This is a genomic window from Cryobacterium sp. Hh11, from assembly GCF_004404045.1.
In the GTDB taxonomy this organism is placed as follows: Bacteria; Actinomycetota; Actinomycetes; order Actinomycetales; family Microbacteriaceae; genus Cryobacterium; species Cryobacterium levicorallinum.
Window position 1 is genome coordinate 112329 of sequence record NZ_SOHF01000015.1, and the last position, 57671, is coordinate 169999.

A 57671-nucleotide genomic window follows, 5' to 3' on the forward strand; every position below is an offset into this window, starting at 1 on the left:
TCGAACTCGGCGCGGGGGAACTCCTGGTCAACTCGATCGACGCCGACGGGACCAAGGCGGGCTTCGATACCGATCTGATCGCGCTCATGCGCGCCAACAGTCGGGTTCCGGTGATCGCTTCCGGCGGGGCCGGGCGCGTGGAGGACTTTCCCCCGGCGATCCGGGCCGGCGCGGATGCCGTGCTGGCGGCATCCGTTTTTCACAACGGACAATTGGCCATCGATGATGTCAAGCGGGAGCTCGCCGCCGAGGGAATGCTGGTGCGCTAATGGCCGATGAACTGAACGCCAAACTCACCGATCAGCTCGACGCCGCGGTGTTCAACGACGCTGGGCTGCTGCCCGCGGTCATCCAGCAGTGGGACACCCACGAGGTGCTCATGCTCGGCTGGATGAACCGGGAAGCGCTGCGCCGCACCCTGACGGAGGGGCGCGTCACGTTCTGGTCGCGCAGCCGCCAGGAATTCTGGCGCAAGGGCGATACCTCCGGCCACGCCCAGTACGTGCACTCCGCTGCCTTCGACTGCGACAACGACACCCTGCTGGTGCAGGTCGACCAGGTCGGAGCCGCCTGCCACACCGGCAGCCACACCTGCTTCGACGGGCGCGACCTCGGCGTGACCACCATGGAAAGGCCCACGGAATGACCGGTAGCCCTGCAGGATCCCGCACCGCCGGCTCGACCACCCGAACGCAGTTCGATGCCCTGATCGGCGAGCACCGGGTCATTCCGGTTATCCGTGAACTCTTCGCCGACGGCGAGACCCCGGTGGGCATCTACCGCAAGCTCGCCAACGGTCTGCCCGGCAGCTTTTTGCTCGAGTCCGCCGAGCAGGGCGGCATCTGGTCGCGATTCTCCTTCGTCGGTGTTTCCTCCTTCGGAGTGCTCACGCAACAGGGCGACGAGACCCGCTGGATTGACTATGGGCTCTCCGCCGAGCGCGCACTCGGGTCCGCGGTCTCCCTCGGACCGCTCGCGGCGCTGGCGTACCTGTTCGACCGCTGGCAGACGCCGCGGCTGCCCGAACATCCGCCGCTGACCGGCGGGCTGGTCGGTTTCATCGGCTGGGAGGCGATTCGCCAGATCGAACGCCTGCCGCACCAGCCGCCGGCCGACTATGACGTTCCGGGCCAGTCCTTCAGCTTTGTCGCCGACTTGGTCGTGCTCGACCACAAATACGGCACCGTGCAGCTCATCGCCAACGTGCTGAACGATGGCACCGACACGCCCGATGAGCTCTGGGCTGCCGCGAGCGAGCGCCTCGATTCGCTGCAGGGCCGACTCGCCGCGCCCAGCGAAGCGTGGCTGGCCGAGGTCGACCTGCAAGTACCGAGCTCGCCGAGCAATCGCACCACCCGCGACGACTTTCTCACCGCCGTCAATATCGGCAAGCAGCACATCGTCGACGGCGATGTGTTTCAGGTGGTCATCTCGCAGCGCTTCGACCAGGTCTGCACCGCGCACCCCATCGACGTCTACCGGGTGTTGCGCAGCCTAAACCCCAGCCCGTACATGTACCTGCTCAGCCTCGAAACGCACGAAGGCGACCCATACTGGATCGTCGGATCCTCGCCGGAAGCTCTGGTCAAGGTGCAAGACCAACGCGTCTTCACCCACCCGATCGCCGGTTCCAAACCGCGGGGAACGACACCGGATGCCGACGCCGATTACGCGATCGAGCTCGCCGAAGATCCCAAGGAACGGGCCGAACACCTCATGCTCGTCGACCTCGCCCGCAACGACCTGCTCAAGGTATGCACGGCCGGCTCGGTCGAGGTGACCGAGTTCATGCGTATCGAACGATTCAGCCACATCATGCACCTCGTCTCCTCGGTCGAGGGCGACCTGGTTCCCGGCAAGACCGCGATCGACGTCTTCCGCGCCACCTTCCCGGCCGGTACGCTCTCTGGCGCGCCGAAACCGCGGGCGCTCGAGATCATCGACGCCCTCGAACCGGCCCAGCGCGGCGTGTACGGGGGAGTGGTCGGCTACTTCGGTTTCGCCGGCGACGCCGACCTCGCCATTGCCATTCGCACCGCCACGATCAAGGACGGTATCGCACGAGTGCAGGCCGGCGGCGGCGTCGTCACCGATTCCGACCCCGCGTCCGAGTACCAGGAGTCGCAGAACAAGGCGGCAGCCCCGCTGCGAGCCGTCGCCGTCGCCAACGCCATGCGGAGGGTGCACTAATGGCAGAACGGATGTCAGCGCGTCGCCTGAAACTCGTTTTCATCCTCTCCGTTTTGGCGGCGAGTTCGCTCGCCATGCTGGCCTGGACCCAGGTCTGGGTGCAGGCCGAAGTCGGACTCCCCGATGCCGGCACCCAGGTCTTGGAGATCGACGGAGCCATTGCCGCGCCAGCGTTGACCGCCCTCGCGCTCTCCGGCTTCGCCCTCGCCGCAGCGCTCACCATCGCCGGGCGGCTGATTCGCATCGTGCTCGGTGCCCTTGAGGTGCTCCTCGGCTTCTCGGTGTTTCTCGCCGCGTTCCTGGCGGTGCGAGACCCCGCCGATGCCAGCGCCGCAGCGGTGACCGCCGCCACGGGAATAGCCGGTCACGAGTCGATTCAGTTGAGCGTGCTCGGCACGGTCATCACACCCTGGCCGTTCGTGGCGATGGGTGCTGCGATCGTCATGGCGGGTGTTGGTGTGGCCATTATCGTCACGAGCGGTCGGTGGCCGGGTCCGACCCGTAAGTATCAGGCCGTTCGGTTTGAACAAGTGGCTTCGCCCCACGGCGCACAACCACTGGCAACCCCGGCCGAGCCCGCCGCGAACGACTCCGCCGCGAACGACTCCGCCGCGAACGACTCCGCCGCGAACGACTCCGTCGGCGACTGGGACGACCTCAGCCGCGGCGGTGACCCGACCGTACGCTGAAGCGCTCGCATCCGCTCCGCTAGACTTGACGTGCTTGTCAACGTACACAGCAGAATGTATTTACGAGGAGAACCATGAGCATCGATACGTCAGATCCCGGACACGGCCACTCCCCGGCGGCCTGGACCGCTGTCATCATCATGCTGGTGGCGTTCACCATCGGTACGACCGCATTCTTCTTCGAGCTGCCCTGGTTGGTCTGGGCCTCCTTCGGCCTGCTGCTCGCCGGTCTCGTTGTTGGCTATGTGATGAGCAAGGTTGGCTATGGCGTAAACACCATGACCGCCACGCCGCACGGTCACTGACCCGCTGCGCGGCCACCTGGTGCTCCAAGAACTTCTCGCAGGCGCGGTTTCCGACGCCGAAGAACGCCTACTCACCCGCCCGTTCGCGAGCGTGGAAGCCGCTGCGCGCGTCCGCCCGCCCGCACTCGATGCCCTGCACGCCCTTGCTCCCACCGAACGGGTCAAGATTCTCGCCGAGATCAAACGGGCGAGCCCGAGCCGCGGCACCCTCGCTGCCATCACCGACCCGGCAGCGCTGGCTGTCTCCTATGAGGCTGGCGGGGCAAGCGCCATCAGCGTGCTCACCGAGGGACGACGTTTTCACGGCTCGCTGACCGACCTCGAGCAGGTGCGCGCTGCGGTGAGCATTCCGATTCTGCGCAAGGACTTCATTGGAACGCCGTACCAGGTGTTCGAGGCCCGCGCGGCTGGAGCCGATCTAGTGCTGCTCATCGTCGCCGCTCTCGACCAGGCCACCCTGCTGTCCCTGCACGACCTCATCCGTGAGCTCGGCATGACGGCGTTGGTTGAAACGCACAGTGGGGATGAGGTCAGTCGCGCCCTCGACATCGGCGCCAGCCTGGTCGGGGTCAACGCCCGCGACCTGTCAACCTTTGAACTTGACCAGAACCTGTTCGGCACCCTCGCCGACAAAATCCCCTCCGGCGTTATTCGCGTCGCCGAGTCCGCCGTCAAGACAGCAGCCGATGTTGCGCACTACCGCGCAGCCGGAGCCGATGTTGTCCTGGTCGGCGAAGCGCTTGTTACGAGTGATCCCATCCGAACCCTCTCTGAGTTTTTGGCGGTATAAATGTCTTTACGAGAAGAATCCTTACGTGCAGAATCCGGCCCATATTTCGGGGAATTCGGCGGCAGGTTCGTGCCCGAGTCCCTCGTTGCAGCGCTCGATGAACTCACCGCGGAATACGAACTCGCCAAGAAGGATCCAGCCTTCGCCGCGGCGCTGATGGACCTGCACATCAATTACACCGGTCGTCCGTCGATCATTACCGAGGTGCCGCGCTTCGCCGAGCACGCCGGTGGCGCCCGCATCATTCTCAAGCGTGAAGATCTCAACCACACCGGTTCGCACAAGATCAACAACGCTCTCGGCCAGGCTCTACTCACCAAGCGCATCGGTAAAACTCGAGTCATCGCCGAAACCGGAGCTGGCCAGCACGGAGTTGCCACCGCCACTGTCGCCGCCCTGTTCGGGCTCGAATGCGTCGTCTATATGGGCGAGGTCGACACCGAGCGGCAGGCCCTGAACGTGGCCCGCATGCGCCTGCTGGGTGCCGAGGTCGTTCCGGTCAAGACCGGCTCCCGCACCCTGAAGGACGCGATCAACGACGCCATGCGCGATTGGGTCACCAACGTCGAGACGACCAATTATATTTTCGGAACCGTGGCCGGGCCGCATCCGTTCCCCGCCATGGTCCGCGACTTTCAAAAGATCATCGGCGAGGAGGCTCGCCAACAGGTTCTCGACCTGACTGGCAGCCTGCCGGATGCCGTCACGGCCTGTGTCGGCGGCGGCTCTAACGCCATGGGCATCTTCCACGCGTTTCTGGACGATGCCGATGTCGCGTTGTACGGCTACGAAGCGGCCGGAGACGGCGTCGATACACCGCGCCACGCAGCGACCATCACCAAGGGACGCCCCGGTGTGCTGCACGGCGCCCGCAGCATGCTGCTGCAGGACGAAGACGGCCAGACCGTTGAATCGCACTCGATCTCAGCGGGCCTTGACTATCCCGGCGTCGGCCCGGAGCACGCCTGGCTCTCCAGCATCGGCCGGGCGACGTACCTGCCGATCACCGACGACGACGCGATGAGCGCACTGCGGCTGCTCAGCCGTACGGAAGGAATCATCCCGGCGATCGAGTCCTCGCACGCCCTGGCCGGCACGCTCGAGCTCGGCCGGAAGCTCGGCCCGGACGCGACCATTCTGATCAACCTCAGCGGCCGCGGCGACAAAGACATGGAAACAGCCGGCCGGTACTTCGACCTGCTCGACGAAGGCGCGGAACAATCATGACGGTCACAGCACCCAACGACACCGTGAGCACGGTCGAACAGACCATCGCACGGCGACGCACCGAGGGCGGCGGCGCTCTCATCGGCTACCTGCCGGTCGGTTTCCCGACCCTGACTGAGAGCATTGACGCCGCCGTGGCGCTCGTCGCCAACGGCGTCGACATCATTGAACTCGGTCTGCCCTATTCCGACCCCGTCATGGACGGCCCGGTCATTCAGGCTGCCACGCAGCAGGCCCTGGCGAACGGCTTCAAGCTGCGCCACGGATTCGAAGCCGTCAAGGCGATCACCGCACAGGTCGACGCCCCCATTCTCGTGATGACCTACTGGAACCCGGTGGTGCAGTACGGCGTCGAGCGTTTCGCCGACGACCTGCGTGCCGCGGGTGGTGCCGGCCTGATCACCCCCGACCTTATTCCCGACGAGGCCGCAGATTGGATGGCCGCGAGCGTACGCACCGGACTGGACCGGGTCTTCCTCGCCGCGCCGTCCTCCTCGGACGCCCGATTGGTGCAGGCGATTGAAGCGAGCCGTGGCTTTGTTTACACCGTCTCAACGATGGGCACGACCGGCGCCCGCGCCGGGGTCGATTCTGCCGCTCGTCTTCTGGTGGAACGTCTCCGCGCTATCGGCTGCACGAGCGCTTGTGTCGGGCTGGGCATCTCGACTCCCGAGCAGGTACGGGAAATTCTCGGCTATGCCGACGGCGCAATCGTTGGGTCGGCCCTCGTGAAGGCGCTCACCGACGGGGGAGTCACCGCCGTAGCGCGGCTGGCCCTAGAACTCGCCGCGGGCGCGAGCGATATTCGCCCGGCCTCCGCGTCCCTGTAATCGCAGGCGCGCTCTACACTAAATTGTTCGAGGCGATCGATTATTTTCGCCCCAAGTGACGCGAGTCACGATGAAAGGTAGTACCTAGGTGTTGTTGAGTCTCCTGAGCACGAGTATTCCGAGCCCCGAGTGGCAGTTCTTCGACCTCGGCCCGTTCCGCATCCACGCCTATGCGCTGTGTATTCTCGCCGGAATCGTCCTCGCCACCATCATCACCTCGCGCCGCCTGACCAGGCGCGGTGCCGAGCCGGGCGTTGTGCTCGACATCATCCTCTGGGCCGTTCCCCTCGGCATTGTCGGAGCCCGCATTTATCATGTTCTGACGCACCCGGGAGACTACTTCTTTGATGGAGCGGACCTGCTCCGCACCCTGTACATTTGGGAAGGCGGAAACGCCATCTTCGGGTCGCTGATCGGCGGCGCCGTCGGCGCCTATATCGGCTGCCGGATGGCCGGCATCCGTTTCTGGAGCTTCGCGGATGCTGTTGCTCCCGCTTTGTTGGTGGCCCAGGCCACCGGTCGGCTCGGCAACTGGTTCAACCACGAGCTGTTCGGGCTGCCGACGACCCTGCCGTGGGGGCTGGAAATCGAGCCCGGCAATGCAGCCTTCCCGGTCGGACTGCCGGCCGACACACTGTTCCACCCGACTTTTCTCTACGAAATCATCTGGAATCTGATCGGCGTCGCCGTCATCCTCTACCTCGAGCGTAAATTTCGTCTGCGTTTCGGTCAGACGCTTGGCGTATATCTCATCTGGTATGGACTGGGTCGCAGCTTTTTTGAGTCGATTCGCATTGACCCGAGCGAGATCTACTTCGGAATCCGCACCAACGTCTGGGCCGCTCTGGCCGCCATCGTGCTCGGCCTGGTGATTATCCTCGTGCAACGTCACCGTCACCCCGGACTAGAGATCAGCCCTTATGTTCCCGGTCGGGAATGGAATGGCCCGGACGCTGGGGTAGAATTAGATGACAGCGATTCGGATGATCTTGATCAAAGCTCCGAGGATCAGGGCGATGATGCCGATGAACACACCGAATCACCCGAGGCCGCAGCCACAAGCACGAGCGCGTCGCGTCTGTAGACTCACGTCGGTTGAATCCCAACCGACGCACTCGTAGCGCTGCCCGGTCAGGGCAAACTCGAACAGGGCCGAACTCGATCAGGGTTCCCGCTACAAGTCCCTGCACACATTTCCTTCGGGCCAGCGTCGTCCCTTACTGCTAGTCATTTCGTGAGGACGGTCTCAATGCCGCAGAAACCTCTCTATTCCCGCTTCAGCAGCATGCCCGAAGCGGCCGGTTTGTACGACCCCGCCGCCGAACGCGATGCGTGCGGCCTTGCCATGGTGGCGACCCTGCGGGGCACCGCGGGGCACGACATTATCACCTTGGCCCTCGACGCGCTGCGCAATCTTGAACACCGCGGTGCGGTCGGTTCCGACGCTGGGACCGGTGACGGTGCCGGCATTATCACCCAGATACCGGACGCCTTCCTGCGCGCCGTGACGGATTTCGCGCTTCCCCCCGTTGGCCAGTACGCCGTCGGTAACGTCTTTCTGCCGACCGACCCGACCGCGCGCACGGCCATCAAGCGGGCCATCAGCCTGATCGCCGACGAGGAAAGCCTCACCATCCTCGGCTGGCGGGAGGTTCCGGTGCATCCGGAAGACCTCGGCAGCCAGGCGCGTGCGAACATGCCGGCTATCCAACAGCTGTTCGTGCAGAGCACCCGAACGACCGAGTCCGGCGACCTGCTCGGCGACATCGCGCTCGACCGACAGACCTTTCGGCTGCGGAAGCGGGCCGAGCGTGAGCTCGAGATCTATTTCGTCTCGCTGTCCTGCCGCACCCTGGTCTACAAGGGCATGGTCACCACCTTGCAGCTCGAACCGTTCTACCCCGACCTGTCGGACGAACGATTCGTATCGACGCTCGCCCTGGTGCACTCGCGTTACTCCACCAACACTTTCCCGTCCTGGCCGCTCGCCCAGCCGTTCCGCATGATCGCCCACAACGGCGAGATCAATACGGTGCAGGGAAACCGCAACTGGATGCGCGCCCGCCAGTCCCAGCTCGAGTCCGAACTGCTCGGTGACCTCGCACCCCTGCTGCCGATCGTCACGCCCGGAGCGAGCGACTCGGCGTCCTTCGATGAGGTCGTCGAACTGCTCAGCCTGTCTGGTCGGTCGCTGCCGCACGCCATCATGATGATGGTGCCCGAGGCCTGGGAGAACCAGACCGACCTCGACGACGAACGTCGTGACTTCTACGAATATCACTCCATGCTCATGGAACCGTGGGACGGACCAGCTGCGATCGTCTTCACCGACGGCTCTCTCGTCGGCGCCACCCTCGACCGCAACGGCCTGCGTCCCGGTCGCTACCTCATCACCGACGACGGCCTCGTCGTGCTCGCGAGTGAGATCGGCGTGCTCGGAATCGACCCGGCGCGGGTTGTGCGCAAGGGCCGCCTGCGCCCCGGCCAGATGTTCCTGGTCGACACAGTGGCCGGCCGCATCATCGATGACTGGGAGATCAAGGCCGAACTGTCGGCCAGCGAACCCTGGGGCGACTGGCTGCAGAAGGGACGTATCAACCTCAAGGACCTACCGGAACGGGAGCACATCGTGCACCCGCCGGCATCCGTTGTACGTCGTCAGCGCACCTTCGGCTACACCGAAGAAGAGGTGCGCATGCTGCTCACCCCGATGGCACGCACCGGAGCCGAACCACTCGGCGCCATGGGCAGCGACACCCCCATCGCGGTTTTGAGCGACCGCCCGCGCCTCATGTTCGACTACTTCACCCAGCAGTTCGCGCAGGTCACCAACCCGCCGCTCGACTCGATTCGCGAAGAAGTCGTCACGAGCCTCAAGCTCGGCCTCGGCCCTGAGCGCAACCTGCTCACGGCCGGTCCGGAACATGCCCGCCAGGTCATTCTCGATTTTCCGGTCATCGACAACGATGAACTGGCCAAGATCCAGCACATCGACCCCGCCGTCGGCAGCCGGACCACCACGACCATTCGCGGCCTGTACCGCTTCGAAGAGGGCGCAGACGCCCTGGCCAAGCGGCTCGCCGCGATCTGCGTCGAGGTCGACGAGGCGATCGAAGCCGGCGCGCTGTTCATCGTGCTGAGTGACCGCGACTCCAACCAGGACCTCGCCCCGATCCCGTCGCTGCTCATGATCGCCGCCGTGCACCACCACCTGATCCGCACCGAAAACCGCATGAAGGTCGGCATCGTGGTCGAGGCCGGCGACGTGCGCGAGGTGCACCACGTGGCCCTGCTCATGGGTTACGGCGCCTCAGCCGTCAATCCGTACCTCGCCATGGAAACCTGCGAAGACCTCGTGCGCAGCGGCATCATCACCAACGTCACGCCCGAAAAGGCCGTGCGCAACGTGATCAAGGCTCTCGGCAAGGGCGTGCTCAAAATCATGTCCAAGATGGGTATCTCCACCGTGTCGTCCTACGCTGGCGCGCAGACCTTCGAGGCCGTCGGCCTCGCTCAGTCCTTCGTCGACCAGTACTTCACCGGAACTACGAGCAAGCTCGGCGGCGTCGGCATCGACGTGATCGGTGTCGAAAACCTGGCCAGGCACGCATCCGCTTACCCAATGGATGCCGCGGTGACCGCACACGAGCGCCTCGCGACCGGCGGAGAATACCAGTGGCGCCGGGACGGTGCCCCGCACCTGTTCAACCCGGAGACCATCTTCCGGCTGCAGCACGCCACCCGCACCAAGCGCTATGACATCTTCCGCGAGTACACGAAGATGGTCGACGACCAGGCTGAATCGCTCATGACGCTGCGCGGTATGTTCACCCTCAGTGCCGGCCAGCGCACGCCCGTGCCGCTCGACGAGGTCGAATCGGTGTCGCAGATCGTGAAGCGGTTCTCGACCGGAGCGATGAGCTATGGTTCGATCTCGCAGGAAGCGCACGAAACCCTCGCCATCGCGATGAACCGCCTTGGCGGCAAGTCGAACACCGGCGAGGGCGGCGAAGACCTCGACCGTCTGCTCGACCCGACTCGGCGCAGCGCGGTGAAGCAGGTCGCCTCGGGGCGGTTTGGCGTGACCAGCATGTACCTGACCCATGCCGACGATATCCAGATCAAGCTCGCGCAGGGCGCCAAGCCCGGTGAGGGCGGGCAGCTGCCGTCCACCAAGGTGTACCCGTGGATCGCCCGTACCCGGAACGCCACGGCCGGCGTCGGCCTCATCTCGCCGCCGCCGCACCACGACATCTACTCGATTGAAGACCTCAAGCAGCTCATTTTCGACCTGAAGCGGGCCAACCCGAAGGCGCGCATCCACACCAAACTGGTCAGCCAGTCCGGTATCGGCGCCGTCGCGGCGGGGGTTGCCAAGGCGCTTTCCGACGTGATTTTGATCAGCGGGCACGACGGCGGAACGGGTGCGAGCCCGGTTAACTCGCTCAAGCACGCCGGCACGCCGTGGGAACTCGGCCTCGCCGAGACGCAGCAGACGCTCATGCTCAACGGCATGCGCGACCGCGTTGTGGTGCAGGTCGACGGCCAGCTGAAAACCGGACGCGACGTTTTGATCGGTGCCCTGCTCGGCGCCGAAGAATTCGGTTTCGCCTCAGCCCCGCTCGTGGTCGCCGGCTGCATCATGATGCGCGTCTGCCACCTTGACACCTGCCCGGTCGGTGTCGCTACCCAGAACCCGGACCTACGCAAGCGCTTCAATGGTCAGGCCGACCACGTCGTGAACTTCTTCGAGTTCATCGCCCAGGAAGTACGCGAGTACCTCGCCGAACTCGGATTCCGCAGCCTTGACGAGGCCATCGGACACAGTGAAGTCCTGAACGTGAACCGTGCGCTCACCCATTGGAAGGCACAGGGGCTGGACCTCTCGCCCATTCTCAGCGGACCGGATTTCTCCGAGAGCGAACCGCGCAAGTGGGCCAGGGCCCAGGAGCACGAACTCGAGAAGCACTTCGACAATGAGCTGATTCGTCGAAGCCGGAGCGTGCTCGAACACGGCGGCACGGTGCAGATCGATCTGCCGATTCGCAATACCGAACGCGCCGTTGGCACCATGCTCGGCCACGAGGTCACCCTGCGGCACGGCGAAAACGGCCTGCCCGCTGGGTCGATCGAGGTCAGGCTGACCGGTTCCGCCGGACAGTCCTTCGGGGCGTTCCTGCCGAGCGGGATCACTCTGCGGCTCGAGGGCGAATCCAACGACTACGTCGGCAAGGGCCTGTCGGGTGGACAGATCATTGTGCGCCCCGACCGAACCAGCCAGTTTCCTGCCGAGGACAACGTCATCGCCGGCAACGTAATCGGTTACGGAGCCACGCAGGGCAGCATGTTCATTCGCGGCATCGTCGGCGAACGGTTCCTGGTGCGCAACTCCGGTGCCGTCGCCGTCGTCGAGGGCGTGGGGGACCACGCGCTCGAGTACATGACCGGCGGAGTCGCCCTCATCCTCGGCGAGACCGGGCGCAACCTCGGTGCCGGCATGAGTGGTGGCACGGCCTACGTCTACGGACTCACCGCCGAACGAGTCAACCGCGACGCGCTCACCTCGGGTGAGCTGCGGCTGCTTGCCCTCGACAGCGTCGACCGTGAAATTGTGCGCGACCTGCTCGAACAACACCGGGACCAGACTGACTCGGCACTTGCCAAGCGGATGCTGGAAAACCTGCAAGAAACCATGAACGCTTTTATCAAGGTGCTGCCGCGCGACTACGCGGCCGTGCTGGAGACCAGGCAGACGGCCGTCGACGAGGGACTCGATCCCGACGGTCTCGTTGTTTGGAATCGAATTCTGGAGGTAACCAATGGCTGATCCGAAGGGATTTCTCAAGGACACGGAACGCGAGCTTCCCGCTCGACGGCCTGTGGCCATCCGCTTGATGGACTGGAAAGAGGTCTACGAGCAGGGTGACGCGGCCGTACTCAAACGGCAGGCCGGCCGCTGCATGGACTGCGGCGTACCGTTCTGTCACCAGGGCTGCCCGCTCGGTAACCTCATTCCCGAGTGGAACGACCTGGTCTGGCGCGACGAGGGCCGAGCGGCCATCGAACGCCTGCACTCGACCAACAACTTTCCCGAGTTCACCGGACGGCTCTGCCCGGCGCCCTGTGAATCGTCGTGCGTCCTCGGCATCAATCAGCCTGCCGTCACCATCAAGCAGGTCGAGGTGTCGATTATTGACCAGGCCTTCGCCAAGGGCTGGGTGCAGCCGCAACCGCCCGGACGCCTGACCGGCAAGACGGTCGCCGTCGTCGGCTCCGGCCCCGCCGGCCTGGCCGCAGCCCAGCAGCTGACCCGCGCCGGCCACACGGTCGCCGTGTTCGAACGCGACGACCGTATCGGGGGGCTGCTGCGCTATGGCATTCCCGACTTCAAGATGGAGAAGAAACACCTCGAACTGCGCCTCGCGCAGATGACGGCGGAGGGAACCCGGTTCCGCGCCAACGTCAACATCGGTGTGGACATCACCTGGGACGACCTGCGCGCCCGGTATGACGCGGTCGTGGTGGCGACCGGAGCCATGGTTCCCCGGGACCTGCCGATTCCCGGGCGCGACCTGCCCGGCGTGCACTTCGCCATGGAATACCTCGTGCAGCAGAACAAGTTAGGCGCCGGCGGAAGCCTCGAAGCGCAGATCACGGCTGAGGGCAAGCACGTCGTGGTGCTCGGTGGTGGTGACACCGGAGCTGACTGCATCGGCACAGCGCACCGCCAGCTGGCAGCATCCGTCACCAACCTGGCGATCGGCAAGCAGCCGGGCACGACCCGCCCGGACAGCCAGCCGTGGCCGATGTCGCCGACCCTGTTCGAGATGTCGAGCGCACACGAAGAGGGCGGCACCCGCCAATACCTCGCGTCGACGGTCGAATTTCTGGCCAACGACTTCGGTGAGGTGCGTGCCATTCGCATTGCCGAAACCGAATACCTCGACGGACGTCGCGTTCCCAAGGCCGGCACGGAGAAGGAAATTCCTGCTGACCTCGTGCTGCTCGCGATGGGGTTCACCGGGCCGGAATCGGACGAACTCAGCCACCAGCTGAAGCTTCCCTTCGACAACCGCGGCAACGTGGAACGCGACGGCAACTACCAGACCAGCCACGAGGGTGTCTTCGTCGCCGGGGACGCCGGTCGCGGCCAGTCCCTGATCGTCTGGGCCATCGCTGAAGGACGAGCCGCAGCGGCCGCGGTTGACCAGTTCCTGGAAGGCAAGACGCAATTGCCGTCTCCCGTGAAGCCGACCGACCGGTCCTTCGCTCTCTAACCCTGAGTTTTCCCTCACTACGCTGTAATTGCGCCCTCCGGGCGCGGAAATTGGAGATTCACCAGTATGAGACGCGCAAAAATCGTTGCCACCCTCGGGCCGGCAGCGTCCAGCTACGAGCAGATCAGGGCGCTCATTGACGCGGGCGTTGACGTCTGTCGCATGAACCTGAGCCACGGCAACTATCAGGTACACGAAAGCGTGTACGCCAACGTGCGCAAGGCCGCGAACGACTCTGGCCGCGCCGTCGCCGTCATGGTCGACCTGCAGGGCCCGAAGATTCGTCTCGGCAAGTTCGAGGGCGGCCCGTACGACCTCGCCGTCGGCGATATCTTCAAGATCACCACCGAAGATGTGCTCGGCACCAAGGAACTGTCCGGCACGACCTTCAAGGGTCTGCCGCACGATGTGCACCCGGGCGACTTTCTGCTCATCGACGATGGCAAGGTCAAGGTGCAGGTCGTTGAAACGGATGGCGTCGTCGTCACGACCAAGGTCATCGTTGCCGGTCCCGTCTCCAACAACAAGGGCATCAACCTGCCCGGCGTGGCCGTCAACGTGCCCGCCCTGTCCGAGAAGGACGAAGCGGACCTGCGCTGGGGCCTCCGCCTCGGCACCGACCTCATCGCGCTCTCCTTCGTGCGCAGCGCCGAGGACATCACCCGCGTGCACGAGATCATGGCCGAAGAAGGCCGTCGCGTTCCGGTGATCGCCAAGATCGAAAAGCCGCAGGCCGTCGACAACCTCGAAGAGATCGTCGACGCCTTCGACGCGATCATGGTCGCCCGTGGCGACCTCGGAGTTGAGCTCCCGCTCGAAGCCGTGCCGATCGTGCAGAAGCAGGCCGTTGAGATCGCCCGCCGCATGGCCAAGCCGGTCATCGTCGCCACGCAGATGCTCGAATCCATGATTCTGAGCCCGGTGCCCACCCGCGCCGAAACCAGCGACGTCGCCAACGCCGTGCTCGACGGTGCGGATGCCGTCATGCTCAGCGGTGAGACCAGCGTCGGAGAGTACCCCGTCGTCACGGTGCAGACCATGGCTCGTATTGTGGAATCCACCGAGATTCACGGCCTGGAGCGCATCGGCAAGCTCACCAATCGTCCGCGCACCCAGGGTGGCGCCATCACGCTGGCCGCCATCGAGGTCGCCGAGTTCGTTGACGCCAAGTTCCTGTGCATTTTCACCGAGTCCGGTGACTCAGCGCGACGCATGTCGCGGCTGCGTTCGAAGATTCCGATGCTGGCGTTCACGCCGGAGCCGGGCATCCGTCGTCGTCTGGCCCTCACCTGGGGCATCCAGACCTACCTGGTGGAGCCGGTGACCCACACCGACGCCATGTTCGGTCAGGTCGATGACATTCTCATCGGTCAGGGCCTTGCCGAAGTCGGTGACAAGGTCGTCGTCATCTCCGGTTCCCCTCCCGGAATTGTCGGCTCGACCAACGACATTCGCGTGCACCGCGTGGGCGACGCCCACAACGAGGTCGCACCGGCGTACGTCAAGAAGTAAGCCTTAACGCGAAAAGCCCCGCCCGATCATCTCGGGCGGGGCTTTTGTGCGTGCGTTTTATAGAACGGGAGGCTTCTCTGGTCGCGTGTCCAGCCATTCCTGGTGCTGCCGCAGCCCCGAGCGGATGGCGTTTCGAATCACGAAATAGGCCATCCAAAACCCCAGTGCGATCAGCGCCGGATAGATCAGTAACGACAGGTAGCCCCAATACGCCATGTTATTCATCATCGGTCCAGCCTGACAGGTGCGGGCGTGTCAACACAAACTGGCCGTGATTTCTGGTACCGGTGGTGGGACTCGAACCCACACGTCCTTGCGAACAAAGCATTTTGAGTGCTCCGCGTCTGCCATTCCGCCACACCGGCTTACAACTACTCGTTCAGAATACCGTAGGCTTTCCTCGTGACCGACCAAGACAGCACCCCCACCCCTCCGCGCCGCGTTGTCGTCGCTGAGGACGAATCCCTCATCCGCCTCGACATCGTCGAGATTCTGCGCGACAACGGCTTTGAAGTCGTCGGCGAAGCCGGTGACGGAGAAACTGCGGTCGCCTTGGCACGGGAGCTCCGCCCCGACCTGGTCATCATGGACGTCAAGATGCCCCAGCTCGACGGCATCAGCGCGGCTGAACGCCTCTCCAAGGAGCACATCGCTCCGGTGGTTCTGCTGACCGCATTCAGCCAGAAGGAACTGGTGGAGCGCGCCACGGAAGCCGGCGCCCTCGCTTACGTCGTCAAGCCCTTCACCCCCAACGACCTGCTGCCGGCCATCGAGATCGCCCTCTCGCGCTACAGCCAGATCATCACCCTCGAGGCCGAGGTCGCCGACCTGGTCGAACGGTTCGAGACCCGTAAGCTCGTCGACCGGGCCAAGGGCCTGCTGAACGAGAAGATGGGCTTGACCGAGCCGGAGGCCTTCCGCTGGATTCAGAAAGCCTCGATGGACCGTCGCCTCACCATGCACGACGTGTCGCAGGCGATCATCGAGCAGCTCAGCGCCAAGAAGTAGAAAAGTTCCAGAGAACGGCCCGGCAGATCCTGCCGGGCCGTTGTGCGTTGCGGCCGGGACGGGTGGCCGGCTGGCGGTTCGGATTCTATGTCGGTGGTGTCCGATACGCTCGAAAAAGAGCAAGGGTGGGCGCATGTTTTTACTGGACGGCAGCGTGGTGACGAGCGCAAGTGACCTGAGCGCGGCATCCGTTTGCGAATTTGCCTACCTGCGCCGCATCGACGCGCGGCTCGGCCGCATCGACGTCGTGGCCGACCAGGTCGACGCCATGCTGCAACGCACCTCGCGGCTCGGCGACCAGCACGAACACCGGGTGCTCGAGCGGTACCGGCTCGACCAATCTGTGGTCGAAATTGCCCGTCCAGAGCGGATGGACCGCCCGGCCCTCGAGACAGCCGTCGACGACACGCGGCTCGCTTTCAGCACTGGCGCTGAAGTCATCTTTCAGGCCACGTTCTTTGACCCCGACTTCGGCTCGCCCACCGCAGACATCGCCTTCCTCGGGTTCGCCGACTTCATCGTGCGCCAGAGCGACGGTTCCTGGCTGCTGCAGGACACCAAACTCGCCCGGCATGCCCGGGTTGCAGCGCTGCTGCAGCTCGCCGCCTACGCCGAGCAACTGGAGCGCATCGGAGTTGCCACGGCTCGTTCGGTCGAACTGCTGCTCGGCGACGGTTCCGTGAGCGTGCACCGCCTCGCCGACATTCGGCCGGTCTATCGCAAACGCCGGCAGCGGCTGGTGCAGATCATTGCCGAGCGTCTCGCCGACACCGTCGCCGTCGCCTGGGGAGACCCGCGGTACACCGTCTGCGGGCGTTGTGCCAGCTGTGAGACCGAGGTGCAGGAGCAGCGCGATCCGCTGCTGGTTGCCGGGCTGCGGCTTTCGCAGCGTGCCCGGCTGGCGGCCGGCGGCATCCGCACCATTGACGACCTCGCGGCATCGACCGGCAGTACCGACGGAATGGCCGAGTCGACGCTCACCGCCCTGCGCACGCAGGCGCGGCTGCAGCTGCAGGCGGTGGCGGGCACTGCCCCGCCGGTTGACCTGTACAACGCGGGTGCACTGATGGTGTTGCCCGAACCGAACCCCGGCGACATCTTCTTCGACTTCGAGGGCGACCCGCTCTACTCTGAGGGAGACGCGTCTGAGGGAGACGCGTCTGAGGGAGACGCGTCTGAGGGAGACGCGTCTGAGGGAGACGTGACGGAAGGCAGCGCGACCGCGGGCACCAGCACGCAGTGGGGCCTCGACTACCTGTTCGGACTGGTCGATACCGATGAAACCTTTCATGCCTTCTGGGCACACAGCTGGGCCGAGGAGCGCTTCGCGCTCACCGACTTTCTGGCTTACCTCGCCGATCGCCGAGCTCGGTTTCCGGGCATGCACGTGTACCACTACGCCGCGTACGAGCGCACCCACCTACTCAGCCTGGCCGCTCGGCACGGCGTAGGCGAAGACCAGATCGACCAGCTGTTGCGTGAGAACGTGCTGGTCGACCTGTACCCGCTGGTTCGCAAGACGATGCGCGTGGGGTCGCGTTCCTACTCGATCAAGAAGCTCGAACCCCTCTACATGGGGGCCGAGTTGCGCGGTGGCGAGGTCACCAACGCGGCCGATTCCATCACCGAATACGCTGCAGCCCGCGACCTGCACGAGCACGGAGATCGGGCCGAAGCGCAGCGCATGCTCGACTCCATCGCCGACTACAACCGCTACGACTGCGTGTCAACGCTGCGCCTGCGCGACTGGCTGCGCGCGCTGGCACGCGGGGCCGGCATCCGCTCTGCTGGCACGCCACTCGAAGCGGATGCCGACACGGTAGAGCCGTCGCCGGTGCGGGACACCCTGCTCGCCCTCGCAGCCCCGGTCGGCCATGCCCCGCGCAGCATTGACCAGACCGCGGCCGCCTTTGCCGCCGCAGCGATCGACTACCACCGGCGTGAGCAGAAGAGTTTCTGGTGGGGGCACTATTTTCGACTCGAGTACCCGATCGACGAATGGCAGGACACCCGCGACGTGCTCGTCGTTGAAAACGTTGCCGTGGAACGCGACTGGTTTCGTGAGGGTAAGCAGCGCGTCGACCGCCGGCACCTGTGGCTGCGCGGACGACTTGCACCCGGCAGCAGTATCAAACCGGGCGACCAGACCGGCCCGTACCTGCTCTACGACTACCCGGGGCCGTTCCAGAACCCCGACACCGCGGAGGGCGCCCGCGCCCACCGCACCGTGAAGGTGCTCGAGGTCAGCGACGACGGTGGCATCCTGGTCGAAGAGACGCTACTCGCAGACACCGCCCGGTACGACCACCGGCCGAGCGCCCTCGCGCCCGCTGCCCCGCCGCGGCCGATGCAGCAGAAGCCCGCCATCGATGAGTGGGCCGCTGCCATCGTCGACGCCCAGCCGTGCTGGCCGAGCGACCCGATGGTCGACATTCTGCGCCGCACTCCGCCGCGTACCCGCACGGGGCAGCTGACGACCGTCGCGGCCGCCGGCACCACGATCGACGCCGTCATTGCGACGCTGCTCGACCTCGACCACTCCTACCTCGCGATCCAGGGGCCGCCCGGGACCGGCAAAACCTATCTCGGTGCCCACGTCATGACCGCGCTCGTGCAGCAGCACGGTTGGAAGATCGGTGTCGTCGCGCAATCCCATGCGGTCGTCGAGAATCTTCTTTGCGCTGTCGTCTCGGCGGGGCTGGATCCGGACGTCGTGGGCAAGGTGGCGAAGACCGGGGCCGACCCGGCCGATGCCGCCTTCACTGTACTGCCGAAGGACGGCCAGCTGCTCTTCGCGCTCGACCATGCCGCGACCGGATTCGTGATCGGCGGCACCGCCTGGGACTTCAGCAATCCTGCGCGCGTGCCACGCCACAGCCTCGATCTGCTGGTCGTCGACGAAGCCGGGCAGTTCTCACTCGCTTCGACGATCGCGTCAAGCGTCGGCGCCCAGGACCTGCTGCTGCTGGGCGACCCGCAGCAACTACCGCAGGTCAGCCAGGGCACCCATCCCGAGCCAATCGACCAGTCCGCGCTCGGCTGGGTCGCCGCCGGCCACGACGTACTGCCCGCCGACCGGGGCTATTTTCTCGCCGAAAGTCGCCGCATGCATCCGGCGGTGACCGCTCCCGTCTCCCGGCTGTCCTATGGCGGCCTTTTGCGCGCCAACCCGGTCACCTCGACCCGGTCGCTCACCGGCATAGCGCCCGGTGTGCACGCGGTGCCCGTCGTGCACACCGGCAACGCCATCTCCTCACCCGAAGAAGCTCATGTCGTGGTGGACCTCGTGCAGACCACACTCGGCCGGCTGTGGACCGACCCGAGTGCCGACCGGCTGAATGACTCGCTGACCGAAGCCGACGTGATCGTCGTCACGCCATACAACGCCCAGCTCACCCTGGTGCGGCAGTCCCTCGATGCTGCAGGTTACCCGGGCGTGCGGGTTGGCACCGTCGACAAATTCCAGGGCCAGGAGGCCGCCGTCGCGATCGTTACGCTTGCGGCCAGTTCGGCCGAGGATGTGCCGCGCGGCCTGTCGTTCCTGATCATGAAGAACCGCCTGAACGTCGCCATCTCACGCGCGAAATGGGCCGCGTACCTGGTCTATTCGCCGGCGTTGACCCAGTATTTGCCGGTGACACCGGCCGGTGTCACCGAACTCAGTGCGTTCATCAGCCTGGTGGAGCCGGACCCCGCAGAGAAGTCAGGCCCCGCAGAGAAGTCAGGCCCCGCAGAAAAGACCGGCTACGCAGCCAACTAGGCGTGCGGCGGCAGGTCCTTGATGATATTGGTGATGCGAATCGTCGAGCAGCGTCGACCGGCGTCGTCGGTGACCACGATCTCGTGCGTGGTGAGCGTACGGCCGAGGTGAATCGGCGTGCAGACCCCGGTCACGTAGCCCGACGTCGCCGAGCGGTTGTGCGAGGCGTTGATCTCAATGCCTACGGCGAGCTTGCCCGGTCCGGCGTGCAGATTTGCTGCCATTGAGCCGAGGGACTCGCCGAGCACGACGTAGGCGCCGCCGTGCATGAGCATGGCCGGTTGCGTGTTGCCAGCCACGGGCATCCGTGCCACTGCCCGGTCAATCGTGAATTCGGTGAACTCCAGCCCCATCTTGTCGGCGAGGTCTCCGCAACCGCGCTGCTGAACCCAGGCGAGTGCATCGTCAGTCGTATTGAACATGATCACCTTTGGTCGGGGGAGCCCACGCAGGAAGACACTTGTAGGCTGGGGGAGTGTTGGACTCCGAAAAGCCTACCCTGATGATCATCGACGGCCATTCCCTGGCGTTCCGGGCGTTCTTCGCCCTGCCAGTGGACAGCTTCCAGACCCACGCCGGGCAGCATACGAACGCCATCCACGGCTTTCTGTCGATGCTGCTCAGCCTGCTGCGCAATGAGAAGCCGACCCACCTCGCGGTCGCCTTCGATATCTCCCGTGCTTCCTTTCGCACCCGGGAATACCCCGAATACAAGGGCACCCGCAATGCGACGCCGCCGGAATTCCTCGGCCAGATTCCGCTGCTGCAGGAAGCCCTCGCCGCGATGAACATCACCACCATCACCAAGGAAGACTTCGAGGCCGACGATATCGTCGCGACCCTTTCGGTCGAAGGCAGCGCAGCCGGCTACAACGTGCTCGTCGTTTCCGGCGACCGCGATGCCATTCAGCTGGTCAACGAGACCGTCACTCTGCTCTACCCGGCCAGCCAGGGCGTGTCGGCCCTCACCCGCTACGACCCGGCTCGGGTGCGCGAACGCTACGGCATCGAACCGGAGCAGTACCCCGACGTGGCCGCGCTCGTCGGCGAAACCAGCGACAACCTGATCGGCATCAGCAAGGTCGGCGAGAAGACCGCCGTGAAGTGGCTCGGTCTATACGGCAGCCTCGATGGCATCCTGGAACACGCCGACGAGATCAAGGGGGTCGTTGGCAACAACCTGCGCGAGCAGAAGGAGAACGCGATTCGCAACCGCCGGCTCAACCGCCTGGTCACCAACCTGGAGCTGCCGATGGCCGTCGCCGCGCTCGAACGCGGCGCCATGGACACCGACGCGGTGCGGGACATCTTTACCCGCCTCGAATTCAAAACCCTGCTCGACCGGGTGCTCAAGCTGGCCGGCGAGGACCCGGCGGTTGAAGCATCCGTTACCGTCATTGTGGAGGTCCCCGCCGTGCAGGCGCCCGTCGCGCAGGATCTGCTCGACGAAGAGCTGCAATCCTGGCTTGACCGGGCCACCGTGACTCACCCGGCGGGCCTTGGCCTCACGGTGGAGGTGCAGGACGGCAAGGCAATCGGTTTCGGGCTGGCCAGCCCGACCGAAACCATCAACCTGCCCTGGCAGCCCGGGCGTAAGGACTACGCCCCGCTCGAAGCGTGGCTCGCGAGCGCAGCTCCGAAGATCATGAACGACGCCAAACACCAGGTGAAGGCGCTGCGTCGCAGCGGGCTGCCCTTCGCCGGCCTCGCCTTCGACACCCTGGTCGGCGCCTGGCTCTTCCGCCCCGGCGGCCCCGACAAAACCCTGGCCGACCTCGTGTCGCGCTACCTCGACGAGACCGTGCCCATGGCCGACCCCAACCAGCTCGTTCCCGACGAGACCCAGCAGGCCGGCGCTCCCGCCCAGGCCTGGTTCACCCTGCGCCTGTTTGCCGCCGTCGAGAAAGTCCTCGACCCCGGCTCGCTCAAGTTGCTGCTCGAGATCGAACTGCCGACCCTGCTGGCCCTGGCCGACATGGAACTGGCCGGCGTCAGCGTCTCGCACGAGCAGCTCGCCGAACTGTCCGCCGAGCTCGGTGCGAGTACGGCCAGCCTCGCCGCCGCCGCCTACGCGGAGATCGGCCGTGAGGTGAACCTCGGTTCACCCAAGCAACTGCAAGACGTGTTGTTCACCCAGCTCGAGATGCCCAAGACCCGCGCCAACAAGACCGGTTTTTCAACGGATGCCGGCGCTCTCGCCGACCTGCAGGCCAGCAACCCGCATCCGTTCCTCGACCTGCTGCTCAAACACCGCGACGCCACCAAGCTGCGCCAGATCGTGGAAACCCTCGACAAGGCCATCGACACGACCGGCCGCATCCACACCACCTACGTGCAGATCGGCACCACCACCGGCCGCATCTCCTCGAACGACCCGAACCTGCAGAACATCCCGGTGCGCACCGAGGAAGGACGGCGCATCCGCGCGGCCTTCCAGGCCGGCGCCGACAGCGAGAGCCTGCTCACCGCCGACTACTCCCAGATCGAAATGCGCATCATGGCGCACCTCTCCGAAGACGCCGGCCTGATCGAAGCGTTCAACGCCGGCGAAGACCTGCACCGGTTCGTCGGTTCCCGCATTTTCGGTGTCGATCCCGCCGACGTGTCCGGCGAAATGCGCAGCAAGGTCAAGGCCATGAGCTACGGGCTCGCCTACGGCCTCAGCGCCTTCGGCCTGTCCAAGCAGCTTCGCATCGACACTAAAGAGGCCAAGCAGCTCATGACCGACTATTTCGAGCGGTTCGGTGCGGTGCGCGACTACCTGCGCAACGTCGTCGAGCAGGCCAAGGTCGACGGTTACACCGAGACCATCTTCGGGCGGCGTCGGCCGTTCCCCGACCTGGCCAGCCCGAAACGGGTGCTGCGCGACAACGCCGAACGAGCGGCACTGAACGCGCCGATCCAGGGCTCGGCGGCCGACATTATGAAGATCGCCATGAACGGTATCGCCGCCGATCTGACGGATGCCTCGATGGAGTCCCGCATGCTGCTGCAGGTGCACGACGAATTGATTTTCGATGTGGCCCCGGGGGAATGGGACGCCCTGCGTCAGGTCGTCACCCACAATATGGAGTCCGCTGCCGACCTGCTCGTTCCGCTGACCGTGCAGGTCGGTCGCGGCGCCAACTGGGACGCCGCCGCGCACTAGTCCAACTGAGCGCGGTTGAAGGGCTGAGGGGCCCACTGCGTCCTTCCCCGCCCGGTTTGCGAGCGACTCACTCTCTCGGGTTGACCGGCCAATTTCCCCAATTGGGGGGTTCGCAACGAACCGCCGTGTTCTAGGCTCGATGCATGACAAACGACATCCAGCGCACTCCCACGGCCATCGACCAGATTGCCGAAGAGTGGGTGGATACCCTCGTCGACCTCGACCCCACCGTGGGTACCTACATCGGCCGTACAGCGGGAGACGGTCGCTACGGCGACTACTCCCCGGCCGGTCATGAACGGTTCCTCGACGCGGCGAAGACGACGATCGCGCAGTTGGATGCCGCCCGCCCGGTGGACAGCGTCGACGAAGTCACGCAGACCGACCTGCGCAGCGAACTGTCGCTCACCGTTGAAAGCTCCGACGCGCAGCTGCAGCTCCGAGACCTCAACGTCATCGCCTCGCCCGCGCAGGAGATCCGCGAAATCTTCGACCTCATGCCCACGAAAACCGTCGAGGACTGGGCCAACATCTCCCGCCGTCTCGGCAACCTGCCGGCAGCCATCGACGGCTACATCGAGACCCTGCGCCGCGGCATCGAACGCGGCGTGACACCGGCGCGCCGCCAGGTGCGGGAGGTACTCGCCCAGGCCCAGCGCCACGCTTCCAACGACGGGTTTTTCGCCGAATTCACCGCGAATGCCTCGCTCGACACCGGAACCCTACCCGCCTCCCTGGCCAAGGATCTCGGCCTCGGTGCCCGCCAATCGGCGACCGCGTACGACAAGCTCGCCACCTTCTTCCGCGACGAGCTCGAGGGTAAGGCCACCGAAAACGACGCGATCGGCCGTGACCTGTACTCCCTCGCCTCCCGCCGCTTTCTCGGCGCCACCATCGACCTGGATGAGACCTACGAGTGGGGCATCGAAGAACTCGCCCGCATGGTTGAAGAGCAAGAGAAGGTCGCCGACCAGATCAAGCCCGGCGCCAGCGTGCTCGAAGCCATCGCCTACCTCGACACCGACCCGAGCCGCAAACTGCACGGCACCCAGGCGCTCCAGGAGTGGATGCAGAAAACCAGCGACAAGGCCGTCGCCGACCTGGCTGAGACCCAGTTCGACATTCCCGACGAGATCAAAACCATCGAGTGCATGATCGCCCCCACCCAGGAGGGCGGCATCTACTACACCGGCCCGACCGACGACTTCTCCCGGCCCGGCCGCATGTGGTGGTCCGTTCCGGTCGGCGTCACCGAATTCGACACCTGGCGTGAACTGACGACCGTGTACCACGAAGGCGTGCCCGGCCATCACCTGCAGATCGGGCAGGCCGTCTACAACCGAGCCAAGCTCAACACCTGGCGCCGCCAGCTGGCCGGCACCTCGGGCCACGCCGAGGGCTGGGCGCTCTACGCCGAACGCCTGATGGAACAACTCGGCTACCTCGACGACCCGGCCGATCGTCTCGGCATGCTCGACGGGCAGCGGATGCGCGCAGCTCGCGTGGTCCTCGACATCGGGGTGCACCTCGGCAAACAACTGCCGGACGGCTCCGGCCCCTGGACCGCCGACTACGCCTTCGAATTTCTCGGCCAGAACGTCAACATGAACAAGAGCTTCGTCAAATTCGAGGTCAACCGCTACTTGGGCTGGCCGGGCCAGGCCCCCTCCTACAAGGTCGGCCAGCGCATCTGGGAGCAGCTGCGCGACGCTGCACAGCAGCGCCAGGGCGCCGCCTTCTCTATCAAGGAGTTTCACCGCGCCGCCCTCGACCTCGGCGGCGTCGGGCTGGACACGCTGCGCTCTGCGTTGCTGAAGTAGGGCATCCGCTTGTGTCGGCGGGCTGGTCGAGTTGCCCGCGGGGGAGTCGGGTAGCTAGTATGGAGTGTCACATTTGTGATGCCTATCCGCTGCCATGCGCGGAGCGTTCCACGGTCTTTCTGTACCGCGGAGCATCCAAAAACACCTGCACTATTTTTCGCGTCTGGCCCGACTATGTCCATCCTGGAGCAACTACTACATGACAATCGCAACGACCGAACGGGCACCCAAGCAGGTCGCCATCAACGACATTGGATCTGCTGAAGACTTTCTTGCCGCGGTCGAAAAGACTCTGAAATTCTTCAACGACGGAGACCTCATCGAGGGCACCGTAGTGAAGATCGACCGCGACGAGGTTCTCCTCGACGTTGGGTACAAGACTGAGGGTGTCATCCCCTCTCGCGAACTTTCCATCAAGCACGACGTTGACCCCTCTGAGGTTGTCAAGGTCGGCGACCTGGTCGAGGCCCTCGTTCTTCAGAAAGAAGACAAAGAAGGCCGCCTCATCCTCTCCAAGAAGCGCGCTCAGTACGAGCGTGCATGGGGTGACGTTGAGAAGATCAAGGAGTCCGACGGTGTTGTCACCGGTTCGGTCATCGAGGTCGTCAAGGGTGGACTCATCGTCGACATCGGCCTGCGCGGCTTCCTGCCGGCATCGCTCATCGAACTTCGTCGCGTTCGCGACCTGACCCCGTACCTGGGCCAGGAAATCGAAGCGAAGATCCTCGAACTCGACAAGAACCGCAACAACGTTGTGCTGTCGCGTCGCGCCCTGCTCGAGCAGACGCAGAGCGAAAGCCGCACCACGTTCCTCAACAACCTCCAGAAGGGACAGGTCCGCAAGGGCGTCGTCTCCTCGATCGTCAACTTCGGCGCGTTCGTCGACCTCGGCGGCGTCGATGGTCTGGTTCACGTTTCCGAGCTCAGCTGGAAGCACATTGAGCACGCCAGCGAGGTCGTTGAAGTTGGCCAGGAAGTCACCGTCGAGATCCTCGAAGTTGACCTCGAGCGCGAGCGCGTCTCGCTGTCGCTCAAGGCTACGCAGGAAGACCCGTGGCAGGTCTTCGCCCGCACCCACGCCATCGGCCAGGTTGCACCGGGTAAGGTCACCAAGCTCGTTCCGTTCGGTGCGTTCGTTCGCGTCGCAGAGGGCATCGAGGGCCTCGTGCACATCAGCGAGCTCTCCGGCAAGCACGTCGAGCTCGCCGAGCAGGTTGTCTCGGTCGGCGACGAGGTCTTCGTCAAGGTCATCGACATTGACCTCGAGCGTCGCCGCATCTCGTTGAGCCTCAAGCAGGCCAACGATGGCGTCGACCCCGACGGCACCGAGTTCGACCCGGCGCTCTACGGAATGCTCACCGAGTACGACGACAAGGGCCAGTACAAGTACCCCGAGGGCTTCGACTCCGAGACCAACGAGTGGCGCGAAGGCTTTGACGAGCAGCGCGAAAAGTGGGAGCAGGACTACGCTGCAGCCCAGGCTCGCTGGGAAGCCCACAAGAAGCAGGTTTCGACCGCGAACGACGAGATCGCTGCCCCCAGCGACGTCGCACCGGCCGGCTCTGCCTTCTCGAGCGAGTCGGCTGGCGCCGGCACGCTTGCCGACGACGAAGCACTCGCGGCTCTCCGCGAGAAGCTCTCCGGCGGCAACTAGCACCACAGCTTAACCACAGCGCTGTTTCACAGCTACGCAGTGTGACTGCGCACGTCGGGCCGCATCTTTCGGGATGCGGCCCGCCGTGTTTAACCGGGGCGAGGAAAGCGGATGCCGACGGACCGCGCTCACAGTGGCATCCGCCGTCACTACGCAGCCGTCATTAGACACGTCGTGGTTCGTGGTATACCTAGTAGTGAGGAAATTTCCTCTATTTTGTTGCGTCCCGGTATTTACACAATTACCGAGCGGATGCGGCTATCCCCATGTGCGATCGGTTTCTGGCTGGAATGGCACAGTGCGCAACGGTTTCACAGCCTCATCGGAGAGTTTCATGAATAGTTTTCGTCCCGTTACTTACGCCGGCAACCGGGTCGAGAACAATTCTGAATGGCGGAGCTCGACTGACGACGCAGGCACACCGTTCGACGGAGCTCTGTCATCGTCAGCCAACGGCCTGCCGCGCCGTGCTGGCCGAACGATCACCGACGGCGATCCGCTTGCCGATACGGCGTCAGCGCCCAACCCCAGCGCCGTGGTCAGAGCATCTTCCGGCTCCGGACCGCAGCAATCTTTGATACCCGAGGACGAAAATGGTACTGCAGTCGGGGAAGGCTCCCTGCACGAAGTGATCGCCACGGCTGACCACGACTCCAAATTCTTTTTCCCGGGTCTCCGCGACGCCGTTACCGCCGATGCTGAGTCAGGGGCAACGTCCACTGCCCTCGTCGTCGAGGACGACCACAAGTCGGCGAAGCTCGTCCGTCTTTTCCTCGAAGCCGAAGGTTTCGCGGTGGTTGTCGCATCCTCAGGCGAGGAGGCACTCGTTCTCGCCCGCAAAATTCCGCTCAGCCTCATCACCCTCGACGTGAAATTGCCGGGCATAGACGGGTGGAATTTTTTGCTGCAGCTGCATGATTCGCCAAAACTTGCGTTAATTCCGGTCGTGGTCATTGCCGGCGATGCGGACATGAGTGTGGCGCTGAGTCGTGGCGCAGCGGCCGTGCTGGAAAAACCGCTCCAGCGCGCGGAACTGCAGAATTCCCTTGCCCTGCTGGGGTTGTGCCCCAATCGTTCCTATCCCCGCCGCATTCTTGTCGTTGACGAAGACCGGGAAACCATCGGGCAGGTGACGTCGTATGTGGAGAAACCCACCTACTGCGTCAAATCTGCTGAGACCGGCGATCCGGCGATCACCGACGAGCAACAAGACACCATCGACAGCGATCCAGGACAACCCGTCGTCGTCATGAACAAACCAGACCTCAACGGTGAGGCGTTACTTGCTGAGATCAAGCGCGTCCTCGAATAAGCAGATACGTTGACGCGCATGGGGGAGGAATTGACAGGCGAAGTGCTTGGGGGATTCCTGGAGGCTGGCAATGACCACGACCTCGACGCCATCATGGGCTACTTCGCAAACGATTGCGTCGTCTCCATGCCGCGAGGAACTCCGCCCCGTGGCGACCAATACGTGGGCAAGGACGAGGTTCGGGCGAGCCTGGCAAAACGATTCGAGGGCATCCCGAACGTGCACTACGGGAACGACCAACACTGGGTCTGCGGTGATGATTTCGGGTATCCGAGTGAACCCAGACCGAAACTTCGACGCGGGGGCCCGCGAGGAGTCGGCGCATTCGCTTGGCGCTTGCGCGCGGTGCAAGCCGAGCCAGCAGATAGTCTGGCGGGATGTATCTGATTGGGCTGACCGGCGGTATCGCGTCGGGCAAGAGCACAGTGGCGAAACGGTTGGCGGAGCTCGGCGCTGTGGGCATTGACGCCGACCAGTTGGCCCGCGAGGTCGTCGCACCCGGCACTGTCGGCCTCGCCGCGATCCAAGCGGAGTTCGGCGATAGTGTGGTGTTGCCGGATGGCAGTCTCAACCGGCCGGCGCTCGGTGCCATCATCTTCGCTGATCCGGAGCGACGCGAACGATTGAACGCGATCACCCACCCGGCGGTGCGCCAGCTCACCCGCGACCGGATTGCAGCCGCGGACGCCGCCGATCCGCATGCCATCGTGGTTTATGACGTTCCGCTTTTGGCCGAGGCTGTCGCCGGCGGCCTGGTGACCTTCGATCTCGTCGTGGTCGTGCACGCCGATGCCGCAACCCGAATTCAGCGCATGATCGACCTCCGCGGGTTGACCGAGGCGGAAGCTACTCAGCGGATTGGAGCCCAAGCCACTGACGAGGAGCGCCTCGCCATCGCTGACGTTGTGATCAACAACACCGGGTCCATCGCCGCGACACTAGCGCCGGTCGACGCGCTCTGGGAGCGGGTTCTCGCGGCTGAAGCCGGCAAGATCGCTGTGACCGACGGCATCCGCTCGCCGTCTTCTGCTGCGCAAGACTGACTGTCAGACCGCCTTTGTAGAATGAAGGTATGGAACCAACGCGCTCTGTGAACCCGTTTGAAGTGGTCAGTGAGTACACGCCGAGTGGCGATCAGCCGGCCGCGATCGCTGACCTGACGGCCCGTATCAACGCCGGCGAAACCGACATCGTACTGCTCGGTGCCACGGGAACCGGCAAGTCGGCGACGACCGCCTGGCTGATCGAGCAGGTGCAACGTCCGACGCTCGTTCTGGCCCACAATAAGACGCTGGCCGCCCAGCTGGTGAATGAATTCCGCGACCTCATGCCCAACAATGCGGTCGAATACTTCGTCTCCTACTACGACTACTACCAGCCGGAAGCCTACGTACCCCAGACCGACACCTTCATCGAGAAGGACTCCTCAATCAACGAAGAGGTCGAACGGCTGCGGCACTCCACCACGAACTCGCTGCTGAGCCGCCGCGACGTCATCGTGGTGTCGACGGTGTCGTGTATCTACGGTCTGGGCACGCCGGAAGGCTACATGCAGGCCATGATCGCCCTGCAGGTGGGGCAGAAGGTCAGTCGCGACTGGTTGGTGCGCAAATTCGTCGCCATGCAGTACAAGCGCAACGATGTCGACTTCTCTCGCGGCAACTTTCGGGTTCGCGGCGACACCATCGAGATCATCCCCATGTACGAAGAGCTCGCGATTCGCATCGAGATGTTCGGCGACGAGATCGAGGCGCTGCACAGCCTGCATCCGCTCACCGGTGACATCGTCAAGACACTCGACGCGGTCTCGGTCTTTCCCGGCTCGCACTATGTCGCGAGCGACGACGTCATGCGCCGGGCGATCGGCACCATTGAAATCGAACTGGCCGACCGCCTCCAGGTGCTCGAGCGCGAGGGGAAACTGCTCGAAGCCCAGCGGCTGCGCATGCGCACCACCTTCGATCTCGAGATGATGGAGCAGATCGGCTTCTGCTCGGGTATCGAGAACTACTCCCGGCACATCGACGCGCGCGAACCGGGGGAGGCTCCGCACTGCCTGCTCGACTATTTTCCCGACGATTTTCTCATGGTCATCGACGAGTCGCACGTGACCGTGCCGCAGATCGGCGCCATGTATGAGGGCGATTCCTCGCGCAAGCGCACCCTCGTCGACCACGGCTTTCGGCTGCCGAGCGCGCTCGACAACCGACCGCTCAAGTTCAACGAGTTCAAGAACCGAGTCGGTCAGACCGTGTATCTGTCGGCCACGCCGGGTAAATACGAGATGGGCATAGCGGATGGCATCGTCGAGCAGATCATCCGCCCGACCGGCCTGATCGACCCGCAAATCATCGTCAAGCCGAGCAAAGGCCAGATCGACGACCTGCTCGAAGAGATCAAGAAGCGTTCTGAACGCAACGAACGCGTACTGGTCACGACGCTCACCAAGAAGATGGCCGAGAACCTCACCGACTTTCTCACCGAGGCTGGGGTACGGGTGCGCTACCTGCACTCGGACGTCGACACCCTGCGCCGGGTGGAGCTGCTCACCGAACTGCGCGCCGGAATCTACGACGTGCTCGTCGGCATCAACCTGCTGCGTGAGGGCCTCGACCTGCCCGAGGTATCCCTCGTCGCCATCCTCGACGCCGACAAGGAGGGCTTCCTGCGCTCGGCCACGTCGCTCATCCAGACCATCGGGCGCGCCGCCCGCAACGTGTCCGGCGAGGTACACATGTACGCCGACCGGCTCACCGCCTCGATGGAAAAGGCGATCGACGAGACCGACCGCCGCCGCGAGAAGCAGGTCGCCTACAACACGCTGCACGGCATCGATCCGACCCCGCTGCGCAAACGCATCGGCGACATCACCGAGGCCCTCGCCCGCGAAGAGGCCGACACCGCCGAACTTCTCGCCGGTCGCGATGCCCGCCGTAAGTCGTCGACGCCCAACCGCCGGGTCGGCCTGGCAGCGAACGGTGCCAACGACCTCGAGTCGATCATCGCCGACCTCAATTCGCAGATGCTCGAGGCTGCTGGCGAGCTGAAGTTCGAGCTCGCCGCCCGCCTGCGCGATGAGCTCTCCGAGCTCAAGCGCGAGTTGCGCCAGATGGAGAAGGCCGGCCACCTGCAATAACCGCGACCGCGCCACCGACCGGGCCGTCACAGCTCCCGTTTCGGATCAAGGCACGTGTTTGAGAAGCTGGCGCTTGTTCACACCAGGGCCAACTTCTCAAACCAGTGCCACGAGAGCGGATGCCCCGGCCGACTCAGTCGAACGCGGCCCGATTGCTGAACCGGGTGCGGTTACCGCCGGCCGTGAGGGCACCGCCGACCGCGACGACCGCCGGCAGCGCCACCACGATCAGGGCGAGCTGCAGCCACGGGGGAGTGAACGGCAGCAGAGACTGCCCAGCGGTATCGCGGGTCAGCGACAGCGCGAGCGACGGCACCAGGCCGAGCAGCACCCCAATAATGCTGCCGAGGCCGACGATCACCACCGCCTGCCAGAACCCGAACGCCCGGCGCACCCGTGGAGACGCCCCGAGCGAGGTGAGCACCGCGTTGTCCCGGTGCCCGTCAGCGCGGGCGAGTCCGATGGTGATCGACGCCGTGACCAGGGCGATGATCGCGGTGAGGGCAACGAGAACCCAGCTCCACGATGCGCCGAAGGCCTGTGGCCCTGGCTCGACCTGCACGAACAGACCTGGTTCGACGGCGGTGACGGCCCCCTGCACCTGGTCTTGCTGTGCCTGAGTCGGAGCGGCATTGAGGCTGCTGACGACCATGGTTGGTCGATGGTCCAGCTCCAGGGAATCGGCCGTCTCCGTGAGCATGAAGATCGCATAGGGCAGCGGATGCTCCGGCGACTGCACGCTCCCGGCCAGCGCCACGCTGCGGGCCGGTGCCACGGTTGCGTCGAGGGTGGCCATCCAGTCGAGGTGGATCGTGTCATCGACCACGTACTGCTGGTAGGTGCTTACCGCACCGCCGGCGGCGAGCGTGGCCCGGGACTGGTCTGATACCGGCACGCCGAGAATGGCAGCGAAATCTGCTAGGTCGCCCACCCAGATGTGTTCGCTGATGCTCGACATGATCGGATCGAGGTAGTACGGCGTCGGGCAGCGAATGTCGGTGCGATCTTCCTGATGACCGGCCTCCGACCGAGTCGCGTCGCTCGGGCACACCGTGCCCGGATCGATGCGCGGGTACGCGAAAACGGGGGCTGTGCTGCCGGTTGCGGTCTCGCCGTCGGCCGGGGTCTCGACCCATGAGGGCGGGTTCGCGACGCTGTTGAGCAGGCGCGCCCGGGAGTCGGGGAAGGCCCCGTCCAAGGCGTTACGAACCTCTGGTCCGCTCTCGAGCAGCATCGTCCCGTACGGCGGTTCGTCGACGTAGGCGTTCAGGCTCACCCAGGCCGTGTCCTCGGGAACAGAATAGTAGTAGTCCTTGACCGAGTTCACCTGGAAGGTCGAGATGAGGCTCATCGCGAAGGCGGCGACGAAAACGCAGCTCATGATGGCAGCGAGGGCCGGCACGCTGCGCCCGGGATTCCGGGCCACGTCCCTGGTCGCCAGTCTGGCGCCGGGGCCGAACCGTGAGGCGAGCCCGGCGGCCCAGCGCAGAATCAGCGGAGCGAGGAACACCGCTCCGAGCTGCATGATCACCGGCCCGGCGATGATCAGGCCGATTCCGAAATTGGCCAGCCACACCTGATAGACGGGGAGGTACGCGGCGAGCTCGACCAGTCCGCCGGTCACAGCGACGATCGCACCGAGGGCCAGCAGGATGATCCCCGCCACTGGGCGTCGCCGCGTCGGGCGCGGCGGACGTAGGGCGCCGCGGAGCGCTCCCAGAACGTCGATCCGGCCGGCTGCCCGGGCCGGCACCGCGGCAGCGCACCAGCCGGCGAGAACGGCGAAGGCCGCGATGATCAGCAGCGACAGCAGATCGAGGTGAAACCCCGGATACCGCGCCGCGCTGCCGTTCGCCGAAATCTGCATGAAGATCCATGCGCCGGCCAGGCCGAGCACCGTTCCCAGGCCCGCTCCGACGGCGCCGAGGATGACGCCGCCGAAGGACATAACGCGAAACAGCATCCGCTTGTCGCCGCCGACGCTGGCCAGGGTTGCCAGGGTGCGCTGCTGGGTTCGGGCGCCGACGGTGAACGCGGCGCCGGCGAGCAGGGCCACCTCGAACAGGGCGAAACCGCCGAGCAGCATGAGGAACGAATCAAAAAAGCTCAAGGAGACGGTGCCGTCCAGGGGATAGCTGCCCACCGGCGGCGGGTCGAGCAGCACGGAGCGGGAGAGCACGGTGGCGCCGCGCGGGTTGAGGTCGCCGATCTGGCTCCAGGTCAGCGGTGTGTCGGGCAGATACCACTCGGTCAGCAGGTCGGAATCATCGGGCAGGACCCCGTCGAAGGCGCCGGGGAGACCGTAGAACGAGACCGCCGCGTCGTCGAGCCAGGCGCTTCGGATTGTGCCGACGATGGTGAACTCGCCGGGCTCGGGGGCGGTGATCACAGCCGTCGACCCGACCGTTGCCCCCAAGCGGTCGAGCGCGGCGGCGGTCACCATGATCTCGCCATCATTCGCGGGTGCGGAACCGCTGGTGACATCCCATTTTCCGGCGAAGGACGCATCCCACGGCTGTCCCTGCACCGCAGTGAAGGAGCCGAGTCCGTCCTTCGTCTCGGCGACGATGTTGGCCTGCCTTATGGACAACAAACGGGTTCCGGCTGGGAACAGCGCGGCGCCGGTGACGGGCTCCGGCTCGATGGACTGCGCGGCTTCGCCGTTGAATGCCTCGTCGCTCGGCCCCCAACTGCGGTCGTTGAGCGGGTCCTGGGTGAACTTCGGGTCGGGCGACGCGACGATCATCACCCGCGCCTCTGTCGAGCCGAGTTCGAGCATGACCCGTTCGGCCGGGGAGGCGGTGTTGCTCGCGTCCACCGTGGTGATTCCGACCAGTCCGGCCACGGGAATGGCCACGAGCAGCGCGATCAGCGCGCTGCGGCCGCGGGATTGCAGGGCCATTCGCCGGGCGATCCGAAACGCGATCCGGGTACTCCCCGAACGCTTCCCGCCAAGCGAACTCGGCTCAACGCTCATGCCGGCAGCCCGCTCAGCAGGCTCGACACAGCGGATGCCCGCGACTCGTCCACGATCCGCCCGTCGCGCAGAAAGACGATCCGGTCGGCCCAGGCCGCGTGGCGGGCATCATGGGTGACCAGAATGCCGCCGGCACCAGCGTCGACTCGCGAGCGGAGCATCCGCAACACAAGCTCGCCGGTCGTGCTATCGAGGGCGCCGGTAGGTTCATCGGCGAGAATCAACGACCGGCCGCCGACGACGGCGCGGGCGATCGCCACCCGCTGCTGCTGGCCGCCCGACAAATCAGAGGGAAAATGCTGGGCCCGGTCACCGAGTTCGACGATATTGAGGGCGTCGAGGGCGGGGCGGTGCGCCTTCTTCGAGGTCCACCCGTCGAGTTCGAGTGGCAGGCTCACGTTTTCGAGCGCGGTCAGTGAGGGAATCAGGTTGAAATCCTGAAACACGAAGCCGAGGCTGCGCCGGCGCAGGGTCGCGAGTTCGCGGGCCGAGAGCTGGCTCAGCCAGTGCCCTTCGACGACGACCTCCCCGGCCGTCGGTGGGGTGAGTCCGCCGGCCACCGTTAGAAGGGTCGATTTTCCCGAACCGGATGCCCCCATCACGGCCACGAGTTCGCCGCGGCGCACCGACAGGTCGACTCCCGCAAGCGCGGTGATCGCGGTCTCGCCGCGGCCGTACTGCATCGAGATTCCGTCGAGCTGCAAGAGAATGTCGGAGCCTGTCATGCGTTTGCCGCCGCAGTCTTGGCCGGGCGACCGCGCTTGGGCACCTCGGTGTTGAGCGGCAGCGGAGCGGCGAGGCCGGCCGCGCGGGCTCTAGCCAGCCGGTGCTCCGAGTGGTCGAGCCAGCGCGCTTCAGCCTCGGCGGCGAAGATGAGCGAGTCGATCACGAGCAGCCAGGCCAGCTGCTCGGATGATTCCGGGTCGGCGGTCGCGTTCTTGGTGCGGGTCAGTTCCTGCAGGGTGCGCATGGTGGCGGTGCGCTGGACCTGAATCACCTGGGCGATGTCGACGCCGGGCAGCGTTACGGCGATCGCGAGCTTGATGGCGAGCTCGTCACGGGTGGCCATTGTGCGCACCACGGGGGAGCCGAGCCAGTCGGCGACCTCCGCACGTCCGGCATCCGTTATCTCGACGTAATTCTGACCGTCGGCGTCGATATCGGCCTTCTGCACCAGACCGTCGCGCTCCAACCGATCGAGGGTGTTGTAGATCTGGCCAACGTTGAGCGGCCAGGTCGACCCGGTGCGACGGTCGAATTCGGCCCGCAACTGGTAGCCGTAGCACGGCCCCTGGTTCAGGATGGCGAGCAGACTCTGGCGAACAGACATACGACCTCCGGCAATTCAAACGGCTATTAGTCACCGAGTATATACATACTCTGAAACAATATCGGGATGTGCCGGTGTTCGCTCTCGGCGATGCCTGCTGTCAGGCACTGTCAGCGGCGTTGCATAGACTCAATGAGTGTCGATTACCAAGGTAGAAACAGGTCCCAAACTTAGTGTGCGCGGAGCCCGCGTACACAACCTTCACAACGTAGATCTGGAGATTCCGCGCGATGCGCTCGTGGTCTTCACGGGTCTCTCCGGTTCGGGAAAGTCGTCGCTCGCCTTCGACACCATCTTCGCCGAGGGCCAGCGCCGCTACGTGGAGTCACTCTCGGCCTACGCTCGGCAGTTTCTCGGGCAGGTTGACCGCCCCGACGTGGACTTCATCGAGGGTTTGAGCCCCGCGGTCTCGATCGACCAGAAGTCCACCAACCGCAACCCGCGGTCCACGGTCGGCACGATCACCGAGATCTACGACTACATGCGCCTGCTCTGGGCCCGTATCGGCGTGCCGCACTGCGCGATCTGTGGCGAGATCATCCAGTCGCAGACCGTGCAGCAGATCGCGGACCAGCTGATGGAACTGAAGGCGGGCATCCGCTACCAGGTGGTCAGCCCGGTCATTTCACAGAAGAAGGGCGAGTTCGTCGACCTCTTCCAAGAGCTCGCCGGTGGCGGTTACTCCCGCGCGATCGTCGACGGCACCCAGATTCAGCTGAGCGAACCGCCCACGCTCAAGAAGCAGCAGAAGCACGACATTTCCGTCGTTGTCGACCGTCTGGTCGCCGGCCCCGAACTGCTCAGTCGCCTCACCGACTCGCTCGAAACGGCGCTCAAGCTCACCGATGGCCTCGTGCAGATCAACTTTCTCGACGAGGAAGGCGACAAGGCCTGGCAAAACTACTCCGAGAAGCTCTCCTGCCCGAACAACCACCCGGTGCAGCTGACCGAAATCGAACCGCGCACCTTCTCGTTCAACGCCCCATTCGGCGCCTGCCCGGAGTGCTCCGGCCTCGGCACCCGCATGTCCGTCGACGAAGACCTGCTGCTCGGCGACCCGGACCTGAGTATCGCTGAGGGTGTCGTACTGCCCTGGACCACCCAGGGCAAGGGCCTGTTCCAGTACTACGAGAAGCTCCTCGACGGTCTCGCCCGCGACCTCGATTTCTCGCTCGACACTCCCTGGGGTGACCTGACCAGCGAGGTGCAGAACGCCGTCATGCGCGGCGACAACTTCGAGGTGCGGGTCAAATGGAAGAACCGCTACGGGCGTGAAATGAGCTACACCTCCGGCTTCGAGGGTGTCGTGCCCTACATCGAACGCCAGTACCTGCAGGCCGAGAGCGACACCCAGCGGCAGCGGTGGTCGGAATACCTGCGCGAGGTCGACTGCCACGTCTGCAAGGGCACGAGGCTCAAGCCCGAGGTGCTCGCCGTGCTCGTGCACGACGCGAGCATTGCGGATGTCTGCGCGCTCAGTTTGAGCGACGCCCGCGAGTTCATGGACCAGCTCACGCTCACCGACCGCGAGGCCGCCATCGCCGCCCAGGTGCTGCGCGAGATTCGCGCGCGCCTCGACTTTCTCATTCGAGTCGGGCTCAACTACCTCAACCTCGCCCGGGCTGCGGCGACCCTCTCCGGCGGTGAGGCACAACGCATCCGCTTGGCCACTCAAATTGGTTCCGGGCTCACGGGGGTGCTCTACGTGCTCGACGAACCCAGCATCGGCCTGCACCAGCGCGACAACCGTCGCCTGATTGAGACGCTGGTCACCCTGCGCGACCTCGGCAACACGCTCATCGTGGTCGAACACGACGAAGACACCATCAAAACCGCTGACTGGATCGTCGACATCGGCCCCGGCGCCGGGGTCAACGGCGGACACGTCGTGCACTCCGGCTCCTACGAGGGGCTGCTCGCCAACACCAAGTCGCTCACCGGCGACTACCTGGCCGGGCGCAAGTCCATCGCCACCCCGACGACCCGCCGCCCGATCGACCCGGAGCGCCTCATCGGCGTCACCGGTGCCGAGGCCAACAACCTGCAAAAGGTCTCGGTGACGTTCCCGCTCGGCACCTTCACCGCCGTCACCGGGGTCAGCGGATCTGGCAAGTCATCGCTGGTCAACGACATCCTCTACCGCGTGCTCGCCAATCGGCTGAACGGCGCCCGCAAGCTGCCCGGCAAGCACACCAGGGTCACCGGTCTCGAGCAGCTCGACAAGGTCATCCACGTTGACCAGGCACCCATTGGCCGAACCCCGCGCTCCAACCCGGCCACCTACACCGGCGTGTTCGACAAGATCCGCACCCTGTTCTCCGAGACCATCGAATCGAAGACCCGCGGATACCTGCCCGGTCGCTTCAGCTTCAACGTCAAGGGCGGCCGCTGTGAAGCCTGCTCGGGTGACGGCACCATCAAGATCGAGATGAACTTTCTGCCCGACGTGTACGTGGCCTGCGAGGTGTGCGGGGGAGACCGGTACAACCGCGACACCCTCACCGTGCACTACAAGGGCAAGAACATCGCCGAGGTACTCGACATGCCGATCAGCGAGGCGGCCGATTTCTTCGAGCCGATCTCGTCGATCCACCGTTTTCTCAAGACGCTGGTCGAGGTCGGACTGGGCTATGTGCGCCTCGGCCAGAGCGCCACGACCCTCTCCGGCGGCGAGGCCCAGCGGGTGAAACTCGCCACCGAGCTGCAGCGCCGGTCCAACGGTCGCAGCGTATACGTGCTCGACGAGCCGACCACGGGCCTGCATTTCGAAGACGTGCGCAAACTGCTGCTCGTGCTCAACAGCCTCGTAGACAAGGGCAACACCGTCATCGTGATCGAGCACAACCTCGACGTCATCAAGTCCGCCGACTGGGTGATCGACCTCGGCCCAGAGGGTGGTTCCGGCGGTGGCAAGGTACTCGCGACCGGCACCCCTGAGCACCTCGCCACGGTCAAGAAGAGCTTCACCGGTTCCTTCCTGAAGGAGGTCCTGGCTGCCGGCTAGGCGGCCGCGAGGCCATGTCTGATGCCCTGAGCTATCGCCCGAAAACGGGCGAGATTCCCACGACCCCCGGGGTCTACCGGTTTCGCGATGCGACCGGGCGCATCCTCTATGTCGGCAAGGCCAAGAACCTGCGGGCCCGGCTGAGCAACTACTTCGCGCCGCTGTACAGCCTGCACGAACGTACCCGCCGCATGGTCACCACCGCGACCGGGGTCGAGTGGACGGTCGTCGGCACCGAGGTTGAAGCCCTGCAGCTCGAGTGGATGTGGATCAACGAGTTCGATCCGCCGTTCAACGTGCAGTTCAAGGACGACAAGTCCTACCCCTACCTCGCCGTCACCCTGGGCGATGAGGCGCCGCGCGCGCTCGTCACCCGCACCGAGAATATCAAGGGCGCCCGCTACTTCGGGCCGTACCCCAAGGTGTGGGCCGTGCACGAAACCATCGAGCTCATGCTCAAGGCTTTCCCCATCCGCACCTGCAACAACGCCAACTACAAACGGGCAATGCAGAGCGGCAAGCCGTGTTTCGCCGGCCAGATCGGGCGCTGCTTCGGCCCTTGCTCCGGCCTGGTCTCGATGGAGGATCACCGCAAGATCGTCAATGAGTTCGTCAGCTTCATGAGGAGTCACGACAAGAAACTCATCAACGAGCTCACCCAGGAGATGAAAGACGCAGCAGCGGCGCAGCAGTACGAAATCGCCGGCAAACGGCGCGACCAGGTGCGGGCGCTCAACGCCGTGCTCGAGAAGAGCGCCGTGGTGCTGCGGGACAACGTCGACATCGACCTGTTCGCCATCGAGCAAGACGAGTTGGCCGCCGCCGTGCAGCTGTTCATCGTGCGGGGCGGTCGCATCCGCGGTGTGCGCGGTTGGATGGTCGACAAGGAGCTCGACGTGACCAGGAGCGAGCTCATCGACTCCATGATGCAGACTGCCTACAACAACGAGTCGAAGCCGCCGCGCGAGATCGTACTGCCCGAACTGCCCGACGACGCGGAGGCCCTCGAGACCTGGCTGGCCGACCTGGCCGGGCGCAAGGTACGGCTGGTGGCTGCGCAGCGCGGCGAGAAGGCTGCCCTCCTCGTCACGGCCACCAACAACGCCAAACAGGCCCTCATGCTCTACAAAACCCGGCGTAGCTCCGACTTCGTCGCACGGTCGAAGGCGCTCGAAGACATTCAGGAAGCCCTGGAGATGCCGGCCGCGCCGCTGCGGATGGAATGCTACGACGTGTCCCACCTCAGCGGCACCAACATTGTCGCGTCGATGGTTGTCTTCGAAGACGGGTTACCCCGCAAAGACGAATACCGCCGCTTCAACATTCCAGTGTCCACCGACGACACCGACTCGATCTACCAGATTCTCACGCGCCGGCTCGCCTACCTGAAACCCGAATACGGGGCAGCGGATGCCGCAGATCCCGCTCCGACCGCAGTCGCCGGTCAGAGCGACATCGCCCAGGTCGAGCAGAAGCGGGCCAAATTCAAGTACCAACCCAACCTGCTCATCGTCGACGGCGGCCAGCCGCAGGTCGCCGCAGCCAAACGGGCACTCGCTGAATCGGGCGTGACCGGAATTCAACTGTGTGGCATCGCCAAGCGGCTCGAAGAAATTTGGCTGCCCGACTCCGACTACCCGGTGATTCTGCCGCGCAACAGCGACGCGCTGTTCCTGATCCAGCGCATCCGCGACGAAGCTCACCGGTTTGCCATCACCCATCAGCGCATCCGACGTAAGAAGGACGTAGCCTCGATCTTGGGGGAGATCGCCGGGCTCGGCCCCGCCCGGGTCAAGGTCCTGCTGCAGCATTTCGGTTCGGTGGCCCGGCTCAAGGTCGCATCCGTGCAGGAAATAGCAGATGTTCGCGGCATCGGCCCGGTGCTGGCCGAGGCGATCCACGCCCATTTGCGCGCGTGAACCGCCCACCGCTGGGTAGGCTGGATAGTCCAACAACTTTTCATTAAGGCGCTTTGAACGTATGACTACGGATCCCGACAAGCAGGAAGTGCTGATCGTCACGGGAATGTCCGGGGCGGGTCGCTCGACCGTCGCCAATGCGCTGGAGGATCTCGACTGGTACGTTGTCGATAATCTGCCCCCGCAAATGCTGCGGCCCCTGGTCGATCTGGTCGAACGGGCCGGTACCAACCTGCCCAAGATCGCCGCCGTGGTCGACATTCGCGGCCGCGATCTGTTCGGTGACTTTCTCGAAACCGTGCAGCAATTGCGAAGTAACACGCAGGTTCAGGTGATCTTCCTCGAAGCGCGGGATGACGCGCTCGTGCGCCGCTTCGAATCGGTACGTCGGCCGCACCCTCTGCAGGGTGATGGCACCCTGCTCGATGGCATCGCGGCGGAGCGGTCTCGCCTGCTGACCGTGCGGGAGTCGAGCGACCTGGTCATCGACACCTCAGACCTCAATGTGCACCAGCTGGCGACGGCCATCACTGAGCGATTCGCCGCAGCCGGATCGGCCGGCGTGCAGCTCACCATTATGAGCTTTGGCTTCAAGTACGGCCTGCCGACGGATGTCGATCTGGTGGCCGATGCCCGCTTCCTGCCGAACCCGTTTTGGATCCCAGAGCTGCGGGCGCACACCGGTGTCGATCCGGAAGTGAGAGACTTTGTACTTGCCCAAAATGGTGCCCTCGAATTTATCGACCACTATGCGGCCGCCCTGGCACCGGTTTTGGCCGGGTACCAGCGGGAAAACAAACGCCATGCCACGATCGGCATCGGCTGCACCGGAGGCAAACATCGCTCCGTCGCCATGGCCCGGGAACTGGCGTCCCGACTCGAAAAACTTCCCGGAGTCGCGGTTAATATCAAGCACCGCGACCTCGGACGCGAATAAGCGAGACCGGGCGCAGCATCCGCTGCTCCACCGCACTCTCATCCCTCAGACCTAACGCAACTGATCAACAGAATGGAAAAGCGATTGGCACTCACCGCCGACGTTAAAGACGAACTTTCGCGCGTGGAGGTCTCCAAGACCACCGTGCGCGCGGCCGAACTGGCCACTATTCTCCGGTTCTCCGGAGGTTTGCACATGATCAGCAGCCGCATCGCGATCGAATCCGAACTGGACACCGCCATCCTGGCTCGCCGGGTGCGGAAGGACCTGGCCGAGCTGTACGGAGTGCGCAGCGCCCTGCAGGTCATTGCCGCCGCCGGCCTGCGCCAGTCCAGCCACTACCTCGTGCAGGTCATCGAGGGTGGGGAGACACTGGCACGACAGACTGGCCTGTTGGATGCCCGTCGGCGACCGATTCGAGGTCTGCCCAACCGTCTCACCACCGGCTCGAAGGAAGAAATCGCCGCCGTCTGGCGCGGAGCCTTCCTCGCCCACGGCACTCTGACGGATCCGGGCCGTTCGGCGGCCCTCGAGGTCATCTGCCCCGGCAACGAAGCCGCCATGGCATTGGTCGGGGCTGCCGGACGCCTCGGCGTCGCGGCCAAGGCGCGCGAAGTTCGCGGGGTACACCGGGTCGTCATCCGTGACGGCGATGCCATCGGGGCGATGCTCGTGCACATGGGCGCCACCAACACCGTGCTCAACTGGGAGACACTGCGGCAGCGCCGCGAAGTGCGTGCCACCGCCAACCGGCTGGTCAACTTTGATGACGCGAACCTGCGCCGTTCGGCCGAAGCCGCGGTCGCCGCCTGTGCCCGCGTTCAGCGCGCCATGGACATCCTGGGCGAAGATATCCCCAAACACCTGCGCTATGCCGGCGATCTCCGCCTCAATTTTCGTGACTCCAGCCTTGATGAACTGGGCCACCACGCCGATCCGCCGATGACCAAGGACGCCGTCGCCGGCCGGATCCGCCGCCTGCTCGCCATGGCAGATAAGAAAGCGGTCGAGCTCGGCATCGAGGGAACCGACGTTCCCTACCCGGTTCACCCGGAAGACGCCTGAAGTCATCAATTCTGTGCCTGGGAACCGCGCAGGTACACTTGAATGTGCTTACAAGGTCGCCGCATCCGATGTGGCACCACCACTGAAGAGGAGATAAGTAATGGCTGAATATATCCTGCCCACCCTTGACTATGACTACTCGGCTCTTGAGCCCAGCATCAGCGGTACCATCATGGAACTCCACCATGGCAAGCACCACCAGGCGTATGTCACCGGCGCGAACACCGCGCTGGCCCAGCTCGCCGAGGCCCGCGACAGCGGCAGCCTCGCCAACGTGAACAAGCTGCAGAAGGACCTCGCCTTCAACCTCGGCGGCCACGTCAACCACTCCATCTTCTGGACCAATCTTTCCCCGAACGGTGGAGACAAGCCTGTCGGAGAGCTCGCCGCCGCGATCGATGACAACTTCGGTTCCTTCGATAAGTTCCAGGCGCACTTCACCGCCGCTGCCCTGGGCGTGCAGGGTTCCGGCTGGGCAGTTCTCGCCTGGGACTCCATTGGCCAGCGCCTGATCATCCAGCAGTTCTTCGACCAGCAGTCCAACTTCGCTGCTGGTACCGTTCCGGTTCTCATGCTCGATGTCTGGGAGCACGCCTACTACCTCGACTACCGCAACGTGCGCGCTGACTACGTCAAGGCGTTCTGGAACATCGCCAACTGGGCGAACGTTCAGGAGCGTTTCACCGTCGCACGCGAGAAGACCAACGGCCTGCTGCTACTCTCATAGCCTGCCGGTGCCCCACCCCAGCATTTCGGTGCGCGGGCGGGGCACCGCTGTTTTCCTCCAGTACCCAGTAGTGCATCACTTTTCATCGCGCCAGTCGGCGCCCTTTTCTAACAGGAGTTATTTGTGTCCGTAAAGATCGGCATCAACGGATTCGGCCGTATTGGCCGTAACTACTTCCGCGCAGCCCTCGCGAAGGGCAGCGACATCGAAATCGTCGCCGTCAACGACCTCAGCGACCCCGCGTCGCTCGCACACCTGCTCAAGTACGACTCCGTCGCCGGTCGTTTGAACGCCTCGGTCGAGGTGGACGGTGACAATATCATTGTCAACGGCAAGCCCATCAAGGTGCTCGCCGAGCGCGACCCGGCCAACCTCCCCTGGGCAGCCCTGGGCGTCGAGATCGTCATCGAGTCCACCGGTCGCTTCACCAAGGCCGTCGACGCGCAGAAGCACATCGAGGCCGGCGCCAAGAAGGTCATCGTCTCTGCCCCGGCAACCGGTGCTGACGTTGCCACGCTCGTGCTCGGTGTGAACGAAGACACCTACGACGCTGCGATTCACGACATTATCTCGAACGCGTCCTGCACCACGAACTGCCTCGCGCCGCTCGTCAAGGTGTTCCTGGACAACTTCGGCATCGAACGTGGCCTCATGACCACGATCCACGCCTACACCGCAGACCAGAACCTGCAGGACGGCCCGCACAGCGACCTTCGTCGTGCCCGTGCCGCCGCGCTGAACATCATCCCGACCTCTACCGGTGCAGCCAAGGCACTCGGCCTGGTCATCCCGGAGAGCGTCGGCAAGCTCGACGGTTACGCGCTGCGCGTTCCGGTTCCGACCGGCTCGATCACCGACCTCACCCTGACGGCCTCGCGCCCGGTCACGGTCGAAGAAGTGAACGCCGCCTACAAGGCTGCAGCCGAGGGCCCCCTCAAGGGCATCCTCAGCTACACCGAGGACCCGATCGTCTCCAGCGACATCGTCGGCGACCCGCACTCCTCGATCTTCGACGCCGGCCTCACCAAGGTGATCGGCGACCAGGTCAAGGTTGCTTCCTGGTACGACAACGAGTGGGGTTACTCCAACCGCCTCGTTGACCTCACTGAGTTCGTCGCCGAGCGACTCTAACGGCCCCCGGTGACGTTACGCACGATTGACTCGCTTGGTTCCCTCACCGGCAAGCGGGTTATTGTCCGCTTCGACCTGAATGTTCCGTTGAAAAACGGGCAGATCACCGACGACGGACGAGTGCGGGCGTCACTGCCCACTCTCAACGCCCTCGTCGCTCAGGGCGCCCGCGTGGTGATTGTTTCTCACCTCGGGCGTCCCGACGGGGCTGTTGATCCCCAGTACAGCCTGAAGCCGGTCGCTGCTCGCCTGAGCGAACTGGTGGCCCTTCCGGTGGCCTTCGCCACCGACACCGTCGGCGCCTCGGCCACCGAGGCCGTCGCAGCGCTGCAGAACGGTGAAATCGTTGTCCTGGAAAACCTGCGCTTCAACGCCGGAGAAACCAGCAAAACGGATGCTGATCGACTCGAGTTCGCCCAGCAGCTCGCGCTGCTCGGCGACGCGCTCGTTTCGGATGGCTTCGGCGTTGTCCACCGCAAGCAGGCCAGCGTGTTCGATCTCGCCTCGCTCCTTCCGAGCGCTGCCGGACTGCTCATCGCGGCCGAACTCGACGTTCTTGATCGCCTCACCGAAAAGCCAGAGGCGCCGTACACGGTCATCCTCGGCGGGTCCAAGGTGAGCGACAAGCTCGGCGTCATCGGTCACCTATTGCCGCGCGTGAATTCGCTGCTGATTGGCGGCGGAATGCTATTCACGTTCCTGGCCGCGCAGGGGCACCAGGTCGGCGCGAGCCTGCTTGAAAGCGATCAGATCGACACGGTTCGCGGTTACTTGGCCGAGGCGGATCGCCTCGGCGTCAAAATCGTGCTCCCGACCGATGTCGTTGTCGCCTCGAAATTCGGTGCAGATGCCGAACACGTCATCACACCGGCCGACGGTATCGAGAACACCCCGTTCGGCGCAGCCGGACTCGGCCTCGACATTGGACCAGACACCGCTCTGGCGTTTGCCGAAATAATTCGAGCATCGAACACGGTGTTCTGGAATGGCCCGATGGGCGTTTTTGAACTCGCACCGTTCGCGGAGGGCACCCGTACCGTGGCCGCCGCACTCACCGAGGTCACCGGCCTCAGCGTGGTCGGCGGTGGCGATTCCGCCGCGGCCGTGCGTATTCTCGGTTTCAACGACGACCAATTTGGTCATATTTCTACCGGCGGCGGTGCCAGCCTCGAGTTCCTCGAGGGTAAGCGCCTGCCAGGACTGGAGGTCCTCGGATGGCAGTGAACATCAACCCTCGGCGTACACCGCTGATCGCGGGCAACTGGAAGATGAACCTGGACCACCTCCAGGCCATCGCCTTCGTGCAGAAGCTCGCCTGGAATCTCAAGGACGCCAATCATGATTTCGCCGCCGTGGAGGTGGCAGTCTTTCCGCCGTTCACCGACCTGCGCAGCGTGCAGACCCTGGTTTCGGCCGACAAGCTGCCGCTCGCCTTTGGTGCGCAGGATGTCTCGGCGCAGGAATCCGGAGCCTACACCGGCGAGATCTCCGGGGCGTTCCTGGCTCAGCTGGAGTGCCAGTACGTCATCATCGGGCACTCCGAACGCCGCATCCTGCACAATGAGTCCGATGAGCAGGTCGCCGCGAAGGTGACCGCAGCCTTGAAGCACAATCTCGTGCCGCTGATCTGCGTGGGGGAAAGTGCTGAAGACCTCGCCGTTCACGGTCCAAGCGCCGTTCCCGTCGCTCAGCTGCGTGCCGCCCTCGCCGGCGTCACCAACGCCGCCGATATCGTCGTCGCATACGAACCGGTTTGGGCCATTGGGTCCGGACAGGCGGCAACGCCTGAACAGGCCGAACAGGTCGCCGCAGCCCTACGCGGCGTTCTCACCGAACTGCTTGGGCAGGACGCCGCCGACAAGACTCGCATCCTCTATGGCGGTTCGGTCAAGAGCGGCAATATCGCCGCGTTCATGCGCGAACCCAATGTTGACGGTGCCCTGGTCGGCGGGGCGAGCCTGGATATTCCAGAGTTCTCCAGCATCATCCGCTATCAAAAGCACGTCGGTCTCTAAACCGCCGCGCACCCTCCCGGTCGTGAGCGAAGGGGTTGCCCGTGTGGCAACCGCCTCGCTTGTGGGCTGAAGGGTATAATTACGATGGTCTGGGCGCCAGAGTTGCGTCCACCGTGTTTGTGAAAGGTTTCGTGTGGAGATTCTCCAGGTCGTCATGCAGGTGCTCGTCGGTATTACGAGCCTCCTGCTCACCATGCTCATTTTGTTGCACAAGGGGCGGGGTGGTGGGCTCTCCGACATGTTCGGCGGCGGTGTGACTTCCAACCTGGGAGCGTCGGGGGTGGCCGAGCGAAACCTCAACCGGATCACGATCATTCTGGGCCTGCTCTGGATCTCCTGCATCGTCGTTCTCGGATTGATCACGAAGTTTGACACTGGGGCTTAACTTTTAGACCAGTGCGGAGTTACCCTCAGGTTTCCGGTGCACTTTGTAGTGCACAGGCTTTCACGGCACATTGTCTACAGCAGTAGCACCAATCACAGCTCGAACCTGCAGCGCACGACTGCACGAGTCAACGGAGGAACAAGATGGCATCAGGCGGAAGCGCAATTCGTGGCTCGCGTGTAGGCGCGGGGCCCATGGGCGAGCAGGACCGCGGTTTTCACGCGGACCGCATCAAGGTCTCATACTGGGATGCTTTGGGCAATGAGACGGTACGGTACTTTGCTGCGAGCCTGCCCGATGAAGAGATCCCGGTGACGATTGATTGCCCGTCTTCGGGGCTTCCCGCTGGCCGGGACAGGGAGAATCCTCCGTCGGTCGTGAAACTCGAGCCCTACAAGACCCACTTGGCCTATGTCAAGGAACGTCGTACCGAAGAAGAGGCCGAGTCGCTCCTTGAAGAAGCGCTCAACCAGTTGCGCGTTCGTCGGGGCAAGCTGTCGCCTACGAACTGATCAAACCTACGAACTGATCTGCACCACCCAAAAGGCCGGCTCTCGAGAAATCGAGAGCCGGCCTTTTGTTGTTTTCTACGGCTCAACAGGGAATCCGATCCAGCGGATGCCCTCAGAAAGCCTAGTAGGCAGCCGCGATCAGGCTTTCCGGCACTTGGGCTGCTGCGTCGTTGTCCACGAAAAACACGGTGTGGTAGCGGCCCTTGATCCCGGCAGCGGGTACCTCGTCGCGGCTGGCTCCGGCGAGAGCCAGTCCGAGCGCCGACGCCTTGTCAGATCCGGCCAGCACCAGCCAGACGCGATCCGACGAGTTGATCACGGGCCGAGTCAGGGACAGCCGGTCAGCCGGGGGCTTGGGGGAGTCACGCACGGCGATGACGCTGGCTTCACGCTCGCGGATACCCGAACGGTGCGGGAAGAGCGACGCGATATGGCCATCGGGTCCGACTCCGAGAAAGGTGACGTCAAAACGAGGGTATTGGGCCCCGTCGGGGGCCCGAGCCAACAACTCCGCCGCATAGTGGGCGGACGCCGCGTCGAGGGCATCCGTCCCCGCTTCGACGTCGTCGTCGGACGCTCCGAAAGCGTGAATATTTTCCGCAGGCACCGCGATGTGGTCCAAAAGTGCTTCGCGCGCCTGCAACTCGTTACGTTCCGGATCGGCGCGGGGAAGCCAACGATCATCGCCCCACCAAAAATTCACCCGGGACCAGTCGATGGTGTCGCGAGCGGCTGATTCGTTGATGGCGGCCAGAACGGCGATGCCCACGGAACCGCCGGTGAGCACGACGTTGGCCTCGTCCTGTTCGTGCAGAACGTCAACCATGTTGGTCAGAAAGCGTGCAGCGACCGACCCGGCCAGCGCTTGCTTGTTCTGGTGCAGCAGCACGCGTCGTTCATTGGTCACGGTCACGCTCCGGTTCTTTGTGCCACCACGTCATCGAGTTGCGGCAGGCCGCGCGTGATCACCTCACCATACAGCTCATCGGGATCGAGTCGGCGCAGCTCGTCGGCCAGGCAATCGCGCAGGCTGCGACGCTTGAGCGTCAGGTCCTGCAGCGGCTGGCCCGGCTGGGTGAGGGTGGCAATATCGGGAATCTCGCGTTCGAGGGAAATGGTCCCGGACGCGCGCGTCAGATGCACACCGTGCACACCATTGGCCAGAGGTCCCGTCGTCAGGACGCAGTCCACGGGCACCTGCAGTTGCATCTGCAACCACGCAGCGAGCAGCGTGGTCGAGGGCGAGGCAGCGGCTCCGGTCACCTGGATCCCGATGATCGGCTCATAGGGTGGCTGATCCAGAACGGCCGCCAACTGGGCCCGCCAGAGCGTCAGTCGGGTCCAGGCGAAATCGGTGTCGCCGGGACGGTAACTGCCGCACAGCTGGTGCAGTGCCGCTTGCGGGTCCGGCTGGGCAGAGGAATCCGTGATCCGCCGATAGGCGATGCGGCCCAGCGGCGAGTCGCCGGGAACGGCCGGCGCGGTGCCCGGCCACCAGGCGACGACGGGAGCATCCGACAAGAGCAGGCCGGTGACCAGGCTTTCCGGATCGTTCGCGGCATCACCGTAGACGCGCAGAACGATGACCTCGCTCGCGCCGGCATCCCCGCCGACGCGAATTTCCGCATCGACGCGAGCAGTCGCATCCGTCTCATCGTTGTCCTGGGTCGACACAACGATGACTCGCATGGGGTGTTCCCGCGAGGCATCGTTGGCGGCTTCAATGGCTTCCTCTTCGTGACCGAGGGTGGAGGCGATGATCAGCGTCAGCACTCGGCCGAGGGCGACCGCGCCACCCTCCTCGCGGATGCGCACGAGCGCCTTGGAGATCTTCGCGGTGGTCGTGTTGGGCAGATCGACGATCATGGTCGCCTCCAGGTGCGGCCGTCGCGGGCCAATAGGTCGTCAGCGGATGTGGGGCCCCAGGTACCGGGGCGGTATTGTTCCGGCTGGCCCTGGGTGGCCCAGTATTCTTCCACCGGGTCCAGAATCTTCCAGGACAGCTCGACCTCTTCATGGCGGGGGAACAACGGCGGGTCGCCCAGGAGGACGTCAAGGATGAGTCGCTCGTAGGCCTCAGGGCTGGCCTCGGTGAAGGCGTGCCCGTAGCCGAAGTCCATGGTCACGTCGCGAACCTGCATGACCACTCCCGGAACCTTCGAGCCGAACCGGATGGTGACCCCTTCGTCCGGCTGCACCCGAATCACGAGGGCATTGTGTCCGAGTTCGGCCGTCTGGCCGGGCGCGAACAGGTATTGGGGGGCCCGCTTAAAGACCACGGCAATTTCGGTCACGCGACGTCCGAGGCGCTTGCCGGCGCGCAGATAGAACGGAACGCCAGCCCAACGTCGGGTGTCGATCGTCAAACGCATGGCAGCATAGGTTTCGGTGACCGAGTCCGGGTTCATCCCGTCTTCTTCGAGAAAACCGACGACCTTTTCGCCGCCCTGCCAGCCGCCGGCGTACTGCCCGCGGGCGGTACCGAGGCCGAGGTCGGCGGGGAGCCGCACCGAGGCGAGCACCTTTTCTTTCTCCGCGCGCAGGTCGGCGGCGTCGAAGGAGATCGGCTCTTCCATGGCGGTGAGCGCGAGCAGCTGCAGTAGGTGGTTCTGAATCACGTCGCGAGCCGCGCCGATACCGTCGTAGTAGCCGGCACGACCTCCGACACCGATGTCTTCGGCCATGGTGATCTGCACGTGCTCGACGTGGTTGGCGTTCCACAGCGGTTCGAACATCTCGTTGGCGAATCGCAGCGCCAGAATATTCTGCACCGTCTCCTTGCCGAGGTAGTGGTCGATGCGAAAGACGGAGTCGGGTGGAAAGACCGACTCGACGACATCATTGAGCTCACGGGCCGTTTTCAGGTCGCTCCCGAACGGTTTCTCGATGACGACACGACGCCACTGGCCGTTCTTCTGCTCGGCCAGGCCGGAACGGCGCAACTGCTCGGTGACGAGGGGGAACGCCTTTGGCGGAATGGCGAGGTAGAACGCATGGTTGCCCATCGTTCCGCGTTCTCGGTCCAGCTCGTCAATGGTTTGCGTCAATCGAGCGAACGCCTCGTCATCGTCAAAAGTGCCCGAAACGAAACGGATGCCTTCGGCTAGCTGCGCCCAGACATCCTCGTGAAAGTCGGTGCGAGCGTGTTCCTTGACGGCGTCATGCACAACCTGCATGAAGTCCTCGTTATCCCAATCGCGGCGGGCGAAGCCCACCAGGGCAAAGCCGGGCGGCAGCAGCCCCCGGTTGGCGAGGTCATAGACCGCGGGCATGAGTTTCTTGCGCGCGAGGTCACCGGTAACGCCGAAGATCACGAGGCTGGACGGCCCGGCGATTCGATTCAGACGATAGTCGGACGGCGACCTGAGCGGATTAAACTCCGGGGTAATTTCCACCGGGGACATGCAGCTCCTTTAAGGAAAAAGTGCAGAAGAAAAGTGCAGACGGGATAGCGCAAGGGATAAGGGGCAATACGAAGAACGGGATCGTGCTGGTGGGGTTTCTCGCGGCATTGGTCCGCGAGAAACCCCGGTCGGGCCTAGCCCAAAGCGTTGAACAGCGTGCTGATGTTCTGCTTGGGGTCGGTCAGCGTTAGTGTCAGCACGGGCCGGCCATGCTCAGCGAGTACGCTCGCGTCGCCGCTCGCCTGTGCCTGGATGAGCTCACCAAAGGTGAACGGACGCTCGGGAATGTCGAGATCTTCCGCCGGTGTGGTCAGAATCTGCAGGAAGACGGCGGTCGCCGTTCCACCCTTGTGGAACTGACCGGTGGAGTGCAGAAAACGCGGTCCCCAGCCGAAGGTCACCGGGCGCTTGGAAAGCGCGGCAAGCTTATTGCGAACCTCGGCCAGCTCGGGCAGTGCCAGCCGGTCGACGTAGGCCTGCACGGCCACATAACCGTCGGGGCCGAGCTCCTCGAGCAGTGCATCAACGGCCGAGGCGAGGTCGCTGGCGGCACCGATGACGTGTGGCGTGCCGCGCACTTCGATACCGTCAGCGATGAACGCGGCGGGTTCCGGTGCGGGGCGGGCGTCCAGCAGACCGCGGGTCGCGATCTTGGCGGATTCAACGTCTGGCTGGTCGAACGGGTTGATACCGAGTAGGCGCCCGGCGACAACGGTCGCGTATTCCCAGACCAGAAACTGTGCACCGAGGGTTCCGCTGACGCGGATCTCGTCGCCGGTTTCGCTGAACAACTCGGTGCCGGCGTCAGCGACGACCCGCACGAGTTGCACATCGGGAAGCGCTTCGGTCAGTTCCGGGGCATCCAGTTCGAGCACGACCGGCAGGATGCCGGTGCCGAGCTTGCCGGTCGATTCGGCGATGAGCTGTTCGACCCAGTCGGCGAAGCCCACAATGTGGGTGCCGTCGGAGACGATGGCGAGCTTGTCGCGGCGCGGGCTGGTCGCGGCGATCGCCGCTCCGAGCACGAGCCCCGGGTTCTCTGCGGAGTCAACGGCCAAAGCCAGGGAGATGGACTCTGCTTCGTCGAGAAGCGCACCGATGTCAACGCCCGCCAGGCCCGAGGGTACGAGGCCGAACGCGGTCAGTGCGGAGTAGCGACCGCCCACGTTGGGATCGGCATTGAAGACGCGATAACCGTCCGCGAGAGCGGATGCCTCGAGTGGCGATCCTGGATCGGTCACCACGACGATACGTTCGGCTGGATCGATTCCAATGGCACGAAACGCGCGCTCAAACACGCGGCGCTGGCTGTCGGTTTCGACGGTCGAGCCGCTCTTCGACGACACCACGAGAGCGGTGCCCACGAGGTTGTCGTTCAGGGCAGCGAGCACCTGGCCGGGGTCGGTCGCGTCGAGAACGGTGAGGTTCACGCCAGCCGTGCGAGTGATGACCTCGGGGGCGAGCGACGATCCGCCCATGCCGGCGAGGGCGATCTGGGTGACGCCGCGCGCCTGCAGGGTGGCCCGCAACTCCAGAATCTCGGCCACGAGCGGCCTGGACACCACGACGGATTCGGTCCAGCCGAGGCGCAGTGCGGCCTCGGCTTCCGCCTCCGGCCCCCACAGCGCCGGGTTGAGGCCGGTGACGCCGGAGGCGACGAGATCCGTCACCAGCGTCGGTACGGTGGCGCTTACAGCATCGGCAGCTAAGCCACTCACCGAGATGCGAAAGCTCATTAGACTGCCGCGGTTGTCGACGCTGCGGTGAGCGCCGTCTGCACGGTGTCGAGCAGTTCGTTCCAGGACACCTCGAACTTCGAGAGGCCTTCTTCTTCGAGCAGTCGGGTGACGTCGTCGTACGAGACGCCCTGCGCTCCCAGTGCGTCGAGCACAGCGTTGGCAGCGGCGTAGGAGCCGGTGACCGAGTCGGCCGGGATGACGCCATGGTCCGCTGCAGCCATCATGGTCTTCTCGGGCATCGTGTTGACGACCTCCGGGGCAACCAGTTCGGTCACATACAGGGTGTCGGGCAAGCTGGCATCCTTGACGCCGGTCGAGGCCCAAAGTGGGCGCTGCTTGGTGGCGCCGGCCTTAATCAGGCCGAGGGCACGCTCACTGCTGAAGGCCTGCTCGTAGACCTGGTAAGCAAGCTGCGCGTTGGCGACGCCGGCCTTGCTCTTCAGAGCTAGGGCTTCGGGGGTTCCGATGGCTTCGAGGCGGGTGTTGATCTCGGAGTCAACGCGCGACACGAAGAACGAGGCAACGGAGTGAATGGTGGAGAGGTCGATGCCGGCGCCCTTGGCCTGCTCGAGTCCGGCCAGGTAGGCATTGATGACCTGACGGTGACGCTCGAGGCTGAAGATCAGGGTGACGTTGACGCTGATACCCAGGGCGATGGTCGCCGTGATGGCTTCGAGTCCTTCGACCGTCGCGGGAATCTTGATCATCGCGTTGGGGCGGTTGACCTTCTTCCAGAGCTGCTGGGCCTCGGCGACCGTGCCGGCTGCATCGCGGGCGAGGCTCGGCTCGACCTCGATCGAGACGCGGCCGTCCTGGCCCTGGGTCGCGTCGTAGACCGGGCGGAAGATGTCGCAGGCGGCGGCAACGTCATCGGTGGTGATGGCGAAGACGGCGTCGGTGACGTTCGTGCCGGCGGCGGCCAGGGTCGCTACCTGGTCGGTGTAGGCCTCGCCCTTGGCGAGGGCTCCGGCGAAGATGGTCGGGTTGGTGGTGACGCCAACGACGTTGCTGTTCTTGATCAGGTCCTGCAGACCGCCGGAATTGATGCGCTCACGGGACAGGTCGTCGAGCCAGATGCTGACGCCGGCTGCGGACAGCTGGGCGAGGGGGGAGGGGGTAGTCATTTCTAAAATCTCCTATAAATGCTGCCGTCAGGCAGCGATACTGTAGCGGTTCAGTGGAGAGGCATGGTGCAACTGATGTTGGCCCGCAGTACTGATCGATACATACGGGACAACGTCACGCTGCGTTAATTGATTCCTTGGCGGCGGCGACGACTGCTTCAGTGGTGATTCCGAATTCGCGGAACAGCGTCTGGTAATCAGCGGATGCCCCGAAGTGCTCGATTGAGATGCTGCGGCCGGCATCGCCGACGTAGCCGCGCCAGGTCAGCGCGAGGCCGGCCTCGACGGACACCCGTGCGGTGACGGCTGCGGGCAACACTGATTCGCGGTACTCGCTGCTCTGCTCTTCGAACCATTCGAGGCAGGGGGCGCTGACCACGCGGGCGTTGATGCCCTCGGTCGCGAGCTGGGCGCGGGCGTCCACGGCGAGCTGCACCTCGGAGCCGGTGCCGATCAGAATGACGTCCGGGGTACCGCCGGCCGCTTCGGCCAGCACGTAGGCGCCGCGGGCGACGTTCTTCGCCGAGGCGAAGACCTCGTCAGATGCTGCGCCTTCGCCGCGCTCGTAGACCGGAATGTTCTGGCGGGTCAGCGCGATGCCGGCCGGACCATTACGGCGTTCCAGAATGGTCTTCCAGGCCCAGGCGGTTTCGTTGGCGTCGCCGGGGCGAACCACGTCGAGTCCGGGAATGGCGCGCAGGGTTGCGAGTTGTTCGATCGGCTGGTGGGTCGGGCCGTCTTCGCCGAGGGCGACGGAGTCGTGGGTCCAGACGAAGATCGACGGAGCCTTCATCAGTGCGGCCAGACGCACCGCGGGGCGCATGTAGTCGCTGAAGATGAGGAAGGTGCCGCCGAACGGGCGGGTGTTGCCGTGCAGCACGATGCCGTTGAGAATGGCGGCCATGGCGTGCTCGCGAATGCCGAAGTGCAGCACCCGTCCGTACTCGTTGCCCGACCATTCACCGGTGGAGTGCTCGCTCGGAATAAACGAGGCAGCGCCGCCGATGGTGGTGTTGTTGGATTCGGCAAGGTCGGCTGAGCCGCCCCACAGTTCGGGGATGACGCTGCCGAGGGCGGTGAGCACCTTGCCTGACGCCGCGCGGGTCGATACCGCGGTGCCGCCGGGGAAGACCGGGAGGGCCTCGTCGACGCCGTCGGGCAGATCGCCGGAGAGGACCCGGTCGAGCAGAATCTTGCGCTCCGGGTTGGCCGTCGCCCAGGCATCGAACTGCACGGTCCACTCGGCGTGCGCGGTGATGCCGCGCTCCAGGGCCAGTCGGGTGTGGGCGATGACCTCGGGGGCGACGTCGAAGGTCTTCTCGGGGTCGAAGCCGAGAACGGTCTTGACTCCGGCGAGCTCTTCGGCACCGAGCGCGGAACCGTGGATCTTGCCGGTGTTTTGCTTCTTCGGGCTCGGCCAGCCGATGATCGTCTTGAGAATGATCAGGCTGGGCTTGCCGGTTTCGTTCTGGGCAGCCTCGATGGCCGCGTTCAGCTCGGCGACGTCTTCGACGTAGGAGCCCGTCTTCTTCCAATTCACCGTCTGCACGTGCCAGTCATAAGCGGCGTAGCGCGCGGCGACGTCTTCGGTGAAGGCGATATTGGTGTCGTCTTCGATGGAGATCTGGTTGCTGTCGTAGATCGCGATCAGGTTGCCGAGCTGCTGGTGGCCGGCGAGAGAGGATGCCTCGCTCGTGATGCCTTCCTGCAGGTCGCCGTCGCCGGCGATGACGTAGACGAAGTGGTCGAACGGGCTGGCGCCGGTGGCGGCATCCGGATCAAACAGGCCACGCTCGAAGCGTGAGGCGTAGGCGAAGCCGACGGCGGAGGCCAGTCCCTGACCAAGCGGGCCGGTGGTGATCTCAACGCCGGCGGTGTGCCCATACTCCGGGTGGCCGGGGGTCTTGGAGCCCCAGGTGCGGAGGGCCTTGAGGTCTTCAAGCTCGAGGCCGTAGCCACCGAGGTACAACTGCACGTACTGGGTCAGCGAGCTGTGGCCGACCGAGAGAATGAAACGGTCACGCCCGATCCACTCGTTGTCGGCCGGGTCCCGGCGCATGATCTTCTGAAACAAAAGATACGCGGCGGGAGCAAGGCTCATCGCTGTACCCGGGTGCCCGTTCCCAACCTTTTCAACGGCGTCGGCCGCGAGAATGCGTGCGGTGTTAACCGCCTGATCGTCAATGGAATCCCATTGGAAAGCTGCCACGTCACGTAACCCTTCATTGAAGCGAAGGCGGGTTGAGCTCAACCCATCCTTTGATAGATGTGCAAGTGTCGGCAACCGTCTCACACTGCGGGGCCGCGCCATCCCGACGCGAGAATGCAAGTGAAATGTCACCCCCAGCGAGTTGGCCTGCTGTTGCCGCCATCTCCCACCCGGGGGCTCGCCGAACTACTGATTCACTGTGGGGAGCACTATAAGTATAGGGAATTTTGCGGCGGGACGCTCTATATGACGTGACATGTCCATTGTCGGGAAGGGGCAGTGGGTGACCTACACTAAAAAGACTTGCCTAGCGTTAGAGGAACAATGAACGTCGCCCTGAAGACCCCGGTCCTAAGCGGACCGCGCACAGTGAAGCGCACCCTCAAGGCTTATATCTCCCTGACTAAACCGCGAGTCGTCGAATTGCTCCTGGTAGTAACCGCACCCACGATGCTGCTCGCCGAACGGGGCATCCCCAGCCTCTGGCTGATCCTGGCAACCCTCGTGGGCGGGGCCCTCAGTGCTGGTTCCGCTGGAGCGTTCAACTGCTACCTCGATCGCGATATCGACCGCCTGATGAAGCGCACGAAGAACCGTCCGCTCGTCACCGGTGAGCTGAGTGACCGGGAAGCCTTGATCTTTGCGTGGGCGTTAGGCGCGGCATCCATTCTCTGGCTGGGACTGCTGACCAACTGGCTCGCCGCCGCACTGTCGTTCGGTGCCATTTTGCTCTACGTCGTCTTTTACACGATCATTCTCAAGCGTCGCACCCCGCAGAACATCGTCTGGGGCGGTGTGGCCGGGTGCATGCCCGTGCTGATCGGTTGGGCCGCCGTGACTGGCGACCTGTCCTGGCCGCCGGTCATTCTGTTCATGATCATCTTTCTGTGGACGCCGCCGCACTACTGGCCGCTGTCGATGAAGTACCGCGCCGACTACCAGGCCGCCGGCGTGCCGATGCTCGCCGTGGTGCGTGGCCGTGCCCAGGTGGGACTGCAGGTCATCCTGTACGCCTGGGCCACCGTCGCCTGCTCGCTGCTGCTGATCCCGATCGCCGACATGGGGCTGCTGTACACCTTCGTCGCGCTCGTCACCGGCGGCTGGTTCATCTACGAGACGCACCGCCTGTACAGCCTGGCCATCCGGCACGAGCATGTATCGCCGATGCGCGTCTTCCACGGCTCGATCGCCTACCTGACCCTGCTGTTCGTGGCCGTCGGAATCGACCCGCTGCTGCCGTTCTAATCGGGACCAGCCTCAGCCCGCGCTAGACCCGGCGGGTGAGGCGGGTGTCGATCTTGCCGACATCGGCCGCGTGAATCACGACGGTCACCACGCGTCCGGCCACGACCATCGCCGTACCTGTGAAATCGGAGGCCGTCACGGTGATGGCCGGCAGGGCCGTGTCGTCGACGATCAGGTTCGATCGGTGCGCCAGCGCTAGCTCGATCTCCGCCTGCTGCTGCGTGTGCCGTCCGGCCCAGAGTTCAGACCCGAACTCATAGGGATTCTTGGCATGGTTCATCACGATGTATTGCAAGTGTTGGTTGAGTGCATCACGAATGGGGTCTCCGCCCCGATTTGTTGAACCCGGCACGTCAGTGAAGACGAATCCGCGCAATTCGGCGATGCCGATCGGGCCGGCCGGCGAATCCTCGAACCAGAAATTTCCGCGGGATCGGCGAGCCAGTAATGGGCCTGCGCTTCGAGTGTGCGACCGTGATTGCCGTACCAACTCCAGCCGCGTTCCTGAATGCGCCGTTGCGGCACGAAGCCGAACACCGGCGGTCCGAACAGGGCGAGGCGCGCCGCGTCGTCTGGCGGCTTCGACTTGGCTCCCGGCGCGAGGTGCATGTCTGGAGAATACACCGGAGGCCACCGCCGGGGGAGTGCCGCGCGGCAATTTCCGATCGGGGTATTTGCGCTGCGCCGTGAGGTGCCTTCTTCGGCTCCTTCATGCGTGTGAGATGACGTATTCGGCCCATCTACAGCAGCTCACGGGGCCGAATATGTCGTCTCGCCCGTGCCAGGGCGTGTCCGTGGGGCGAAGGTGTCGTCTCGCGACTCTCGATCGTGTTCAGTTAGCTGCGAGCGCGCTCGTGCATCGTTTCGGGTACCCGGTCCGTGAGGGTGGTCGGAGCCTTGAGGTTCAGCACGACGGCGGTCATCGCCGCGGCGAGCACGCAGGCGAGCACCATGTGCAGCCCGACGAGCACCGGCGGCAGACCCAGGTTTGCCTGCAGCAGGCCGACCACAATCTGGACAAGCTCGACCACGAGTAACGTGACGACGAATTTACGCACGGGCAGCTTGCCTCGAACGGATGCCGCGAGCAGCACGATCGTCAGGACCAGCGTCGCGTAGCCCGGCCAGGCATGCAGGTGCTCGAGCAATTCAGCGTTGAACCCAGTGCGACCAGCCTCGGCGTCACCCGAATGCGGTCCGGAGGCGGTGGTCACGACTCCCATCACCACGGTCAGTGCCACCACGAAACTCGTGGCATGGGCGAGCCCGGCGAAGCCGACCGGAACGACG

The 57671-nt window shown here is 64.5% G+C and carries 45 protein-coding genes and 1 tRNA gene (2 of these 46 cut by a window edge); 31 read left to right on the forward strand and 15 right to left on the reverse strand.

What is annotated here, in order from left to right:
- From hisF to pyk, 12 genes are all read left to right on the forward strand, one after another.
- Positions 1–269, forward strand: partial view of an imidazole glycerol phosphate synthase subunit HisF gene (hisF, locus tag E3T46_RS05980; protein ID WP_134577840.1) — the end only. The gene continues 493 nt to the left of window position 1, outside the view; only the last 269 of its 762 coding nucleotides appear in the window; its start codon lies beyond the left edge, outside the window; the stop codon is at positions 267–269.
- On the forward strand, positions 269–646 hold the full coding sequence (gene hisI, locus E3T46_RS05985) for a phosphoribosyl-AMP cyclohydrolase (RefSeq protein WP_134471684.1): 378 nt from the start codon (positions 269–271) through the stop codon (positions 644–646). Before hisF ends, hisI begins: the two co-directional genes overlap by 1 nt.
- Positions 643–2190 (forward strand): anthranilate synthase component I, encoded by a 1548-nt coding sequence (locus E3T46_RS05990; RefSeq protein WP_134577841.1) that lies wholly within the window; start codon positions 643–645, stop codon positions 2188–2190. Before hisI ends, E3T46_RS05990 begins: the two co-directional genes overlap by 4 nt.
- On the forward strand, positions 2190–2879 hold the full coding sequence (locus E3T46_RS05995; RefSeq protein WP_134577842.1) for a Trp biosynthesis-associated membrane protein: 690 nt from the start codon (positions 2190–2192) through the stop codon (positions 2877–2879). The genes E3T46_RS05990 and E3T46_RS05995 overlap by 1 nt, the downstream gene beginning before the upstream one ends.
- 74 nt (positions 2880–2953) lie before the next feature.
- Positions 2954–3184 (forward strand): DUF6704 family protein, encoded by a 231-nt coding sequence (locus tag E3T46_RS06000; protein WP_092448525.1) that lies wholly within the window; start codon positions 2954–2956, stop codon positions 3182–3184.
- A gap of 19 nt (positions 3185–3203) precedes the next feature.
- The gene (gene trpC, locus E3T46_RS06005) at positions 3204–3974 is read left to right on the forward strand and encodes an indole-3-glycerol phosphate synthase TrpC (protein WP_134577843.1); all 771 of its coding nucleotides are present in this window, start codon (positions 3204–3206) and stop codon (positions 3972–3974) included.
- On the forward strand, positions 3975–5201 hold the full coding sequence (trpB, locus tag E3T46_RS06010; RefSeq protein WP_134577844.1) for a tryptophan synthase subunit beta: 1227 nt from the start codon (positions 3975–3977) through the stop codon (positions 5199–5201). It begins immediately after the preceding gene.
- Entirely contained in the window at positions 5198–6031 is an 834-nt protein-coding gene (trpA, locus tag E3T46_RS06015; protein WP_134577845.1) for a tryptophan synthase subunit alpha, read from the forward strand. The genes trpB and trpA overlap by 4 nt, the downstream gene beginning before the upstream one ends.
- Positions 6032–6125: 94 nt before the next feature.
- Complete coding sequence (gene lgt / locus E3T46_RS06020) at positions 6126–7115, forward strand: prolipoprotein diacylglyceryl transferase (protein ID WP_134577994.1); 990 nt, start codon at positions 6126–6128, stop codon at positions 7113–7115.
- A 165-nt stretch (positions 7116–7280) separates the two neighbouring features.
- Positions 7281–11858: a glutamate synthase large subunit gene (gene gltB, locus E3T46_RS06025; protein ID WP_134577846.1), complete on the forward strand. Its 4578-nt coding sequence runs from the start codon at positions 7281–7283 to the stop codon at positions 11856–11858.
- Positions 11851–13308, forward strand: coding sequence for a glutamate synthase subunit beta (locus E3T46_RS06030; RefSeq protein ID WP_134577847.1), 1458 nt, complete (start codon positions 11851–11853; stop codon positions 13306–13308). Before gltB ends, E3T46_RS06030 begins: the two co-directional genes overlap by 8 nt.
- A gap of 66 nt (positions 13309–13374) precedes the next feature.
- The gene (pyk, locus tag E3T46_RS06035; protein WP_134442152.1) at positions 13375–14820 is read left to right on the forward strand and encodes a pyruvate kinase; all 1446 of its coding nucleotides are present in this window, start codon (positions 13375–13377) and stop codon (positions 14818–14820) included.
- A 57-nt stretch (positions 14821–14877) separates the two neighbouring features.
- On the opposite strand, the gene E3T46_RS17780 is transcribed toward pyk, so the two are convergent.
- Positions 14878–15048 (reverse strand): hypothetical protein, encoded by a 171-nt coding sequence (locus E3T46_RS17780; protein WP_166790181.1) that lies wholly within the window; start codon positions 15046–15048, stop codon positions 14878–14880.
- Positions 15049–15099: 51 nt separating this feature from the next.
- Positions 15100–15185: transfer RNA gene (locus E3T46_RS06040), tRNA-Leu, on the reverse strand.
- Between the two features lie 37 nt (positions 15186–15222).
- Here E3T46_RS06040 and E3T46_RS06045 point away from each other — a divergent pair.
- Positions 15223–15828, forward strand: coding sequence for a response regulator (locus tag E3T46_RS06045; RefSeq protein WP_035879545.1), 606 nt, complete (start codon positions 15223–15225; stop codon positions 15826–15828).
- A gap of 133 nt (positions 15829–15961) precedes the next feature.
- Positions 15962–19588, forward strand: a complete 3627-nt coding sequence (locus tag E3T46_RS06050; protein WP_134577848.1) for a bifunctional RecB family nuclease/DEAD/DEAH box helicase — start codon at positions 15962–15964, stop codon at positions 19586–19588.
- Here the strand turns inward: E3T46_RS06050 and E3T46_RS06055 are convergent.
- Positions 19585–20010: a hotdog fold thioesterase gene (locus tag E3T46_RS06055; RefSeq protein ID WP_134577849.1), complete on the reverse strand. Its 426-nt coding sequence runs from the start codon at positions 20008–20010 to the stop codon at positions 19585–19587. The two genes, E3T46_RS06050 and E3T46_RS06055, sit on opposite strands and share 4 nt — an antisense overlap.
- Before the next feature lie 53 nt (positions 20011–20063).
- On the opposite strand from E3T46_RS06055, the gene polA reads away from it, so the two are divergent.
- The 6 genes from polA to uvrB all read left to right on the forward strand — a co-directional run bounded on the left by polA (position 20064) and on the right by uvrB (position 30658).
- A complete protein-coding gene (gene polA / locus E3T46_RS06060; RefSeq protein WP_134577850.1) occupies positions 20064–22736 on the forward strand; it encodes a DNA polymerase I in 2673 nt (890 codons plus the stop codon).
- 143 nt (positions 22737–22879) lie between these two features.
- Positions 22880–24556: a DUF885 domain-containing protein gene (locus E3T46_RS06065; protein WP_134577851.1), complete on the forward strand. Its 1677-nt coding sequence runs from the start codon at positions 22880–22882 to the stop codon at positions 24554–24556.
- A gap of 199 nt (positions 24557–24755) precedes the next feature.
- The gene (gene rpsA, locus E3T46_RS06070; RefSeq protein WP_092448535.1) at positions 24756–26210 is read left to right on the forward strand and encodes a 30S ribosomal protein S1; all 1455 of its coding nucleotides are present in this window, start codon (positions 24756–24758) and stop codon (positions 26208–26210) included.
- 334 nt (positions 26211–26544) lie between these two features.
- Positions 26545–27522: a response regulator gene (locus tag E3T46_RS06075; RefSeq protein WP_166790182.1), complete on the forward strand. Its 978-nt coding sequence runs from the start codon at positions 26545–26547 to the stop codon at positions 27520–27522.
- A gap of 377 nt (positions 27523–27899) precedes the next feature.
- Positions 27900–28565, forward strand: coding sequence for a dephospho-CoA kinase (gene coaE / locus E3T46_RS06085; RefSeq protein WP_134577854.1), 666 nt, complete (start codon positions 27900–27902; stop codon positions 28563–28565).
- 29 nt (positions 28566–28594) lie between these two features.
- Positions 28595–30658: an excinuclease ABC subunit UvrB gene (gene uvrB / locus E3T46_RS06090; protein WP_134577855.1), complete on the forward strand. Its 2064-nt coding sequence runs from the start codon at positions 28595–28597 to the stop codon at positions 30656–30658.
- Between the two features lie 133 nt (positions 30659–30791).
- On the opposite strand, the gene E3T46_RS06095 is transcribed toward uvrB, so the two are convergent.
- From E3T46_RS06095 to E3T46_RS06105, 3 genes are all read right to left on the reverse strand, one after another.
- Positions 30792–33560 carry an FtsX-like permease family protein gene (locus tag E3T46_RS06095; protein ID WP_166790183.1) on the reverse strand — a complete coding sequence of 923 codons (2769 nt, stop codon included), beginning with the start codon at positions 33558–33560 and terminating at the stop codon, positions 30792–30794.
- A 71-nt stretch (positions 33561–33631) separates the two neighbouring features.
- A complete protein-coding gene (locus tag E3T46_RS06100) occupies positions 33632–34360 on the reverse strand; it encodes an ABC transporter ATP-binding protein (RefSeq protein WP_092448541.1) in 729 nt (242 codons plus the stop codon).
- Positions 34357–34965 (reverse strand): PadR family transcriptional regulator, encoded by a 609-nt coding sequence (locus E3T46_RS06105; protein ID WP_092448542.1) that lies wholly within the window; start codon positions 34963–34965, stop codon positions 34357–34359. The genes E3T46_RS06100 and E3T46_RS06105 overlap by 4 nt, the downstream gene beginning before the upstream one ends.
- A 136-nt stretch (positions 34966–35101) precedes the next feature.
- On the opposite strand from E3T46_RS06105, the gene uvrA reads away from it, so the two are divergent.
- The 10 genes from uvrA (at position 35102) to E3T46_RS06155 (ending at position 46660) form a co-directional block, all read left to right on the forward strand.
- A complete protein-coding gene (gene uvrA, locus E3T46_RS06110; protein WP_104132814.1) occupies positions 35102–37969 on the forward strand; it encodes an excinuclease ABC subunit UvrA in 2868 nt (955 codons plus the stop codon).
- A gap of 14 nt (positions 37970–37983) precedes the next feature.
- Complete coding sequence (uvrC, locus tag E3T46_RS06115; protein WP_134577857.1) at positions 37984–39888, forward strand: excinuclease ABC subunit UvrC; 1905 nt, start codon at positions 37984–37986, stop codon at positions 39886–39888.
- 61 nt (positions 39889–39949) lie between these two features.
- Positions 39950–40825, forward strand: a complete 876-nt coding sequence (rapZ, locus tag E3T46_RS06120; RefSeq protein WP_134577858.1) for an RNase adapter RapZ — start codon at positions 39950–39952, stop codon at positions 40823–40825.
- An 84-nt stretch (positions 40826–40909) separates the two neighbouring features.
- On the forward strand, positions 40910–41890 hold the full coding sequence (whiA, locus tag E3T46_RS06125) for a DNA-binding protein WhiA (RefSeq protein ID WP_092448546.1): 981 nt from the start codon (positions 40910–40912) through the stop codon (positions 41888–41890).
- A 100-nt stretch (positions 41891–41990) separates the two neighbouring features.
- Positions 41991–42617 (forward strand): superoxide dismutase, encoded by a 627-nt coding sequence (locus E3T46_RS06130; RefSeq protein ID WP_134468989.1) that lies wholly within the window; start codon positions 41991–41993, stop codon positions 42615–42617.
- 123 nt (positions 42618–42740) lie between these two features.
- Positions 42741–43748 carry a type I glyceraldehyde-3-phosphate dehydrogenase gene (gap, locus tag E3T46_RS06135; protein ID WP_134577859.1) on the forward strand — a complete coding sequence of 336 codons (1008 nt, stop codon included), beginning with the start codon at positions 42741–42743 and terminating at the stop codon, positions 43746–43748.
- Positions 43749–43757: 9 nt separating this feature from the next.
- Positions 43758–44972 (forward strand): phosphoglycerate kinase, encoded by a 1215-nt coding sequence (locus E3T46_RS06140; RefSeq protein ID WP_134577860.1) that lies wholly within the window; start codon positions 43758–43760, stop codon positions 44970–44972.
- A complete protein-coding gene (gene tpiA / locus E3T46_RS06145; RefSeq protein WP_174845379.1) occupies positions 44963–45763 on the forward strand; it encodes a triose-phosphate isomerase in 801 nt (266 codons plus the stop codon). Before E3T46_RS06140 ends, tpiA begins: the two co-directional genes overlap by 10 nt.
- Positions 45764–45896: 133 nt before the next feature.
- Positions 45897–46148, forward strand: coding sequence for a preprotein translocase subunit SecG (gene secG, locus E3T46_RS06150; protein WP_092107845.1), 252 nt, complete (start codon positions 45897–45899; stop codon positions 46146–46148).
- A gap of 143 nt (positions 46149–46291) precedes the next feature.
- Entirely contained in the window at positions 46292–46660 is a 369-nt protein-coding gene (locus E3T46_RS06155) for an RNA polymerase-binding protein RbpA (RefSeq protein ID WP_134577861.1), read from the forward strand.
- Between the two features lie 121 nt (positions 46661–46781).
- Here E3T46_RS06155 and pgl read toward each other — a convergent pair whose 3' ends face one another.
- The 6 genes from pgl to tkt all read right to left on the reverse strand — a co-directional run bounded on the left by pgl (position 46782) and on the right by tkt (position 55136).
- Positions 46782–47567 carry a 6-phosphogluconolactonase gene (gene pgl / locus E3T46_RS06160; protein ID WP_134577996.1) on the reverse strand — a complete coding sequence of 262 codons (786 nt, stop codon included), beginning with the start codon at positions 47565–47567 and terminating at the stop codon, positions 46782–46784.
- Positions 47568–47569: 2 nt separating this feature from the next.
- Positions 47570–48526, reverse strand: coding sequence for a glucose-6-phosphate dehydrogenase assembly protein OpcA (locus E3T46_RS06165; RefSeq protein WP_134577862.1), 957 nt, complete (start codon positions 48524–48526; stop codon positions 47570–47572).
- Positions 48523–50064, reverse strand: coding sequence for a glucose-6-phosphate dehydrogenase (zwf, locus tag E3T46_RS06170; protein ID WP_134442123.1), 1542 nt, complete (start codon positions 50062–50064; stop codon positions 48523–48525). Before zwf ends, E3T46_RS06165 begins: the two co-directional genes overlap by 4 nt.
- A 134-nt stretch (positions 50065–50198) precedes the next feature.
- Positions 50199–51800, reverse strand: coding sequence for a glucose-6-phosphate isomerase (locus tag E3T46_RS06175; protein ID WP_134577863.1), 1602 nt, complete (start codon positions 51798–51800; stop codon positions 50199–50201).
- Positions 51800–52927, reverse strand: a complete 1128-nt coding sequence (gene tal, locus E3T46_RS06180; RefSeq protein WP_134577864.1) for a transaldolase — start codon at positions 52925–52927, stop codon at positions 51800–51802. Before tal ends, E3T46_RS06175 begins: the two co-directional genes overlap by 1 nt.
- Positions 52928–53042: 115 nt before the next feature.
- Positions 53043–55136 carry a transketolase gene (tkt, locus tag E3T46_RS06185; RefSeq protein WP_134577865.1) on the reverse strand — a complete coding sequence of 698 codons (2094 nt, stop codon included), beginning with the start codon at positions 55134–55136 and terminating at the stop codon, positions 53043–53045.
- Positions 55137–55460: 324 nt separating this feature from the next.
- Here tkt and E3T46_RS06190 point away from each other — a divergent pair, with 324 nt between their 5' ends.
- Positions 55461–56381, forward strand: a complete 921-nt coding sequence (locus E3T46_RS06190) for a heme o synthase (RefSeq protein ID WP_092448555.1) — start codon at positions 55461–55463, stop codon at positions 56379–56381.
- 22 nt (positions 56382–56403) lie between these two features.
- On the opposite strand, the gene E3T46_RS06195 is transcribed toward E3T46_RS06190, so the two are convergent.
- From E3T46_RS06195 to E3T46_RS06205, 3 genes are all read right to left on the reverse strand, one after another.
- Positions 56404–56664: a hypothetical protein gene (locus E3T46_RS06195; protein WP_134577866.1), complete on the reverse strand. Its 261-nt coding sequence runs from the start codon at positions 56662–56664 to the stop codon at positions 56404–56406.
- Positions 56661–56990 carry a hypothetical protein gene (locus tag E3T46_RS06200; RefSeq protein WP_134577867.1) on the reverse strand — a complete coding sequence of 110 codons (330 nt, stop codon included), beginning with the start codon at positions 56988–56990 and terminating at the stop codon, positions 56661–56663. Before E3T46_RS06200 ends, E3T46_RS06195 begins: the two co-directional genes overlap by 4 nt.
- 227 nt (positions 56991–57217) lie before the next feature.
- Positions 57218–57671, reverse strand: the end of a protein-coding gene (locus tag E3T46_RS06205) for a COX15/CtaA family protein (protein WP_241980489.1). 521 nt of this gene lie beyond the right edge of the window; 454 of the gene's 975 nt are visible here — the last part of the coding sequence; its start codon lies beyond the right edge, outside the window; the stop codon is at positions 57218–57220.

Excerpts from the sequence above, each read along its gene's own strand:
- hisI (WP_134471684.1), top strand. The coding sequence starts at position 269 with ATGGCCGATGAACTGAACGCCAAACTCACCGATCAGCTCGACGCCGCG.
- E3T46_RS05990 (WP_134577841.1), top strand. The coding sequence starts at position 643 with ATGACCGGTAGCCCTGCAGGATCCCGCACCGCCGGCTCGACCACCCGA.
- E3T46_RS05995 (WP_134577842.1), top strand. The coding sequence starts at position 2,190 with ATGGCAGAACGGATGTCAGCGCGTCGCCTGAAACTCGTTTTCATCCTC.
- E3T46_RS06000 (WP_092448525.1), top strand. The coding sequence starts at position 2,954 with ATGAGCATCGATACGTCAGATCCCGGACACGGCCACTCCCCGGCGGCC.
- trpB (WP_134577844.1), top strand. The coding sequence starts at position 3,975 with ATGTCTTTACGAGAAGAATCCTTACGTGCAGAATCCGGCCCATATTTC.
- trpA (WP_134577845.1), top strand. The coding sequence starts at position 5,198 with ATGACGGTCACAGCACCCAACGACACCGTGAGCACGGTCGAACAGACC.
- gltB (WP_134577846.1), top strand. The coding sequence starts at position 7,281 with ATGCCGCAGAAACCTCTCTATTCCCGCTTCAGCAGCATGCCCGAAGCG.
- E3T46_RS06030 (WP_134577847.1), top strand. The coding sequence starts at position 11,851 with ATGGCTGATCCGAAGGGATTTCTCAAGGACACGGAACGCGAGCTTCCC.
- pyk (WP_134442152.1), top strand. The coding sequence starts at position 13,375 with ATGAGACGCGCAAAAATCGTTGCCACCCTCGGGCCGGCAGCGTCCAGC.
- E3T46_RS17780 (WP_166790181.1), bottom strand. The coding sequence starts at position 15,048 with ATGATGAATAACATGGCGTATTGGGGCTACCTGTCGTTACTGATCTAT.
- E3T46_RS06050 (WP_134577848.1), top strand. The coding sequence starts at position 15,962 with ATGTTTTTACTGGACGGCAGCGTGGTGACGAGCGCAAGTGACCTGAGC.
- E3T46_RS06055 (WP_134577849.1), bottom strand. The coding sequence starts at position 20,010 with ATGTTCAATACGACTGACGATGCACTCGCCTGGGTTCAGCAGCGCGGT.
- E3T46_RS06065 (WP_134577851.1), top strand. The coding sequence starts at position 22,880 with ATGACAAACGACATCCAGCGCACTCCCACGGCCATCGACCAGATTGCC.
- rpsA (WP_092448535.1), top strand. The coding sequence starts at position 24,756 with ATGACAATCGCAACGACCGAACGGGCACCCAAGCAGGTCGCCATCAAC.
- E3T46_RS06075 (WP_166790182.1), top strand. The coding sequence starts at position 26,545 with ATGAATAGTTTTCGTCCCGTTACTTACGCCGGCAACCGGGTCGAGAAC.
- coaE (WP_134577854.1), top strand. The coding sequence starts at position 27,900 with ATGTATCTGATTGGGCTGACCGGCGGTATCGCGTCGGGCAAGAGCACA.
- uvrB (WP_134577855.1), top strand. The coding sequence starts at position 28,595 with ATGGAACCAACGCGCTCTGTGAACCCGTTTGAAGTGGTCAGTGAGTAC.
- E3T46_RS06095 (WP_166790183.1), bottom strand. The coding sequence starts at position 33,560 with ATGGCCCTGCAATCCCGCGGCCGCAGCGCGCTGATCGCGCTGCTCGTG.
- E3T46_RS06100 (WP_092448541.1), bottom strand. The coding sequence starts at position 34,360 with ATGACAGGCTCCGACATTCTCTTGCAGCTCGACGGAATCTCGATGCAG.
- E3T46_RS06105 (WP_092448542.1), bottom strand. The coding sequence starts at position 34,965 with ATGTCTGTTCGCCAGAGTCTGCTCGCCATCCTGAACCAGGGGCCGTGC.
- uvrC (WP_134577857.1), top strand. The coding sequence starts at position 37,984 with ATGTCTGATGCCCTGAGCTATCGCCCGAAAACGGGCGAGATTCCCACG.
- rapZ (WP_134577858.1), top strand. The coding sequence starts at position 39,950 with ATGACTACGGATCCCGACAAGCAGGAAGTGCTGATCGTCACGGGAATG.
- E3T46_RS06130 (WP_134468989.1), top strand. The coding sequence starts at position 41,991 with ATGGCTGAATATATCCTGCCCACCCTTGACTATGACTACTCGGCTCTT.
- tpiA (WP_174845379.1), top strand. The coding sequence starts at position 44,963 with ATGGCAGTGAACATCAACCCTCGGCGTACACCGCTGATCGCGGGCAAC.
- E3T46_RS06155 (WP_134577861.1), top strand. The coding sequence starts at position 46,292 with ATGGCATCAGGCGGAAGCGCAATTCGTGGCTCGCGTGTAGGCGCGGGG.
- E3T46_RS06165 (WP_134577862.1), bottom strand. The coding sequence starts at position 48,526 with ATGATCGTCGATCTGCCCAACACGACCACCGCGAAGATCTCCAAGGCG.
- zwf (WP_134442123.1), bottom strand. The coding sequence starts at position 50,064 with ATGTCCCCGGTGGAAATTACCCCGGAGTTTAATCCGCTCAGGTCGCCG.
- E3T46_RS06175 (WP_134577863.1), bottom strand. The coding sequence starts at position 51,800 with ATGAGCTTTCGCATCTCGGTGAGTGGCTTAGCTGCCGATGCTGTAAGC.
- tal (WP_134577864.1), bottom strand. The coding sequence starts at position 52,927 with ATGACTACCCCCTCCCCCCTCGCCCAGCTGTCCGCAGCCGGCGTCAGC.
- E3T46_RS06190 (WP_092448555.1), top strand. The coding sequence starts at position 55,461 with ATGAACGTCGCCCTGAAGACCCCGGTCCTAAGCGGACCGCGCACAGTG.
- E3T46_RS06200 (WP_134577867.1), bottom strand. The coding sequence starts at position 56,990 with ATGCACCTCGCGCCGGGAGCCAAGTCGAAGCCGCCAGACGACGCGGCG.